Genomic DNA, 57,671 nt, shown 5'->3' with positions numbered 1-57,671 from the left:
CGACCTTTACGTTCGAAGCGTACAACGCCTTCAACTTTAGCGTAAAGAGTATCATCTCCACCACGACCTACGTTAGCTCCTGGGTAGATTTTAGTCCCACGTTGGCGGTAAAGGATTGAACCACCTGATACAGTTTGGCCGTCAGCAGCTTTAGCACCAAGGCGTTTAGCTTGTGAGTCACGACCGTTTGACGTTGAACCTCCACCTTTTTTGTGGGCGAACAATTGCAATTGAGCAAGATTCAAGTTTAACATAATGTTATTCCTCCAAAATTCTGTGATGACAGTTGTTTAGCGACGCAATTAAGCGTTGATAACGCTGATAACAACTTTTGTATATGGTTGACGGTGACCTTGTTTACGGTGGCTACCTTTTTTAGGTTTGTATTTGTAAGAAACAACTTTCTTTTGTTTACCTTGTTTCTCAACAGTACCTACAACAGTTGCGCCTTCAACAAGTGGTGTACCAACAACAGTTTTGTCACCACCAACGAGAACAACTTCGTTAAATGTAACTTCTTGACCTGCTTCTGCGTTCAATTTTTCAACGTAGATAGCTTGACCAGCTTCAACTTTAACTTGTTTACCGCCAGTTTTAATGATTGCGTATGTGCTCATTATGCACCTCCTATGGATTTTTGGGTTTCCCCTATATTTTTGTGAAGACTCGCCTAGTACCGTGGGGCGAACCACTTAAAACGGTAGTCGTGCGGTTGCACAGGGTGTGCATAGTCAACACTCCTAGTATAGCACTCCAACCGACGTTTGACAAGAGAAATGCTAGTTTTTTTAAGAGAAAATCTGACAAACCGACTGATGAAGAAATGGAAGCGTTATCAACTACAACAAACTTCCTTCTTTCAGCATTTTTTCCAAGGTTAAACGTTGAATTTTCATAGTTGCAGTTCTTGGTAGTTGGTCGTAAGGCAAAATAATCGGTAAATTCAAGTAGGGAAGATTAGAAATAGCCTGCCACCAAGCGTCCATATCCATTTCATACTGATCACGTACTGCTAAGATAGGTTGTGGTTTCCCAACCTTATCGCGTACCAAGACCGCTTCTGCTAAAAAGTCCAATTTATCTAAAAGCATATCTTCCAAAGCCAAATTACTTTGAATCGTCTCAATCAAGTCAACTTGGCGATCCTTGAGATAGAGATGACCATTTTCATCCATAGAACCATAGTCGCCACTATCCCACCATTCATCGTAAACATTTGCAGCAAAACGCTCATCTTCCTTGAAATAAGTCAGAGCACGACCACGCGAATACAATTGAATATGACCATCTACACCTGGAGCAACTGGATTTCCCTCAGCATCCGTAATCCGTGCCTTGGTTAAATCACCAAGTCCCACTCCCATATCACGCGCATTGGAAGATTTCAAACTTTCCAAGGTATGAGGTTTCAAAATCATTGGACCACATTCACTTTGCCCATAAATTTGAAGGAAAATAGCTTTGTCAGAATTCGAGGCTTTCAAGAAGGCTGCCATTGTCGCATTATTGATAGCATCAAATGTGGAATGATAATAATTTATATTGGCGAAAACTTCTGGTTTTTGACGTGCCAAATCTGCCCATTGCACAAAATGATTTGGATGTGTTTCCACTGCTTGTGGCTGGTATTTGAGAAACATTCTTTCAACGACATCACTCTGAGCAGTTGAAAGCGGTAAAAGAGGGAATCCCATCAACATCAAAGAAGACATTCCGATATTGAAACGTGAATGAACTGGTGAGATATGAAATCCAACAATGCGACGTTCTGGCAAATAATTCAAAATTGTCTTTTGAAATTTTGTTCGCCAGCCCATACTATTGGCCGAGTGACAAATCAATTTTGGAATACCAGTTGTCCCTGAAGTGTGAGTAATATAAGCAATTTCATCATGCTCCAAGGCATCCATCTGAACATTCTGGGCTGTTTCTTGAAGTAAAGCCTCAATCGCAATCTTATACTCAGGAGAAATATTTACTGCCTTTTCAACAATAGTGGATGTAAAGTCATCATAAAGGATATAGGGATTTTCTAACCGCTCTGCAAAAACCTCAATCACTTCTTGAGGGAAATGATAAGAAACCATCACCGGAACGGCACCTAGGTAGGTAACAGATACAGCTAGCATATAGGTATCAAATGCTTGTGCCTTAAAAATAATCACCTTGTCACCTTTTTTAACACCCTTCGCAGCCAGTTGGCCTGCACGCTCCACAATCGCTTCATGACTCAGACGATAAGTCGTTTCTACCCCTAGCTCAGGATAGGCTACCAAAGGTTGATCAAAAACAATTTCACAATCAGGGAACAATTGACTTGCTTCCTTGTAGTTCGCATATAGGTTCATTGGTTGATAAGGGAATAATTCAGTCATAAAAACCTCAAAAAATATTTATTTATTCGTTCGTAGTAAAAATTAGTAATCAGTCTACAAAGAACTGGGCTCAAGTCCAACTCCTAATTTTATTTAAGCTAAAATTGCAAGACGCAGTGGTTGATTGGCATCTTTGTTCGCTTTTCAAGCTTCAAAGATAGCCTAATCAACTGTGCGGGGGTGGGAGAGAAAAGATCCAGTGGACGTTTTCTGCCTGAGCTTAAAAAATAAGGGAGCGAAGGGAACTCTTTTTTAATTGCTATGAGTTCTTTCCCACTCCCTATTCTGCTTATCTAGATAGAGTGTAGCTTCATAAAGATAACCTTTTTGAAGAATAGCGTTTGCCAAACGTCGGTTTGCATTAATGATATGGAAGTAATGTACACTAGCATCCTCACCTATACCCCCAAAAAACAAGATCATAGGATGACTTCCCATGTCCTTGGCGAACAGTCACAATCTCAACTGTCCCTTCCACAGATTTTGCTACTGGGTTAGAATAGCTCGTCACAAAATGAAGGTCACTGATAATAGTCCATGTCCCTAAGTAAAGAATGGCCGAAAGAATCAAACCGCAAAATACAAGTTGACCTTGTCCAGACACTCCCTTTTTCCAAAGAGTGGAAATAATCATCCTCCACTCCTTGAATCCCAAGTTTGCCTTCTACTCTTGTAAACTCTTTTTGAGCAGAAAAACTAGAAGCAACAAACCAGATAATTGCCCTAAATAGTAGGTAGCATAAGGAAGACGGCCATAAACTAGATTTTCAAGATTGGGTAAGAAGGTATAATTTACAAATAGTCCGTCAAAAAATCAAGGAGAACGGGATGCATTTCTAGAGAAGGGTCTCAATCAAGCTATCCACTTCATCCTGTTTTTCTTCGACAGGCGTAATTTCAGTCACCATGATTCCTGCCACAGCACGTTCCACCAAGCCTTCGACATCCATGCGTGCTTCGTACTGCTCTGCATTCTTGATTTTTGGATTGGTCTTTGGACGATCTGGTGCAAAAATTGTACAGCAATCTTCAAATGGCTGAATAGAAATTTCAAAGGTATCGATAGCTTGCGCGATATCAATGATTTCCAACTTGTCCATGGTAATCACTGGGCGAATGATCGGCGTATTAGTCACAGCATTAATGACCTGCATAGACTCCAAAGTCTGGCTAGCAACCTGCCCTAGACTCTCACCATTGACAATGACCAGCCCCCCACGTTTCTCACGAATAGCGTCCGTAATCCGCATCATAAAGCGACGTGTCAGCGTCATGAGATAGGCTTCTGGAGCCTTATTTTTAATTTCTTCTTGGATTTCTGTAAATGGAACTTCAATGAATTGGATATTTCCACCAAAAGCTGTCAATTTCCGTGTCAAATCGTGGGCTTTTTTCAGAGCACCTGGACTAGTATAAGGTGGGCTAGCAAAATGCACCGCCTCAATATCCACACCACGTTTGAGGGCAAGATAGCCCGCAACTGGCGAGTCAATCCCACCAGATAGCATGAGCATTCCTTTTCCAGCTGTTCCAACCGGCAATCCACCTGCTCCCTTGATTTCTTCATGGGAAATATAGGCTGAATCTTCACGAATTTCCACACGCAGCGTAATGTCTGGTGACTTCATCTGTACTTGAATATGGGGAATAGCTTCAAACACTGCTCCACCAAGCTCTTGATTGAGGTCACGACTATCCAACTCAAAACTATGATCACTTCGTCTAGCAGCCACCTTAAAGGTCATACCATCCTTGTAAATATCTTTCATAATCTCTTGAACAGCCTGACGAAGAGCAGGAACGGATTTTTCCACCTTATAAGATGGCGCAAAGTTTTGAATCCCAAAAATCTTCTGCAAAGAAGTCGCTACTGGCTGATAATCGGTCCCGTTAAGGTAAACATGCCCACGGTCACGATCAAAGTAAACTGTCACATCTGGGTAGATAGACAAGGCTTCTTGAATGTTGTTTTTTAATTTATTGATAAAGCGCATACGGTTTTTGCCCTTGGTTGACAATTCACCGTAACGTACCATGATTTCTGAGTATTGCATTTATCTCACTTTCCTAGTTTGGTTGTAAATCTGTTTGAAAATCGTTAAAAATTGTTCTACTTGACCCATGTCATTGTCTTCATCGAGGCTCACTCGGACAGCTGTCTGGGCTAATTTTTGAGGAATCCCCATCGCAATCAAGGTACCAGCTGGCTTTCCTGCTTTAGAAGAGCAAGCTGATGTTGTCGAGATGTAAATCTGATGTTCTTCAAAAGCATGAACAATGACTTCACCGCGGATATTTTTGATTCCAAATGTGATAATATTGGGCGCAGCATTTTCCATAGGAGAAAAAATCGTCACATCTTGATAAGTCTGTAACCCTTCCACAATGACTTCTTTCATCGCTCGCAACCGCTTTTGTCCGACTTCCTCTTTTTCCAAGGTCATCCGCAATGCCTTGGCAGTTGCTGCAATGCCAGCCACATTTTCCGTTGTCGAACGGCGATCTGACTCTTGTCCCCCACCTGTCAAAAGAGGCTGCAATCTTTTGCCTGCCTTGGCATAGATAAAGCCAACCCCACGCACAGAATGGAATTTATGTCCTGAAAATGTCGCAAAATCCACTCGCTCAGGCAAGTAAGTTTCCACTGGAACCTTACCTACAGCCTGAACCGCATCCACATGAAAGGAAATTGTTGGTTTGTCCGCTAGAAATTCGGAAATTTTTGCGATTGGCTGGACCGCTCCCATTTCATTGTTAACAGCCATGACAGATACTAAAATGGTATCCTTTCGCAAGAGACCTTCCAAAGCTTGCAAGTCCACATAACCTGCTTCATCAACCGGAGCTAAGTCCACTTCAAATCCTTGACTTTTCAGCCAAAGAGCCGACTCTTTGACCGCTGGGTGTTCTACAGAGGATACGATAATGTGTTTCCCTGAATAGGCTTTTTCAAAAGCGATTCCCCTAATGACCCAATTATCACCTTCCGTACCACCAGAAGTAAAGAGGATTTCTTCCGATTTTTTGCCTAAAAGCTCCGCAATTTGCTGACGAGAAGCTTCTAAAATACGTGTCGCTTGACTACCGAGATTGTGCAGACTAGATGGATTTCCCCAAATCTTCGTTGCCACTTCTGTATATGTTTTCAAGACTTCAGGATAGACCTGAGTCGTAGCTGAGTTGTCGAAGTAAATCATACCATTTTCCTTTTCTACATTACCCTTCATTATACCAAAAATTTAAGTCCAAGAATAGACGAAAACTCCACTAGGCAGAGTTTTACAGTCTATTTTTTAATTCTTGTAAGTCTTCTTTTGTCGTAGACCAGCTAGTCGCAAAGCGGATAACTGTTCGATGTGCATCATATTTTTCCCAGAAACCGTAGACAATTCCTTTTTCGGTCAATTGTGCTAGTTCGACGTTGTCAACGATGACAAATTGCTGATTGGTTGGGGATTTGAGATAAAATTCAAAGCCTTTTTCTTCTAAAATCTGCTTAAGCGTTTCTGCCAACTCCACAGCATGTTTTCCAATTTCAACGTAAAGATTATCCGTAAAGAAACGGTCAAATTGTACACCGTTGAGACGACCCTTAGCTAAAAGTGCACCATGCTGCTTGACAATAGGGACAAAGTGTTTTGGCTCATTATTTTTGGTAAAAACGATTGCCTCTCCCATGAGAGCACCCATTTTTGTTCCACCAATATAGAAAACATCCACCAACTCAGCAAGCGTTGGCAAGTCCACATCCGTATCACGAGCAGCCAAGCCATAGCCCAGACGAGCACCGTCTAAGAAAAGTGGTATCTTGTATGCTAGACAGACTGCAGACAGTTCTTCCAATTCTGACCGACTGTAAAGCGTACCATACTCGGTAGGATGAGAGATATAGACCATGCCTGGGAAAACCATGTGCTCATGATTACCATCCGCATAGAAATCCTCTAACAACCGCTTCACATCTGTTGCTGCAATTTTACCTTGCTCATGAGGAAGAGTCAGTACCTTATGCCCTGAAAATTCAATAGCCCCTGCTTCATGGACTGCAATGTGCCCCGTTTCAGCCGCCACAACTCCTTCATAGGAAGCAAGCATGGCGTCGATGACGACCTGATTGGTCTGAGTCCCACCCGCTAAAAATGTAATCTGAGCCTGCGGACACTCACATGCTAGACGAATTTTTTCAATCGCTGACTGGGTATAGACATCCGTCCCATAACCAGATAAACCTTGGTCATTTGTTTCCACAAGCGCTTGTAAGAGTGCTGGATGTGCACCTTTGTTATAATCATTTTCAAAATGTAACATAATTTACCTCGCAAGATTAGTATATCACTTTTCAGAAAGTTTTCAACGTCCCCAAAATAAGAGTTCTGTTAAAAACGATAAATTATCTAGGACGAATTTGGGGCAAGCAAGTTAAAAAGCCCATTAAATCGGGCTTTTTAAGTATAGTTAATCCACCCTGAGGGAATCGAACCCCCATCTCAAGAACCGGAATCTTACGTGATATCCATTACACTAAGGGTGGATAGACAAAGCTAGGTAAGAACCTAGCTTCATGTTTTATTACAATTCGATATCACCGAAAAGGTCTGCCATTGAGAAACCTGTTTGTGTTTCTGGCAATTCGTAGTTACGTTTAGCTTCACGTTTTGGACGACGAGCTGGACGTGATTGACGTTTTTCACCTTCTTCAGAAGCATTTTCTTCGCGTGCTGGACGCTCTTCAAGAGCTTTGATTGAAAGTGATACACGTTCGTCAGCAGCGTTCACTTCAAGAACTTTAACTGTAACGTCTTGACCTACTGTCAATGCATCTTTTGGATTTTCAACACGTTTGTGTGAAATTTGTGAGATGTGAACAAGTCCATCGATACCTGGCAATACTTCAACGAAAGCACCGAAGTCAGTCAAGCGTTTAACTTTACCTTCAATTACATCGCCAGCAGCTAACTTTTGCTCAACGCCATCCCATGGTCCAGGTGTTGTAGCTTTCAATGACAATGATACACGACCTGCTTCTTCATCGATAGCAAGAACTTTCACTTCAACTTCTTCACCAACAGTTACAACTGATTTTGGTGAAATGTTGCGTTCGTGTGACAATTCAGTCAAGTGAACCAATCCGTCAACACCACCAAGGTCGATGAAAGCACCGAAGCTTGTGATACGTGCAACAGTACCAGTTACAACTGAACCGACTTCAATTTTTGAGAATACTTCTGAACGTGCTGCAGCTGCTGATTCTTCAACAACTTCACGACGTGACAAGATGAAACGGTTTTCTGCTGGATCAACTTCTTTGATTTTAGCATCAAATTCTTGACCTACGAAACGCTCAGTGTTACGAGTGAAACGAGTGTCGATCATTGAAGCTGGGATGAAACCACGAAGTCCTTCAAATTCAACTGACAAACCACCTTTAACGGCGCGAGTAACTTTAACAGTAACAACTTCACCTTCACGGCCAACAAGTTTGTCCCATGCTTTGCGTGCTTCCAAGCGTTTTTTAGATACAAGATATGTAACAGTGTCAGTATCTTTACCTACAACTTGACGAAGTACAAGCAATTCAAGTGTTTCACCAACTTTTACCAAGTCGTTGATATCAGCGTCGCGGTCGTTTGTCAACTCACGAAGAGTCAATACACCTTCAACACCAGTACCTGAGATAGCTACGTTAGCTTGACCGGCATCAACTGTCAATACTTCAGCAGTTACCACATCACCAGTTGCAACTTCATTTACACTGTTCAACAAATCTTCAAATTCGTTCATTAAAAAAACCTCCGACGTCAGTAGGCCCCATTGCCAACTGACTAAAAATATATTTTATTTAAGGCACACGCAAGGACAGACTCAGCAGCTTTGACGAATTAGAGTTTCCTCTAATACCTTGACTGGGGTAGCTGGATTCGAACCAACGCATGAGGGAGTCAAAGTCCCTTGCCTTACCGCTTGGCTATACCCCAAAGTGGATACTATTCAATCTTTTTATTGCTTAACGATAAAAGAAATTGAACTTGAGATTAATTTCTTAGGAAAATAGATAGATTTCCTTGAATGTAAACACTCTGCGTCTATCTCCTAATTTTCTACAGAAATTTCTGGCAAGCCAGACCATCTCTCGTATCATAATGGAAAGAGAGGGATTCGAACCCCCGAACCCGAAGGAGCGGATTTACAGTCCGCCGCGTTTAGCCTCTTCGCTATCTTTCCAATACTAACAGCCACTATTTTATCATAAAATAATGGCTAATTCAAGACCTTAATTGCTCAAATTGTAATTTTCAATAATATTTCCGACTGCTTGTTCCAATTTTTTGTAGAAACTTTCGGCATTTCCATTTTTTACCACTGCAAATTGAGCTTCTCCCAATTCTGCAATTTCACCAATTGCTTTTTTTCCAATTGTCAAACGGTAACCAGAAAATGTATCTCCGTTCACCACTACTTGGCTGTCTTCGATTTGAATTTCAATTTTTTTATCTTTTTTACTCATAATTTATTGACCCTTCCTCTCTTTACTCACTCTTTCCATTGTACAAAAAAAGGAAAAAGCTTGCAAGCGCAAGCTCTATTTTTACAGGTCAATCTTGACAATCCAGCCTTCTGGTGCCTCCACATCGCCAAATTGAATCCCTGTCAATTCGTCATAAAGCTTGCGCGTCACAGGACCAACCTCTGTTTCACTATAAAACACGTGGAATTCGTCACCATGCTGTACACCGCCGATTGGTGAAATAACAGCTGCTGTGCCACAAGCTCCTGCTTCTGTAAATTTGGCTAAATCATCTACAAAAACATCCCCTTCGATAGCTTTCATCCCCAAGCGATTTTCCGCCAAGTAAAGCAGTGAATACTTGGTGATAGATGGCAAGATGGATGGGCTAATTGGTGTGATAAATTCATTATCTGCAGTAATTCCAAAGAAATTGGCAGAGCCCACTTCCTCAATCTTGGTGTGAGTGGCAGGATCCAAATAAATCACATCAGAAAAACCTGTTGACTTAGCATTTTTACCAGGAAGGAGACTGGCTGCGTAGTTTCCTCCAACCTTAGCAGCACCTGTACCGTTTGGCGCAGCCCGATCGTATTCATCTTGGATAAGGAAATTCGTCGGTTGCAAACCACCTTTAAAATAATTTCCAACCGGCATGGCAAAAATCGTGAAAATATACTCATCTGCCGGTTTAACCCCGATAATATCACCGACACCGATTAAAAGCGGACGAAGATAGAGAGTGCCACCAGTACCGTATGGAGGAACAAATTCATGATTGGCTGCAACAACTTTCTTACAAGCTTCCACAAACATCTCGGTAGGCACTTGTGGCATAAGCAAGCGATCTGCTGTCCGTTGCAAGCGTTCCGCATTTTGGTCTGGGCGGAAAAGCTGAAGGGAACCGTCTTTGGTACGATAGGCTTTCAATCCCTCAAAAGCCTGCTGACCATAATGCAAACTTGGTGAACTTTCTGAAATATGCAAGGTAGCATCTTCCGTCAAGCCACCTTCTTGCCACTGACCATCTTTATAAATAGCTAAATAACGATAAGGTAATTTCATATAGGAAAAACCGAGGTTTTCCCAATCAAGATTTACTGTCATAAGATTTCTCCTTTTATTTGTATCTATTCTAGTCTTTTTTCATGAAAAAATCAAGAAATAGTCAGAAAATTCTATAAAATACAGAAAACTGCTACCGAAGTAACAGTTTCTATTTATTTCATCTTAGCAGTGAAGACTTCTTGGTCTGAAATTTTATCGGCAATGAAGCTGCCGTTGCTTGTACGTTCTGACAAGGTCAGATTAGCAAGGTTGACCTCAGTCACATCACCTGTTTTAGACATGACTTGGAGAATTTGCTGGTCGCTACTTTCCACTTCTGTGGCAAACAAATCCAGGTCAGCTCCGCCATTTTCCGAAAGAACTGGCCCCGCCATGAAGACACGATGCGGTTTGGCTTTGAGCTCACGTAAAACCTGTAAGCCGCGACCTGCCCGCTTGGCAAGAGGAATATCCTCCACTGCCATACGTTTGAGGCTACCACGCTGGGTTAGGATAAACATGGACTTAGTGTTGGCAATGAAAGCCGCCTGAAGCATGTCACCATCCTTGAGATTAATCGCTTTTACCCCAGCCGCTTTGGCGCCAATAACAGGAACCTCATCGATGTTGAAACGTAAAGCATAACCATTTTGCGTCACCATCATGACATCATCCAGCAAGATTGGGGCTACCGCTACAATCACATCGCTGTCGTCTTTCAGCTTAGCAAACTTGACCGACTTGGTACGATAAGTCCGCCATGGGCTAAATTCCTTACGCTCGAAACGCTTGATTTGCCCCAATCGAGTAGCTGCGAAGTAAACACCCGTTTCAAAATCATCTACAATTTCTGCATAGAGAATTTCTTCATCTGCTGACAAATTGGTAATGGTCTGTGACAAGTGCTCACCCACATCTTTCCAACGAATGTCGGTCAACTCATGAACTGGTCGGTAGATGACATTTCCTTGATTGGTAAAGATCAAGAGGTGCTGAGTGGTCTTAGCCTGTGCCATGAAGATTAGCTCATCATCATCACGTTTACCTAATTCTTCTGGTGTTGAAGCATTGAAAGAACGTGGACTAGTCCGTTTGAGATAACCGCCACGCGTGATGCTGACGAAGGTATCTTCTTCCACAATCAGGCTAGCTGTATCGATTTCAATCGTCTGACTTTCCGCTTGCAATTCAGAACGACGAACATTGCCAAAGGTCTTCTTAATCTCACGTAATTCACGTTTCATGACATTGAACATGGTGCGTTCGTCACCAATAATAGCTGTCAACATGGCAATTTTATCGCGGAGTTCTGCTTCTTCATTTTGCAGAGTAACAATATCCGTATTGGTCAAGCGATAAAGTTGCAAGGTCACGATAGCCTCTGCTTGCTCCTCTGAAAACTCATAGCTGACCTTGAGATTTTCCTTAGCGTCAGCCTTATTTTCCGAAGCACGGATCAGCGCAATGACCTCATCCAAAATGGAAATCACACGAATGAGACCTTCCACGATGTGAAGGCGTTTCTCAGCCTTGTCCTTGTCAAATCGGCTGCGCGCCACAATAATATCACGACGGTGAGCAATATAACTAGACAAAATCTTCTGCAAACCAACTTGGCGCGGTGTGAAATTATCAATAGCCACCATGTTGAAATTGTAATTGACCTGCAAATCTGTGTATTTGAGCAGATAATTGAGAATGGTCTGGCTATCCGCATCTTTCTTGAGCTCAATGGCAATCCGAAGACCTGTTCGGTCAGACTCATCACGCACTTCTGCGATTCCAGGAACCTTGTTATTGACACGGACATCATCAATGCGCTTCACTAAGACAGCCTTGTTGACCTCATAGGGAATTTCCGTGATGATAATCTGCTCTTTGCCGCCTTTTAATTGTTCAATCTCCGTTTTCGAGCGGACAACGACACGACCTTTACCAGTCTCATAAGCCTTCTTAATCTCATCTGTCCCTTGGATAATGCCTCCCGTTGGGAAGTCTGGTCCAGGCAAGAACTCCATGAGCTTGTCCAACTTAGCCGTCGGGTGATCAATCATGTAGACAACCGCGTCAATAACCTCCGCCAAATTGTGCGGTGGAATATCAGTGGCGTAACCTGCCGAAATCCCCGTTGCACCATTGACCAAGAGATTTGGAAAGGCTGCTGGTAAAACAGTTGGCTCTTTTTCGGTATCGTCAAAGTTCCATGCAAAAGGTACTGTCTTTTTCTCAATATCTTGCAAGAGATAGCCAGCAATTTCTGACAGGCGAGCTTCCGTATAACGCATAGCAGCCGGTGGATCACCGTCCATAGAACCGTTGTTTCCGTGCATTTCTACCAGAATTTCACGGTTTTTCCAGTCCTGGGACATACGCACCATGGCATCATAAATCGAAGAATCACCATGCGGGTGGAAATTACCCATGATATTTCCGACAGACTTAGCCGACTTGCGGTAGCCTTTTTCAAAAGTATTGCCGTCCTTATTCATGGAATAAAGAATACGGCGCTGAACAGGCTTCAAACCGTCACGAATATCAGGCAGAGCCCGCTCTTGAATAATGTATTTGGAGTAGCGACCAAAACGCTCTCCCATGATGTCCTCAAGGGACATGTTTTGAATGTTACTCATGTTTATTTTTTCTCCTAGCCGGAGTGGCTTATTTTAAATATTTTTTATTTTTCCTAGACTTGGGTGGTGGGGAAGCAAGCGAAGGTCTGCGTCCTTCCATTACTAACCTTTGAACCTAAGGTCTCAAAGACTCCCTCGATGAGTAGCAAGTTGCAACTCATCTTTTCACCACGGCGACTAGGATTTTTCTTGTTGCACTGATATTGAATACGGAAATGCTCTCACTTCACAACCCCCGTTTGTACTTGATATGACAAGAGATACTGCTGTCCATAGCTTTCCCATCCCAGATTTGTAGTTTCCACGAGTGATTGACCTCACTCATGTTCTATTCCCTCTAGTATGGCGATATACTTTTCCAACTCTTCCTTTTCATATTGGCTAACCATTTGCACAAAATACTCCAACTGCCCTTGATGATAGTGGTCAAAAGCATCATAGTACTTCTCACGGTCAGTAAACTTGATATTGACTGGCAAATAACCGTGTTTGATGAGTTCAAGATTGAGCAAGAGTCGCCCTGTACGTCCATTACCATCTATAAATGGGTGAATACTCTCAAACTCCAGATGAAGGAAGCAAATAGCAGATACAATGTCCTCTGAAAGACGCTGCTGATACTCTTTCAGAAGTTGCTCAATGCGATTTTCAATCTCATCAGGTTGTGCTGTCTGATATTGGCTGCCTAAAATCTTCACAGGAACTTTTCGATAACGGCCACGGTTAGCATTATCATTCATCAGGACCAATGAATGAATATCTTTGAACTGACGCGCATCCAATATTTCATCCTGCTCTGCCAAGGTCACGATATAATCAAAGGCGTCTTTGTAACCAACCACTTCCAGATGTTCCCGAATCTGCTTGCCCGCGATGGTAACACCCTCTTGTAAAATCAAAGCTGTTTCTCGCAAGGTCAAGGTATTGCCCTCAATCGCATTGGAATTATAGGTGTTTTCTATGATAAATTCCTCACGCAATCGCGTTAACTCCGCCCGATTAAGCGGCCTCAAGGAAGCTAATTTGTTTTTTAAAACTTGTAATTCTGACATTTTATCCTCCCATATACGATCAATGAGTAATTTACGATTACAGATGACTAACAATATCTCGTGTTTTTTGAATCACATTACACAACTCAATTTCTAGACCCACGACATGAAATAGCTTAAGTCAAATCCACCGTTCGTCTGATGATGGAGCTGATATTACAAACGTTCGTTGAATCTGGAAATCCTATAAAGCACTTGTTCCTGTAAAGGATGTCCTTCTTCCACTTCAGAGCTTAGATAGGTTTGCACAAATGACATTCCTAATTTTTCCATAATGTTCTTAGAAGCTTGATTGATTTGAGCAGTAAAGGCATATACTTCTTGTAGATACAATTCGTCAAAGGCATAATCTAAACAAGCTTATGCCGCTTCTGTAGCATAGCCCTTACCCCAAAATTCTTTTTTCAATCGCCATCCAATTTCTACTATTTCATCTTCCATAAAATCCAATTTAGTATGGTGTAGTCCAACATAACCAATAAATCGTTTACTTATTTTACCTTCAACAGCAAATAACCCATATCCGTATTCATCAAACTCTTTCTGAATCAATCCAAATATTTCTCTTGCTCGCTCAGTTGTGTATGGATTAGTTAGAAACCTTGTAACTTTTTTGTCTTGATTCATAGCTACAAACTCATCTAAATCAGTAGATTGCCATGAGCGAAGATACAATCGTTCTGTTTCAAGACAAATCATCAGAACACCGTATTCTCTTCCAATGTAAACTTGACATTATCTTCAATCCACTGTCTGCGTGGGGCGGGTTTGTCGCCCATGAGGACGGAGACGCGGCGTTCGGCACGCGCCAGGTCATCGATGGTTACGCGGATGAGGGTGCGGGTATCAGGATTCATAGTCGTTTCCCAGAGCTGGTCTGCGTTCATCTCACCCAGACCTTTGTAGCGCTGTAGCATAGCACCTTTGCCAAATTGCTTGCGCAAATCTTCCAACTCGCCGTCAGACCAGGCGTAGGCAATCTCTTCTTTCTTGCCCTTTCCTTTAGACATCTTGTAAAGTGGTGGCAAGGCGATGTAGACATGTCCTGCTTCAACTAATGGACGCATGTAACGGTAAAAGAAGGTCAAAAGCAAGGTCTGAATGTGGGCACCGTCGGTATCCGCATCGGTCATAATGATAACCTTGTCATAGTTGATGTCCTCTACCTTGAAGTCCGCCCCAACCCCAGCACCGATGGTGTAAATCATGGTGTTGATTTCTTCATTCTTGAGAATGTCCGTCATCTTGGCTTTTTCAGTGTTGAGCACCTTACCGCGTAAAGGCAGGATGGCTTGGAACTTACGGTCACGACCTTGTTTGGCAGAACCGCCGGCAGAATCCCCCTCGACCAGATAGAGTTCATTTTTAGCGGCATTTTTTGATTGGGCAGGGGTTAATTTACCCGAAAGAATGCCCTTATCTTTCTTATTTTTCTTGCCGTTTCGGCTTTCATCACGCGCTTTTCGAGCCGCCTCACGGGCATCACGGGCACGAATAGCCTTGCGGACCAGATTAGTTGCCAGTTCCCCATTTTCCAAGAGGAAATAGGTCAACTTTTCAGAAACAATACCGTCAACAATAGGACGAGCTAGAGGTGAACCTAACTTATCCTTGGTCTGGCCTTCAAACTGCAAATGCTCCTCAGGAACAAGAATCGATAGGATAGCTGACAGCCCTTCACGGTAGTCAGAACCTTCCAAGTTTTTATCTTTTTCCTTTAGAAGACCCGTTTTACGTGCATAGTCATTCATGGCCTTAGTAATGGCCGTCTTGAGGCCTGTCTCGTGGGTACCGCCATCCTTGGTACGGACATTGTTGACAAAGGACAAGATATTGTCAGAAAAGCCGTCATTGTACTGGAGGGCAATCTCTACTTGGAAATCTTGGTCCTGTCCCTCAATAGAAATAACAGGCGTCAGTGTTTCCTTGTCTTCATTCAAATATTCAACAAAATCCTGAACCCCATTTTCATAGTGGAATTCTTCATGAACTTCCTCTTCTCCACGCGCATCTGTCAAGGTCATTGTGACATTTTTTAACAAGAAAGCTGATTCTTTAAGACGCTCTGAAATGGTGTTAAACTTGAAATCCGTTGTTGAAAAAATAGTGCTATCTGGTAAGAAAGTAACGGTTGTTCCTGTTTTTGACTTGGGAGCAGTTCCCACTTTTTTCAGCGTTCCAGCTGGCTTACCACCATTTTCAAAACGTTGTTTATAAACAGCACCATCACGAGTAATTTCTACTTCCAGCCAGGTGGACAGGGCATTTACGACGGAAGAACCCACCCCGTGGAGACCACCTGATGTCTTGTAGCCACCTTGACCAAATTTACCACCAGCATGGAGAACGGTAAAAATAACCTCAACAGTTGGAATCCCCATGGCGTGCAGACCTGTCGGCATCCCACGGCCGCTATCCGATACACTAACTGAACCGTCTTTGTTGAGCGTGACGTCAATCTTATCCCCGAATCCTGACAAGGCTTCATCGACCGCATTATCGACAATTTCCCAGACTAGATGGTGCAGACCTGTTCCGTCCGTTGACCCAATATACATCCCCGGACGTTTACGGACCGCATCCAACCCTTCTAGTACCTGAATGGCATCATCATTATAATTGTTAATCGTAATCTCTTTCTTAGCCAAAACTGACCTCCACTGTATTCATCTTTTCTATCTTAACAGAAAATAGGGATAATAAGCAAGTTTTTAAATATATCTGAGGAAAAAGGACCTCATTCGGAGGTTACATATCTGGCAATGAATCTAGCCTTTTTTATGATATAATGAAATCTATGAAAACGATTCTTTTTATCTTAATTGCTTATTTATTAGGTTCTATTCCAACCGGTCTATGGATTGGAAAACGATTTTTTAATGTCAATTTGCGCGAGCATGGTTCTGGTAATACGGGTACAACCAACACTTTTCGGATTTTAGGAAAAAAAGCAGGTACGATTACCTTACTTGTGGACATGCTCAAAGGAACTTTGGCAGTGCTGCTTCCTATCTGGTTTGGCGGCAGTCTACTTTCTCCACTTATCATCGGATTTTTTGCCATTTTAGGCCATACTTTTCCGATTTTTGCCCATTTTCGAGGTGGTAAAGCTGTCGCGACGAGTGCAGGAGTCCTTCTCGGTTTTGCCCCTCTCTTTCTGCTCTACCTCGCCGTCATCTTCGTCGTGACACTTTATCTTTTCAGTATGATCTCACTTTCCAGTGTCACATGTGCTCTAGTGGCTGTGCTATCCCTCTTGATTTTCCCAGCATTCCACTTTATCTTGAATGAATACGATTTACTGTTTTCAGCCTTGATTTTCTTGATTGCCACCGTCATTATCCTTCGACACCAAGACAACATCAAGAGAATTCTACACCGTACTGAAAATCTTGTTCCTTGGGGACTTAATTTGTCTAAACAAGAACCTAAAAAATAGTACTAAATATAATCATCTTATCCGCAGGAGATCTGTCAAATCAATTTAAAAAATAAGAGCTTGGACCCAAGTTCTTATTTTTTTCTCCTTATTCGCAATTCATGGCTTGAATTGGTAAATCAGGTAACTCAGTAAAAGATAATGGAATGGTCTCAATTTGTGTTTCAGAAAATTGCAGGCCAAACCAACGCGTTGGACTCGCAGTAACATGTTTAATCGCTGCTTTTGTCTGCATCACAAACCGTTCAAACGGAGACATTTGACTCAAGTTAGAAATCTTCTCATCTAAAATGATATAGCGGAAATTACCAATTTCCTTTTGTGGGTACAGCCCATATTCCTGTATTTGTTTTGGCAAGAGACCATCAGCTATCATATCTCGAATAATGGTCCTCATATAACGTGGAACCGTCTGTGGCATTTTAAAGTCTAGGTACAACTCAACTCTGACTAAAAAATCTGTCCCCATTGTTTCCACCTTATAACGAGCTGTGTAGGGCTCATCTGTTACTTTCACATTCACAAACCAATAGACTTGAGCACGTTTAGGTTGACGATTGAGAATAGAGTAAAGAATGGAACGATCAATTTTAGAACCCTTCATTCGATTTGTCAAGTAGACCAAGTTGGCCTGCTGTTGCTCATAACGGTCATCTTTCCGCAGACGATTTAACTGAGCCTTGTATTCTTGAATACTCAAGGATTTAATATAGCGAAAAACAATTTGATTGCCTTCATACCAGATAAACATGACAAAGAGAATAGCCATTGCTAGAAAGACAACCACATAGCCACCATGCATAAATTTTACGAGAGAGGCTAAGAAGAAAATCCCTTCAATCAAGGCAAAGAAAGCCATCAGTAAAGCTGCCAGCCATGTCTTGACTCCTACTTGAATGAGATAAAAGGTCAATAAAATCGTGGTCATTAACATGGTAATCGTAATGGCTGAACCATAGGCAGCTTCCATCCGTTCAGAAGTTTGAAACAATAAAACAATGGCAGATGTCACTGCAAATAGTAGCCAGTTAATCGCTGGAATATAAAGTTGCCCCATATTTTGACCTGGGTAATTCATTTTAAACAGCGGAAAGAACTTCAAACGCATGGCCTCAGATACCAAGGAAAATGAACCTGAAATCAGAGCCTGAGGAGCGATAATCGCGGCCAATGTAGCTAATAAAACAGCATAAACGACTAGATTTGTTGGCAAAACTCGCAAAAAATGGATTGAGATGACTGCTACTTCCTTGATGGTGAAGCATCCATGCCCCTTGACCACAATAGGACAAGATAATACACAGTTTGACAAAGGGCCAACTGACATAAATATTGCCACGTCCTACATGTCCAAGATCTGAGTAAAGCGCCTCTGCCCCTGTCGTAGCAAGAAAAATGGAGCCTAGAATAAAGATTCCGCGATGATTTTCAGGACTCATCAGTAACTGCAAGGCATAATAAGGATTGATAGCCTTAAATACTGCCAAATAGGTCAAACTATTGAACAAACCACTGAGTCCCAAAAAGCTAAACCAAACAATCATGACTAGACCAAAAATCCGACCAACCAAGCCAGTGCCATAGCGTTGAATGCCAAACAAGACAGCCAATACCAAAAGAGTAGTCAAGATAACATAGTGCTGATGGCTATAAATCGAGCTCAAACTAGGGACAGCCTTCAAACCTTCGATAGCCGTCGTTACCGTCACAGCAGGCGTCAAAGCACCATCCGACAAAAGAGTTGCCCCACCAATCATCGCAGGAATCATCAGCTACTTAGCCATCTTTCGCACCAAGGTATAGAGGGCAAAAATACCTCCCTCATGGTGATTGTCAGCCTTTAGAGCAATCCAAACATACTTAATCGTCGTCATTAAGGTCAACGTCCAGATAATCAAGGAAATGGAACCAAGGATAAAGGACTCCGTTACTTGTCCTAAGCCACCTTGATTTTCCACCAAGGACTGCATCGTATATAAAGGGCTTGTACCGATGTCACCATAAACAATTCCTAGTGCAATGAGAAAACCTGAACGGCTTGCTCGGTCAAAATTGCCAGTATGAACTTCCTGCATTTTGACATCTCCTGCTTCTTCTAATAGTGTGATGTGATAAATTTGCTGTCATCATTATAGCAGAATGCCTACAAAATAAAAGGTATTTCTGACTTTTTTGACAAATTCTCTCTATCTGTCTAGAAGATCTCAAAAAGCAAAAAAGTCTTGTCTGATCGTACTAGTTCACTACTCTCAAACAAGACTTTTTAATCAAAACGTGTTAGGTGATATTGTGCAATCAAGGCATTTAATTTCTTAGCATAATTGGTATCTGTTGCATAACGACCTTGCAAATAGGCCGTTGCCTCCTTATAGGATTGCGTGCGACTCTTCCAGACACCCGCATAGTAGTTTCTATCCCAAGATACCCCTTGGGACAGCAGTTTAGCATTATCCCGTAAGGAATCATGGTAGGTCGGATACTGACGAAAATGTGCAACGATGGTAAACAACTTCCCTGTTCCATCATCTTCTTGTGTCTCAATCTCATAAGACTGTCCTTCAAAATCGCCTTTTACCCCGAACAAATTATTCGCCTCCCGTGTAAGACGACTTTGTCCCCAATCACTTTCCAAAATTGCCTGCGCTACCATCACAGAAGCATATAGGTCATGTTCTTGGGCTATATTTTCAGCAGAGTTTCCGACAATCTGAATAAATTCCGTCTTATCCGCTTGCTCAAACGCTTTCTGTTCTGTCTGAATTTTCCACGTTTGATAGCCCTTTAAGGCTAAAAAAATCGCTAAGACCAATCCCAATTGAATCAGAATTTTTTTCCATTTAATCCTTTGGAATAAGGGCTTGGAAGAAGAAGGTTTTCTAGGATAAGACCGGTGCTGTTTCTTTCTTTTATTGGCCATCTTGATAGACAATTTCTCCGTTACAAATCGTATATTTGACTACACCAACCAACTCATCGCCAATAAATGGTGAATTCGCTGCTTTTGAATAAAAGTGGTCTGAAATAACCCGTTTTTCCTTATCTGCAAAAATCGTAATATCAGCTGGACCATTTTCTGCTAAATAACCCGCGTCCAGACCATAAAGGCGAGCAGGATTGATGGTCATCTTAGCCAAAAAGTCGGACAAATCCAAGTGCCCCTCTTCCACCAAGTGAGTCAAACCAAGTGACAAAGAGGTCTCCAAACCAGTCATCCCAGAAGGCACCTTGGTCATATCGGCGACATTTTTTTCATCGGCATGATGAGGAGCGTGGTCTGTCGCAATAACCGAGATAACACCCGACTTGAGTCCTTCAATAACTGCCAAGCGATCCGACTCCATCCGAAGCGGAGGATTCATCTTAGCATTGACCCCTTTAGTGATCAGTAAATCTTCTGTTCGTGAGAAATGTTGAGGTGCTGCTTCTGCAGTGACCTGTGCTCCTAATTGTTGTGCAAACTCGACAACCTTAACAGACTCGGCCTTTGACAAGTGCTGGATATGCACATGAGCTTCTATCGCATAAGCAATCATGACATCACGCGCCACCATACTGTACTCAGCTACTCCTGTAGCGCCACAGATATGAAAATGCTTTTCTGCGACATGTTCATTGAAGCCCAGTACCCCATTCAAATTCGGGTCTTCTTCGTGTAAGGCAATAAAACTACCATGCTTTTTAGCTAGCTTCATGGCATCACGGACAACACCCGCATTTGTCAATGGAATACCGTCATCAGAAAAAGCGACTGCTCCATTTGCCAACAAAGCTTCAAAGTCTGTTAAAGTTTCTCCGTCAAAATCCTTGGTAATGGTCGCTACCGTGTGAATCTTGACCTTTTCCTTGGCAGCTGATTCCAAGACTTCTTTCAAAGTTTCAACTGTAGAAATAGTTGGTGTCGTATTGGCCATCATGACAACGGAAGTCACCCCACCTGCAACAGCAGCTAGCGCGCCCGTATGGATATCCTCCTTATGAGTCTGACCAGGCTCGCGAAAATGCACATGGACATCTACCAAGCCAGGTGCCACGACCAAACCAGTCGCATCCAGCACTTGTGCATCTTCAGCAGACAGATTTTGCCCAATCTGTAGCACTTTTTTCCCATCAATCAAGACATCTGCAAGCTGGTCCAAACCAGACTGTGGATCCACTACACGACCATTTTTGATTAAAAGCATACTATCTCCTTTATTTTTGAAACTCCCCTTGGTAAAGGACTGAAACTTGTTTGTTCTTGTCAATCTCTATCAGTTGCATTCCCCTTGCTTGACCAGATAAGGTTGGATATTGCTGGCACAAAGCAAAAGCATGAGGCAATTTTTCCACCGACAAATAATTAGCCAATGTCAGATGCGGAATCCATTTTCCTGGGCTGTACAAGTTATCTGTCTTCCATGCCTTGAATTGTTGGTATAGCTCTGCATGAAGTTTTTGTAACTCTCCAGACAAGACTGGGCTGAAAAAGACTGTACCAGACTGTAAAAAAGAACCTACAGATGAAAGAGTAACTGTAAATTGCGATCTCTGCTCACAGAACTGTTTTAGACTTTCTATAAATTCCGACTGAGAATCTACTATTTCATACGAAGCTAATGTAACATGTGGCTTACGATTTTGGACCTGTCGTGCATAATCCGAAATCCCCTACTCTTCCAATACTTGCCAAATTTGGGAAATAGCTTTCTCCATTTCTTGATCAAAACACAAAATCAATGCATACATGGCTCACACTCCGCTTGGAATGACTTCTGAGATGACGATTTCTTCATTCTTATCGTAATAACTACAAGTCATAGTTTCCAAGTCAATGATCCACTTGTAAATACCAGCACGCGCCATATCATCACAAAAAGTCTGAAAATCTGATTGACCAGCTTGGTGACGAGCGAGGTTAGACTGAACTTGTACCTTATCCGCCTCTGTTGCCACAGCTATCTGTGCCCTAACTCCCTCTGTCTGTAAAACGTGACTGTCTGAGGTATAAAAAACACAACCGCTATCAATCTCTACTGTATTGGTTTTCATTCCCATTTCCTTAAAAGATTGGATGAGTTTTGGGAAATCTGGCCCTGTAAATTGCGCATGTGCAGACTGAATGGCCTCTAATGTAAGCATCTTATTCTCCATAAAATTCTACTGACTGGTCCACTAATCGGTCACCTTGGTAACTAAAACTAGCTGAAAAGAAGGGCTTTCTATCCAACAACCAGCCAACAAAGGTATGGTCTCCCTCCCAAGTGGGCTTTTGCCAAACTTGGTCGTAAGGTACCCATTCCAAGGTGCCCTCGTTGCAGTCTATCAAGTCTCCTGAAAACTCGGTCACGCGAAAAACATAGGTATACCAGTCATGTCCTGGTGTGAATTCTGGAAAGGTGATGACACCTGCAAATTCCATTTTTTCAGCTGTCAATCCAGTTTCTTCCAAAATTTCTCTACGAGCGCAAGCTTCAGGAGTTTCTTCTTTTTCTAGCTTACCACCGACACCAATCCACTTGCCTTGATGAATATCATTCGGCTTCTTGTTGCGATGTAATAAGAGAAATTCCTTGCCATTATCCACATAACAAATGGTTGCTAACTTCACCATAACTTACCTCAACCAATCTATCTCAGCTCTGCCATTTTCCCGCAAAAAAGCATTGGTTTTTGAAAAAGGACGACTGCCAAAAAAGCCACGATAGGCAGACAAAGGACTTGGATGAGCCGATTCAATCACAAGATGATGTGAGTTGGTAATCATGGACTTTTTCTTTCTAGCATAGGCGCCCCAAAGAATGAAGACCACAGGCTGTTCTTGCGCATTCACCACTTTTATCACCGCATCTGTGAAAGGCTCCCAAATAATTCCTGCATGACCATTGGCATTGCCAGCTGGCACCGTTAAGCAGGCATTGAGCAATAAAACACCTTGTTCTGCCCATGAAGTCAAATCATGCTGAGGCTTGTGACCAATATCTTCTGCCAACTCTTTTAAGATATTTTGCAAAGAAGGTGGCGCTGGAAAGTCAGTTGGCACCGAAAAAGACAGTCCCTGGGCCTGACCTGGACCATGATAAGGATCCTGTCCCAAAATCACCACTTTGACTTCTTCTAATACTGTTTTTTGCAAGGCCACAAAAACTTTTTCTCGTGGAGGATAAACAGTCCCTTGTTCATAAACTTGGTTTAAAAAGGCATTAATCCGACCAAAATAATGCTCAGGAAGTTGTTCCTGAATGGCCTGATGCCAACTTGAATGCTCCATCTTAATTTTCATCTCGTTCTTTCACAATATAAACTGGACGTTTCTTGGTTTCTAGGAAAATCTTTGCCATGTACTTGCCCAAAATCCCAATAGTCATGAGCTGAATACCACCGATAAACAATATAATACAAATGGCTGACGGCCAACCACCCACTGGATCCCCGTAAATCAAAGTCTTACCAACGACAATCAGCATACCTAAAACCGATAAGGCAAAACTCAGAATACCAGAGTAGGAAGCTAAATTCAAGGGCATTTCTGAAAAATTGATAAAACCTTCTAGCGAGTATGAGACCAATTTCCAGAAAGACCATGACGTCTCACCAGCCACACGCTCTACATTTTCATAAGGCAAGTACTCGGTGTTGAAGCCAACCCAGGCAAAAATTCCTTTAGAAAAACGATTGTACTCTGCTACAGAAAGAATGGCATCCACCATCTGGCGACGCATGAGACGAAAATCACGCGCCCCGTCAACAATTTCAATCTGACTCACTTGATTGATGATACGGTAGAACATTTTTGCGAAAAATGAACGAATCGGTGGTTCACCAGCCCGTGTTACACGACGAGTTCCCACACAATCCAACTCTGCATTTTCATCCAGCATATTTTTCATTGTGATCAACATTTCAGGCGGATCTTGCAAATCTACGTCCATGACCGTCACCAAATCGCCCCTTGCCACCTGTAATCCTGCATAGAGAGCAGCCTCTTTACCAAAATTCCTGGAAAAGGATAAAAAATGTACATGTGCTTCACGACTAGCCAATTCACGAAGAACAGCCAACGTCCCATCCTTAGACCCATCGTTAACAAAAATATACTCAAATTCTTCTTGCATCTCCAAGCGAACTCGCTCAGTCTCCTTGAAAAATAATGGTATACTTTCTTCTTCATTATAGCATGGAATTACAATTGAAATCACACTTATCTCCCTTACATCATAGATTATTTCTTCTATTTTATCATAAAAATAGACTTTCAAGAACTGGTGTCCTCGTAAGATATGAAGAAAGAGGCTGATTCACGACCAGACCTCTATCATCTTCAAACTAGAAATTGGAAATACCTATATTTACTCTTCTTCCACATGGAAAATTTCGTGACAACTAAGCCATCTTCTCCTAGTCCTGCCAAGTTTCTTGGTTTTCCTTGAATTTCTTCAGCAAAGTTAAACCATCTGCATTGATGTAGCCTTGTACTTTTGCGACTTTGATGAGTTCTGTATAGTTGGACAAGGTTACTAATTTGACACCTGCATTTTCAAAGTTTTCTTTAGCCTTTGGTAATTCGTAGGTGAAAATCGCTACCACACCCAGAACATCGATACCTGCTGCCTTAGCCGCCGCAACAGCATCCAGTACTGATCCACCTGTCGAAATCAAATCCTCGATGATGACCATTTTTTGGTTCTTAATGACACGACCCTCAATCTGATTTCCAGCTCCATGGTCTTTTGGTTTGGAACGAATATATGAAAATGGTAAGTTCATCTTATCAGCGATTATGGCTCCGTGCGGAATCCCTGCTGTCGCTGTCCCCGCAATGACTTCTACTTCTGGGAAATGTTCCTTTATGGTCTCTACAAAACCATTTTCAATCAAAGTACGTGTTTCAGGGTAGGAAAGCGTGACGCGATTGTCCGTATAAATTGGCGACTTAATGCCTGAAGCCCAAGTGAAAGGCTCCTCAGGTTGTAAATAAACTGCCTTGATATCTAATAAATCTGCTGCGATTTGAGTTGCTAATGTCATCTGATTTCTCCTTTTTATCTAGGAATGACCTTCATTCCCGCTTTACTTTTTTAAGAGTTCCACTCCGCTTGAATCTTTTGATAAGCTGCGACTGGATCCGCCGCCTGTGTAATCGGTCTACCAACTACGATAAAATCTGAACCAATTTCTCTAGCCTCTGCTGGTGTCATGACCCGCTTTTGGTCGCCGGGCTCTACACCACTTGGACGAATACCTGGTGTCAAGCAGACAAAATCCTCTGAAGTTGCTTCTTTGATAGCCGCTACTTCATGAGCTGAGCAAACCACACCATCGAGCCCAGCCTCTGCTGTCTTTTTAGCATAATGAAGGACTGACTCTGCTAAACTTGTCTGGATATTTTGAAACTTTTGCATCTGCTCTTGTGAAGTTGACGTCAACTGCGTCACCGCAATCAAGGTGCCTTGGTCTCCAAAACCTTCTCGCGCCGCCTTCATCATCTCCACACCACCAGCCGCATGAACATTAGTCATGTCTACTCCCAATTTTCGTAATACAGCCATAGCAGACTTGACCGTATTGGGAATATCGTGCAATTTTAAGTCTAAAAAGACACTGTGTCCCAATGACTTGGCATAGGTCACCACCTGACTGCCACAAGCATAATAGAGCTCCATTCCAATTTTGACATAGAGTGTTTCCTCCTCTGGAAACCGCTCCAAGAACGCCTTTGTCGTCTCAAAATCTGGAAAATCCAGAGCAATAACTGGTCTTTGTTCGCGCAAATTATCCTCCTTTTTCATACTAATATCCGTTCTCAATCGGATACTCTCCTAAAACGATAGCAAAAAAACCTTGCCTGAGGCAAGGTACGACAAAATCAGGGTTTCCCCTTTTAACCGCTTCCCTTCTTAGCCTCTCTGGACTTTTTTAAAGGTTTCTAACTAAGTTCAGTCTAACATCTAGCCCAGCTTTTGTCAAGAAAAAGCCGAATCTAGCAAGCAATCGTCCGCAACTGATGCCACGTCTGTGCTAGAATTTTTTCAAAATCTTTGAAGTCAATATTCAGAGTTGTAGAGTTGATGAAGGGATGAAAGCCAACTGTCGTCGCTTGGTCCACATCCGCATCTACAACCACTTCAATCTTGTGCTCCACATCAAACAACATGCTAAAAGGTGTCACTGTCCCTGCTGGTACGTGTAAGATTTCCTCCAGCACTTCTTCTTTGACGAAGGATGGTCGTTTTTCACCCAAATTTTCCGCCAACTGGGCTAGATTGGCCTGCTTTTCATCTCGTAAAATGACCAGATAGAGCTGATTGCCCTTTTTATTTTTCAAGACCAGATTTTTTACCTGTTGCCCAGACAAAGTAAAATCCAAATCCAACACAGAAGTAATAGCCTTATGTTCGTGTCGCTCGTAAGCAATTTCAAGCTCCCTAAGCAAATCATAGGCTTGCTGTTTCATCGCAAATACCACGTCCTACCTGCTTTCTCAAACTATCTCGAACCTCTCTCCGCAAGTCCTCTAAAGTCTCAATACCGTATCTATCCATAACTTTAGGGAGATTTTCAATGATTGTCGGACAGGCATATGGATCTGTAAAATTAGCTGTTCCTACGCCAATGGCTGACGCTCCAGCAATCATCATCTCTAGCGCCGCCTCAGCTGAGTCTACGCCGCCCATACCAATAATCGGTAAATCTGTTGCCAGAGCAACTTGACGAATCAGTTTCAAAGCTACTGGGAAAATAGCAGGGCCTGACATACCACCTTGACCATTTGCAATAATTGGCTGGCGTGTCTTCAAGTCATAGCGAGTCCCGACGAGAGTATTTATCATGGTCAAACCGCTAGCCCCCGCATCTTCTGCTGCCTTTGCGACTAGGGTAATGTCCGCAACTGACGGCGTCAACTTAACATAGACTGGAACTTCTGAATGACTGACACTGGCCTTGACTGCAGCGTAGGCTAATTCGGGCACTTGACCAATCAAGAGACCATGATTGCCGTGGTCCACATTTGGACAGGAGATATTTAATTCAATAGCTTTAACATTTGGTGCTTTGGAGATTTTTTCGGATACGACAGCATATTCCTCATTGGAAAATCCTGCTACATTAGCAATAATGGGCAAAGCTGGAAAATGCTCTACTAACCATGGTAATTTCTGAGCGACAACTGCCTCTACACCTGGACTTTGCAGACCAATGGCATTGAGCATACCTGACGGAGTTTCTGCCACACGCGGCGTTGGATTTCCAAAACGAGCCTTCTGTGCTGTCGCCTTGATCATAATTGAACCTAAAACATCTAAGGAATAGTATTTGGCAAATTCTTGCCCAAAGCCAAAGCAACCTGATGCTGGAATAATAGGATTTTTTAAGTCCAAACCTGGTAAAGAAACGGCTAAACGATTTTTTTCTGACATCCTACTAACCTCCTATAAAACTAGACTGCCTGTTGGAAAGACTGGACCTTCCTCGCACACTCGCTTAGCATCTGCTTCCTGTCCTTCCTTTGGATGAACGACACAGGCATAGCAAGCCCCCATGCCACAAGCCATTCGCGATTCTAGCGACATGTAAGCGTGGACATGTTGCGCAAATTTGCTGTCTACATAGCGCAGCATCCCCGGTGCACCACAAGAATACACAGCATCAAAATCCTCTGGAAATGCATCAACCATTTCCGATACATAACCTTTACGCCCATAGGAACCATCATCCGTTGTCACAATGACTCGGCCATACTTGGCTAATTCCTCTTCTAAGATAACCGCTGCCTGATGCGCAAAACCAATCACAGCAGTGACCTGACAACCTTTCGCAACAATCTCTTTAGCAAGCTCGACCAATGGCGGAACACCAATTCCTCCACCAATCAACAATACTGACTGACCCGCTGTCAAAAATGAAGCATCAAAGCCATTCCCCTGTGGACCCATACAGTCCAACAACTGACCCACAGGCATCTGTGAAAAAAGGCGCGTCCCCTCACCTTCAATCCGATAAATAATCCGACAGACTCCCGCTTCCTTGTCTACCTGGGAAATAGAAATCGGCCTCCGCAATACCTTACTAGCATCTGGCACACGAATATGCAGAAACTGACCCGCAGCCATTTCCGCCACCATCTCACCAGACAAATCCATAGCAAAAATCCGAGGAGCTATCTCCTCCTGCGCCACAATAACCAACTCTTCTTTCATTATCATCACAGACCTCACTTCAAAAAAAGAACCTCGCCAAGAGGCAAGGTACACGAAAATTGGACAGAACCTGCCCTCGATCTGCGTATCCTTCCTAGCCTCTCTGGACTTAGTTAAAGGATATTAAATTATTGATTATTATAGAGCAAATGATGCCAAATGTCAAAAGTTAGACGAATCCTAAAAATATATTATCTTGAATTTTTATCATCAATCTTTCCAGAAAGTTTTACTCCTCTATCTGTCTGATTGGTTAATATTCCTAAAAAGAGTAATATACTTAAAATAATACAAATAGTTTGCTCTATCTGACCTAATTTAGTACTCAAATCCATATCAAAATAAGATAAGGTAATATTATCAATCAGCATTAATATTAAAGAAACTAGGCCAATCCAAAACATATGCCGGTGTACTCGCTTTTTAATATCACTCATGATACATTCTCCTTTTTCAATTTTTGTATAATAATATCATACAAAAAAATTTGAAAAATAGAGCATAATTTATCAAAAAAAATCATAAAAATTCGGATATGACGAACATGCTGTTTGAAAAATGTAAAATTAGTCTCTTTTAAACAACTAATTTCCATTATTTATTCTATTCGGATAAAAATTCTTGATATTTTATCTGTAATTGTTGTGTAACTTCATCTTTAAAATGTAATCCATCTGTTGTTTTTTGATAATCTAATTGATCATTCTGCGCAACATATTCATTGATATCAAGCAAAGCAATATTGTTTTTATGACAGTAGCTATTTAGCCAATTATTCAGATGTTGCACTTCACTGTTTTTAACCGTTTCTCTGAAAAGCGTATAAGCAACTGTTGTCATACTTAATTTGATTTCTTTTTCAACAAGAATATTGTAGAATTTCTCAAAATTTTTACATATTGATTCGATAGAATGATTTGTAATGAAGTCATTCACACCAATAGATAAAAAGACTTCTTTTACATGATCAGTTAAAATGATATCAATATTTTCTAAAAGGGTGGAAAGGGTCAAACCACCTTGAGAATAATTCGCAAAGCCGTCTAAGTCAATGTTTACTGTTCTTGAGTCTCCTAGAATAAGGCGAATCGCCTTACTATCCATTTTTTCCTTAAATCCCTGACGATAAAGTTCCTTATTTTCCTGCTCTCTACGATCATAATCAAAGAAAATATGCCCGATCACATGAATAAAGTCATCTCTCGTATCAACATCTAAAGAGTACTCTTTCGCCATCTTATATGCATAGGTTTTTGGAGTGAAGAAACTTTTATTTGTTAAATACGTTTGTTTATCCGAAATATAGATAGCACCATTTGGATAATATAGGGTTTGTAAATCTTGTCTCCGATATCCTCTATCAGCACCTACCATATCTTGAGCAAAGCCTTCTTCTGATAAGGTTGAAAACAAACGTGGATGCTTTTCAACTTCAGAAAAACTAACTACATTATCGACATCATGAGATGTATAGTAATCTAATGCTTCCTCAATATGCCATGCCTTTCTTAATGGCGATGTAACCTGTAATAAAACGAAGACTTGATCATCCTCATAATCAGCTAAAAAGTCTTCCATCATGTCATATGAAGTAGCTGTATCCGATGATAATTCTGGTTTTCTCATTACAACAGAGATCCCACGCTCTAAACAAATATCTCGATATAATTCTGAATCAGTGCTAACAAAAATATCTTCTTTTTCAAATAATCCTGTTTCAATAGCTGCATCAATTGTATGAAAAATCATTGGTTTTCCAGCTAAAAAAAGCATGTTTTTATCAGGTAAACCTTTTGAGCCAGAGCGCGCAGGAATAATACAAATTGGTTTCATTGTTTGACCTCTACTTAATTTTTTTTGCTGGAACTCCAACATAAGTTCCACTTTCTATAATGTCTTTTACAATCACTGCACCTGCACCAATTGTTGTTTGTGAAGCAATACTTAAGGTTTGAATAATGACACTCGCACTACCAAGGTAAACTTCTTCTTCTATTTTACAAAGTCCATTTATTGTCGCATTAGGCGCAATATTACAGTGAGATTTCACAATTGTATGATGTTCAATCAAGGCACCAGTATTCACGACATTGTTGTCAAATAATTGAACTTTTGAGCCAATAAAAGCACCAAATCCAATAAATATCCCTCTACCACAAATACTTTCGGGAGTTAGTACTAAAGCATTTGGGCTGATAATATTAATGATGGCATCATAATAATCCTTTGCAACATAATCAAATAATTCACGTCTTTTAGCATTATCCCCAATTGTAATAAAAACAGCATCAATTGTTCCATTCTCTAAAAATTTCAAGACATCGTACAGATGGCCTAAAATAGGGTAGCCATCATGTTCCTTAATATCTTTATCATCAAAAAAACCAATAAAGTCATAGCTTAATCTATCAATAACAGGAACAATCGCATCTGCATGACTACCAGCCCCTAAAAATGCCAATTTTTTTTTCATATTAGCCCTCCCCGTTTAAATCATAAAAAGGTTGTGAAATAGAAGGAGTTTCATTAAGATACTGTGTAATAGCTTGATACGCTTTCTGAGAGGCATCTTCCTGATAATATGGATTTGAAAAATCTGTTACCGTTTCCAAGGATTTCAATCCAGTATAAATTTCATCGCTATCCACAAAAACATTTAAAACACTTCTACCACTCAATCTACCTTTTTGTCTATCACCTATGTTTAAAGTAGCTCGATTTAAAGACGGAACTTCAATTAAACCAGATGATGAATTTCCCACTAAACCATTTGAATGACGTATGAGTGAATGATACTGCTGTGTTGATAATGAAGCAAAACTATGACAATTTGGATGTTTCTTAAGGTAAGAAGCAATTGCTATGGAGATTTCATCAGAACCAGTATCGGAGTTTGAACCAATAAAAATACATTGTTGCCCAAATCGACTTAATGCCTCCAATACAATTGACATTTGGTCTCCAGCTGATAGGTCTTCTTCAAAAGTTACGGGATGATATAATACAACCACATATGATTCTTCCAACTTAACAGCTAATTGCTCCTCTAATTCTACTTTTGACAAAGAGGGAAGCGATAAAGCATTTTCGACGCCTAATGAGCCCGTATTTATCACAAATCGAGGCTGTTCTCCCATCTGAATTACACGATGACGAAACATTTCAGCTGCAACAAGATGCAAGTGACTCATCTTGGTAATCGCATGGCGAATATATTCATCAAAATTACCAAGTGACGTTTCGCCTCCATGCAAATGACAAACCGGCACATTATAAATAAGAGCAACATTTACAACTGGTAACATTTCATAGCGATCTCCCAAAATAACTACTAAATCATACTCATTTTCTTGAAAAATATCGGTCAAAGCCAGTTGCAATCTTGCCATACTTTTTGAAACAGTTTCTTTCTGAGTATCTCTTAAGTTCAATGGAATTTTATAGGCAATTGGAAAACCATCACTTTCAATTTGACGATAAGTATTGCCGTATTTCTCTTCCATATGCATGGCAGTAGCAACAATATCCAGAATAATTTCTTCATCATCAAACAGTTTTTGAATCAACGGCCTCATAATCCCATACTCAGCACGGGAACCTGTAACTAGACAAATTTTTTTCATATTAAATTCCTATATACTTCCAAAATTGTTTATCAATCCAATAAAAAAGACGACCGGTACTTACGCAAAATATTAATGATAGATGATAGATGATAGATAATAAATTATTCAATCTCAATATGAAATGAACCATCTGCACCACAAACTATAATAGTTTTTTTGACTAATTGCTGTAGTAATTTTAATCACCTTAAATCTTGTCTTAATTCTTACAATTGATTATCAAAGCGAGAATCACGGATTACTTCATCCTCTTCAAAGTCTTCTTGCGCTTCTTTTCCTAAAACGTCGTACCACGACATTGGTGATATGCCATTTCCAGGACGTTTCACAGTAATATTTTCCTCTGAAAATACTTCGCCTTTTTTGATTGGGCGTAAAGCTACAACGGATTTTCGAGCAACGATTTTGTTTTTTTCTTCAACTGGATCAGGAATTTTCTCGAATCGACCTAACGACTGCTCAACAATTCTGACACCCTTTACTAAGGCTGCTAGAATTTCTGGAGTTGCACTGGCTTTATGATCTGGTCCTTCCATTTCAGTATCCAATGTAAAGTGTTTTTCGATAACTTCAGCACCCATTGCTGCTGCCGCAATAGGAACTTCTGAACCAATAGAGTGATCAGAATAACCAATCGTCAATTCTGGGAATTCTTCTTTTAGTGTATGAATGACATTTAGGTTTAAAGATGGATATGGGGTCGGATATTCTGTTGTACAGTGCAAAATAGAAATATCAGTAGTCCCATTTTGTCGAAGAATGTCCACCGCTTGATGAATTTCTTCCATCACTGCCATACCCGTTGATAAAATAACCTTTTTTTGCTGCTTCCCAATTTTTTCGAGATATGGTAAATTGGTAATTTCCCCCGAAGGAATCTTGTAAACAGGCATATCTGTTGATATCAAAAAGTCCAGCGACTCATCATCAAAAGGTGTTGAAAAAGTATCAACTCCCTTTGTAAGTGCATAATCACGCATTTCCAAGTACTCGTCAAAACTTAATTCAAGTCGTTTAGTCATCTCTAACTGACTATCTGCTGTACCAGTCGTTGCTTTCTGATACTCTGCTTTAGGGGCAAATTTAGAAATCAGCTTTTCTGCCTTAAACGTTTGAAATTTAACAGCATCAACACCACACTCAACTGCTACATCGACCATTTTTTTTGCTAGCTGAACATCACCATTATGATTACAGCCAATTTCTGCAATAATATAAACCACTTAACTACTCCTTTTTCTTTCGAACAATCACTTGATAAAGCGCTTGTACATCTGTTTTAAAATAAACACCATAGGCGATCACAACCATTATTCCTAAACACCAACGAATTGGTAAACTATCTGAAAATTGATTCATCAGTAAAGCATAACCAATTGCAATCAGAGAAAAGATAAGGAACACCTTGACAGTTACCTCATCATATTGATATCTTTTTCTAGAAATGATATGGTGAAAAACCAATAAACTTAGATAAGATAATACCGTAGCAACTGCTGCACCGTAAATTCCAAACTTTGGAATGAAAAAATAGTTCAAAATAGCATTTACTACTCCCGCAGCAATCGTACCAATAGGAATCATCCTTGTATTCGCATAGTAAAATTGAATATTGACTGGGAAAGTATATAGAAACACAAAAAAGTAACTGATAATAATCATCGCTATAAAATCAATACTTTGACTGTATTTCTCCCCACCCATCAACAGAGCTAAATCTGGAAAAATCGTTAAATAACCTAATGTTAAAAATAGCCCAAGAGCCAAATAGCGTAACACATAGTAATGTAAACGTTTATCTTTCTTTTTCTTAGCTTCAAAAAACCAAGGAATCCATGCCATATTAATGCTATTTAAAACAGTCTGTATAATCATTCCCATTGTATAGCCAAAACTATAAATCGCAACTTCCTTGATAGACAGCATCTTACCAAGCATAATTCTATCTAACTGATTTAAAACTAAGTGTCCTAATTGATGAAAAATAAGAGGCAAAGAAATCATCAACATAAAGGACAAATACTTTTTATCAAAAAACGGTTGTTTTTTTCGCTGAAAATAAATGACTGTAATTATCATGAGTACACTGCTTGGAATAACACCTCCATAAACGCGTGCCAAAAAATCATCTGTCATAACTGTAATCAATCCTATGGAAATTACAGTATTCACAATTGCACTACCAAAAGATAACAAAAAATTAGCGACGCTCTCTTGTTTTTGGATAAAATATGCTCCCAAAAAACCTGAACAATATCCATTGAACGTTTGGACAGCTAAGAGAACAATAACTTGTTCAGAAAAACCGAATAAGTTTCCCAGTAACTTTCGAAATAAGAGCGCTAGTAAGAGCAAACTAAAAGCAAATAAACCCGAAAAATGAAAAGCACTAACTGCATATCGATCGTATTCCTCACCATACTTGACTTTAGCTGTACTTAAAGAACCTGAAATCTGTAACCCTACAATTAGCATAAAAATACTCATATAGGAGGAAAATAAACTAAATTCACCAAATACTTCTTGAGAAATAACTCTAGTATAGATAGGTAAGGTTATGAATCCAATCGCTTGTACAAAGATATTTCCGAGAGTGTACAGTGCCCCTGAAGTCATTAATTTTTTTGTATTCATTTTCTTATCTGTTACCACTTCTTTACAGTTCAAATATTTTTACTTTTTCATCAATAAAGTCAATAAAATCAATTGACGTTGATGAATGGGTGATTCCAATTTTAAAATTACGATTTATAAGCATCCCAATGAGTTCAATAGGAATATTTTTTTCTAATATATTGGCATCAAACATCGAATAATCGCAGGTATCTCTTGGATGAACTTTCATATAAACCGTATAATTCTCATTTTTTAACCTATTAATAATATTTTTATAAAATTCTATTTGCTCTTTCTCTGATTGAAATCTTGTAACTCTTGTTTTATACCATTTATCTGCTGCTAATGGTTGTGTAATGATAATTGCTGAATATCTATCAATATTCAAAGGAGTCACTTGAAAGATATCAAATAAATCTTGCTTTATTTTTTCTGATACAGTATTAAACAATTCCTCTCTTCGAACTTCTATTATTTTATTGTATCTACTATCTTTTTCCATTGCTCCTTTATCAGTAACTTCAATTGATACACAATACTTACTAAAGCCACCTGGTTGAGGCAAATTTCGGAAAAAATTTACTATTTTTTTAAATAACACTCTCTCCTTAGTATATACTAAACTTCCATAGCCATCCTCAATTAAATTATAAGTTATTCTTTTTTTATGTAACAACTGACCTAGACTAGTACAATCATTAAAAATATAAATCTCATTTATTAGAAAACTTTTCTCAACATTCTGCCAGTTATGATAGATAACAACTCTATAATTTTTACTTTCTAGTTGAGTTTTTAATCTATTTCTATCTTTTATCGAATCCATCAATACTATTTCTATTTGCTCTTTTTGATTTTCTGATTTTATTATTGTTATCAACAAATGGTATATAGTGTAACAAATATAAACTTTCTGCATTTCCATCTATCCTCCTAAGTATTAAAAATTAAATTTTGGATTCCCATAATACAGTTCATTTGCTTTAACTTTAAAATAAAACTGTATACTAAACAATGCAATAATCAAAACAAAGAAAATAAAACGGTATTTTCCTGACAATTTGCTCTCTATTTGGTTAACAACAACAAATGGAATAAACTGATAAAAATACATCTCAAATCTAGGAATTGCTGAAATATAATATAAATCATTACAACTATGTAAAATTAGAAATAAAACTACCAATGCAATCTCTACTGAAATCGTAGCTTTGTGCCGAAATTGTAAATAAAGTTTACCATCATTATTAAATTTTCTAACAAAAATGTAAATAAATAGCAACAATTCTGCAATAAAGATTTCTATAAGAGCTACAAGTGACATTCCACTTCCAGTTGATAATCTTAAAATTTCTAAATAATATTTTGTGTTATAATTAAATTGTGCAATCAACGAGACTACTGGACTTTTTATCAAGATAAAATAACTTAATAAAATTATTGGCGGAATAAGAAATAGCGTTATAACATTAAAGTTATTTTTATATCTAAGAAACAATAAAATTGGAAGGACCCCTAGTGCTGACCAATGAAACAAATATGCAATTAAAGAAAAGATAACACACATCCATAGTTTTTCATTCTTTAAAAAATAAATAGCTAATACAATTAAAGAAAGAGCTATCGATTGTCGAATGGCCGCTAACGAATATACATATAGATCAAAAATAATTAAATAAAAAAATAATGCTAGCGTCTTACTTCTTATAAGACTAGTACGAAGATAAAAAAAGACAACCGATAAATTAAAAAAAGCTATAAAAAACAATAGATTATTAAAAGAGAGATTTAGATTCACAAAAATACTCTCCAATATGTTATAACCTTTATCTGGAAAATCAACTTGCTTTGAAAGATGATTAGCAAACCTATAAAAATTACCTCTATAGGTAAGTAAATCCACTCCTATATTTTCTCTTATTGATAAAAAATAAGAAGTTATAGTAATTGTAAGGAAATCAATATAGTACCAATTATCTTTAATTCTACTTCCTAAAGCAAAGCCTAATAATGGTAAAGTTATAATAATTATATATGGTATCACAATAAAACTCCTATATTAGAACCTAACTTTATAATATCCCTTTAAGGGTAGTGATGACAATACGAAGAATATCCTTAAAAGAATACGAAAATAAATTCAAAAACACAACTTTCCTTGAAGCCTGCAAATTTTTACGAATACTTTGTATAAAATCCTTTTTTTTAATTTTCTTTGCATCATTCAATAATCTCATAGAAAATAAATAAATATTTTTATGCATATAGATAGTATACGAAGGAAATGATTTGTCACATACTTTCATCATATAATTTGCAGAGTAATATGCATCTTCAACTTTTTTTGAAGATAGTCTAGAATTCATTATACTTGTTGTATTTAATAAATAATAATATTTGATTTCAGGTAAAATGACTATATTTTGTAGTTTATTTATATAATCCGCTGCAAAAATAGTATCCTCATTATTATGTCCCTCTAGAAAATACATATTCCTAATAAATGTTGCAGAATAAAGTTTTCCCCAAGCCATTGTATTGAAAGATTGAGTCTTGAAAAATGCATCCAATATTTTATCTTTTGAAGTTAAATATTCTATATCATTTTTCTTTATTCTTACTTTCTTTAAAAATACTCCCTCATCTGTAATAGGCACAAAGTTACATTGTACTAAATCAACCTTCTCAGAATACATATATGACAGCATATATTCTATATAATCCGGTGATACCCAATCATCGCTATCTATAAAGGTAATATATTTTCCTGAATAGATAGCTAATCCCGCATTTCGTGCGCTACTCAATCCACCATTATCTTTATTAATAACCTTTATTCTATTATCGTGCTGTGCAAACTCATTACAAATTTTTCCAGATTGGTCTGTCGAACCATCATTTATAAGTATAATTTCTAAATGTTGGTATGTCTGATTAATTACTGAAGTTAAACAGCGTTCTAAATATTTTTCTACATTATAAACAGGAATAATGATTGAAACTTTTTCTTCTAGACTAAACACTAGTATCTATCACTTTCTACTTTGTAATATTTTTTGTATTTTCGTATTATTTCCCCATAGTGCCTTGGAATCATAAGGTCGATCTGGGTAGACACCGTATTGCAATCTGATGTCTAATCCATTTTCTATAATAAAACGCTCAACTCTTTCTGATAATTTCTCAGGTCTTCCTGAACAAATATTAATAATTCCTGATACCTCTTTCTGAGAAACTGTCTCTGATATATAATAACAAAAATCTTTATAATCTAAAAAATCATATTGATTCATTCCACTGGTAAAAGGGAAAACTTTATCTCCGTTATCTGCTGCTTGAACTAGCTTTGAAAAGATAGAAGAGCCTGTTGTACTATTCCCAACAATATAAAATCCTCGTAACCATTGAAAAACGACTTTATCTTGACAAAGTAACTCAATGGCCATTCTTAAAGAATTTTTTGAAATTCCATATAAACTTTGAGGATTAGTTGGCGTATCTTCATTGATGGAACCTTCAAAAAAACCAATTTCATGCATGCTTCCCAGTACTGTTACTTGCGAAACTCCTGCTTCAATTAATTTTTTTAAAAATCTAAAATGTTCAGGAAAATCTAAAATATGCCTCTCTGAATTATGAATAAAACCATCTCGCCATGCTAAATGCAAAATAGCATCCGGCTCTTCAAAAAACGTATAGGGTTCCTCCACTTCGAATAAATTCACTTTTACTCGCTTGGCTCGAACATCAACAGAATCCACCACAAAGTCTGTTGCAATCACTTCATGTCCATGATCCAATAAAGAAGTGGTAATTCCTTTACCTAGATAACCATTTGCGCCAGTTACTAATATTTTCATCTTTTTCCTCCATACTTCTAAATAAAGAAAACCATTTTTCTAAAATCTTTTCATTATCCCACTTTTTGATAGTATCCAGTGCTGATTGCCGTAAAGCTTCTTTTTTCTTCACATCACTAGTCATAAAATCAACTATCTTTTTAGCAAATAAATTAATATCTCCCGGTGGAATTAAAAAGCCATTCTGCCCTTCCACAACAATATCCCTTGGTCCACTTGGACAATCATAAGAGATGCATGGAACCCCAAAAGACATTGCCTCTAGTAACACCATCCCAAACCCTTCCATTTTGGATGTAAAAACAAAAAGTTCAGCTTGACGATAATAATCTGCAATAGCCCGTGTATGACCAATAAACTCTACTTTTGTAATCTGATGTTGTAAGACATATTGCTTTAATTTTTGTTCTTCTTCACCGCTACCAATGATTTGAAGTTTCCAATCATGATCTGGGAGAAGTTGATTTACTTTTTGCCAGATCTGCAATAATTGCAACTGTTGTTTATCCCCTGTTAAGCGCCCAACATTAATAATTGTCTTAGTCTTGCATTTAAGCTCTTGATGCTTTTGTACAGCATAAGTTGAAAGATGGGGGATATAAATTGCATTATATCCTAATCTTTTGTATATCTCAGTATCCATGGTCGTTGGTACAGAGATACAGCGAAGCCTGGGATATAAAAATTCTTTTATTTTCCTATAAACATTATTATATGCATAATAGGAAGCATGCTCCGTAGCAATCAGCTTATTTCTATAAAACTTATCAGCCAGATAAACCTCTAAGCCGTTTGTAGGTAAAGCTGTATAAATAATATCAAATCTCTGACTATGTAAAAATTTTCGTAATGGAAATATTGAACGTACCATATTAATCGGAACACTTAATATTCTTTGCATACGACATTTCATGTTTAACTCTAGTTCAATAGATAATGTTTCTATTTTTATACGTTCATCTAACTGATATGCACTTCCCATATTATCCTTGACTAAAATAGTTACTTGGTAGTCTTCAATAAAATGATTTGCAAGATTAACAATAACTCGTTCTATTCCACCAAACGACGCCACACTATTTATGTATATCAGTATGCTTTTTTTCATATTTTGCATTTCGTTATCATAAGCCTTCTTATATACTTCATATCATTAAAAATTCTAATAAAACAATAAAATGGCAAACTAATTTCTTTACGGATTAGTAGCTCTTTCATATTTGCATCTACGCCATTCTTCATCGCTTTTAAATTTCCAGAAAGACCTTTATCTCCAAAACCACGTTTTCCCCCATCATAGATACAGAGTTGTTCTGGAGTGTAATAATAACCATAACGTAAGCAAACCTTATTAAAAAATTGACCATCTTCAGCATATTGACGCGCTTCATCAAATCCGCCAATTTCTTCAAAAATACGCTTTTTTAATAAAATAGTTGAGGTTTGAGGAAAAGATTTCAAACAAACTTCTTTAATATTTGGACGGTATAATTTGTCAATTGTATGCCCCAAGATACGAATTGGTTGCTCTGTATGGTTAGCCCCAAGACAATCAATTTCTGGATATCTATTTAAAATATCTTCTTGAATAGCTAATTTTTCTTGTGTCCACTCATCATCTGCATCTAGAAAGGCAATCCACTTTCCATTTGCTTTTTGTAGACCAATATTTCGCGCTGAGGCCACTCCACCATTTTCCTTAGAAATTATTCTAAGAGAAAACTCTGGCCATTTCTTTATAAGGTTTAATACTATTTTTTGAGTTTGATCATTTGAACCATCATCGATAACCAAAACTTCTTTAATCAAATCTCTTCTACTTTGTAAATAAATAGATTTTACTGCTCTTTCAATGGTTTTCTCGGCATTATAAGCTGGAATAATGACAGATATACTGGAATTTTCTATACTCTTATCCACTCTGACTTCTCCTTATCAAATCGTTTTACAACTCTAGCAGGGACACCTACAATCACAGAATAATCTGGAAATTCTCCTCTAACAACTGCATTTGTTCCAACTATACACTGTTTCCCCAACTTTGTCCCTGCCTGAATTGCTGCTCCATACCCTATAAAGCAATTTTCCCCAATACTTGTCTCTCGGCAAATATATTTTTGTTTCAAAACATGTACATCAATATCTTTATAATCATGATCTATATTTGTTATAAATACATTTCCTGATATTGTAGTATTTTTACCAACTGTTAAAACATGTCTACCTGAGGTAATGTGAAAATTTTGACCAATTGAACAACCATCTTTAATTATAATTTGACCACCTTCATGAGTCTCTAATCGGCTCCCAGGGTATATTCGTACTTGATTGCCAATAGAAACATTTCTACTACCTACAATAGATAGTTCTGGTCCTAAGTAAGAACGCTTGCCAACTTTTGCAAACTTCCAACGATGGCACTGCAATCGAATATACCAATATATTTTTTGTAAATTCACTTATTTCACCTCAATAAAACTAAATACTTGTAGAAGCCATCCTTCAAGACTATACTTAAAATACAACTCTTCGGATATCTCTTCATATTTTTTTTCAAAAAAAGACATATCTAATACAGGGTTTTTCCGGTCAATAATAAGAATATTATTTGGATTATAAAAATCATAGTCTTGTATAGAACTATTTGTTGTTATAATTTTTTTCTCCATGCCAATCATTTCAATTGTTCGCATTGTAAGACCTGTCTGGTGAGGATGCTCAATATCTAGGACAACCTTTGTCGCATCGACAATTTTAGCAATCTCTGTACTATGCATTTTATCGAAATCAAAATCAGTTATCTTAGTATTACGAAACTCTGACCTAATAAGTTTATAAAAGTGGTATATAAATCGCCCTTGTAAGAACTTAAACCAATATGTTTTTAAATTAGACTCTTGACACTGTTTTTCAATTTCTTTGATTATCTTAAATCTATCTGAATGAATAGTACCTAAAAAAATAATATCGTACTTATAATCAGACTGACTATTTTGTTTTTGATAATCGTCACTAAAAAATAGGGGTCTAAAGATAACATTTTGATACTTTCTAGAATCTAACGGATCAAAAGACAAAATAGAATCATAGATATATATTTTTTTATCAATACCAACAACATTCTTTATTGAATCCCATAAATACAATATTAACTTAGCCTGAGGTGATAATTCCTTTATTTTTTTTAAAAAGGAAACTGGAGTCATCTCCCCACGAATCACTAAAACATAATCAAAGCTAATATCCTTGACTTGCATAAGAATATCATCGTAGTAATCATTAGTTTTTTTGGTAAAAAGTGAAGGATTAACTTTATTTAAGGCCTTTTCAAAAGCTGAAGTAACTGAACGTGCATCAAAATACTCTACATTTGCACCAAGATCCTTCATTTTTTTTGCAATTTTTATTTCATAGCCAAAGAATTCTGGACACAGAAATAAAATATTTTTATTTGCTAAGTTCATTTCATACCTCGGTTATTTCTTTTTCTGTTTCTCTAATTGACTCATTAAAATCCAAAAAATTCTCACTGTATGGATTTGGGCAGTCATAGTAGAAATCTCCAATAATTTTTTTAAAAATACCTACGTTTCTGATTGCAGAAAATGTACAAAAAAAGTTTGGTAAACTAATGACTTGTTTCCCGTTAATTGAAAGGACTGTTTTCACCATATTATAAGTATTCACATATTCTTTGTTTTGGGGATAAAATAGACCTGAAGCTTCTCGATTGATAATATTTTCAATGAAAATAGCTAAATTTCCACTGTATAACATACTTCTTTGGTTTGATACTTTAGGAAATACCGATACTTTTTTCATAAAATCTACTAATTTTGTATAGTTTCCTGGACAATTTTTTCCATAGATCATCGGAGGACGTAAAATCACTAGATTCAATTTGTTTTTAATATTTCTATTCAGAAAATTCTCAGCTAATAACTTTGATTTTCCATAGTGATTTGTTGGATTTGGTTGAGTTTCAACAGTTATTCTACCTGTTCTTTCCCCGTAGACACTCATTGAACTTAAATAAATCAACTGTCCAACACCTGATTCCACTGCCTTTATTGCAATATCGTTAGACAGTTCATGATTAACTTTATAGTAAAGCGAGGAATCGATTGTCTTTGCATTAACATGGGCAATTCCTGCAACATTAATAACAACATCAAATGAAGAAAAATCACATTTTTTCCAATTGTCATCTTTAACATCTAGCTCTTGGACTTCAAAATCTCCACTTCTTTGTAATTGAGAGATAATTGTTCGACCAAGAAAACTATTTTTCCCTGTAATCAATACTTTCTTCATCGCATACTATCCTTCTTCTGTCCTGTTCCACCTTCAACAACACCTTCACTTTTGGCAACACTTAGAAATGTTCTAAAGAAGCATTTAACATCTAAAGCAAATGACATGTTTGCAACATAGTAACCATCTAATTTTGATTTTTCATCAATTTCAAGTTCGTCACGTCCATTGATCTGTGCCCATCCAGTAAGTCCTGGACGAATATCATTAGCACCATATTTATCACGTTCTTCTATTAAATCATATTGATTCCAAAGTGCTGGACGTGGCCCAACAATCGCCATCTCTCCTTTAAAAATATTAAAAAGTTGTGGTAACTCATCCAGACTTGTTTTCCGTAAAAAAGCACCAGACTTAGTAATCATAGCTGCAGGATCTTTTAGTAAATGAGTTGGCATATCTGCTGGTGCGTCTGTATACATAGAACGAAATTTATAGATCATGAAATGCTTCTTATTTTTCCCTACTCGTTTTTGCTTAAATAAAACCGGACCCTTTGAATCCAATTTAATCCAAATAGCAATTAATAATAAGAGAGGGCTAAATAAAGCTATAGCCACTCCCGAAATAATAAGATCCAACATTCGTTTTAGACTGTTATACATGTATTACTCCTGTTTCGCAAATTCAACTAGCTTTTCTTTCAAAGCTTTATTTTCTGTTTCAAGTAGAGTTGAGATAAAGCCTTCTACTTCCTCAACTGGTTTTGGTGTTACTTTCCCGACAAAGATTTTCTCATGGATTTGTTCCGCCACACGCTCATCGGATGACAAGAGTTCCTCATAAAGCTTTTCACCTGGGCGAATACCTGACTCCACAATTCCAATTTCTTCCTCAGTATGTCCACTTAGTTTAATAACTTTCTTGGCCAAGTCCACAATCTTGACAGGTTCTCCCATATCTAGGACGAAAACTTCACCACCTTTAGCTTGGTAGCCTGCTTGAATAACGAGACGGCTAGCTTCAGGGATAGTCATGAAGTAACGGGTCATACGGAAGTCTGTTACTGTAAGCGGCCCACCCTTTGCAACCTGTTCTTTGAAGACAGGTACGACTGACCCACGACTACCTAAAACATTACCAAAACGAACTGCTACAAACTGGGTTTTTCCTTTGTCATTTAGGCCCGTCACAATCATTTCTGCAACACGCTTAGTTGCACCCATGACATTTAGCGGATTAACAGCCTTATCTGTAGAAATCATAACAAATTTCTCTACAGATGCTTCTAATGCTGCTTCTGCAGCATTTTTTGTACCGAAGATATTATTCTTCACAGCTTCTTTAGGATTATACTCCATGAGTGGAACATGTTTGTGAGCCGCTGCGTGGTAAACATAGTTTGGACGATATTCTTTCATGAGATTAAAAATCAAGTCCCTATCTTGAATATCAGCGATGATCGGTACAATCTCAAAGTCTTTACCCAATTTTTGAACTAACTCTCGGTGAATGAGATAAATTGAGTTTTCACCATGCCCCAAAAGCAACAATTTCTTAGGCTTAAAATTAGAAATCTGACGACAGATTTCTGATCCAATCGAACCACCAGCCCCTGTAACAAGAACCGTCTTTTCCCGGAAGAATTCTCCCAAAACCGTCTGATCTAGTTCAATTTCCTTGCGCCCCAATAGGTCTGCAATATCAATCTCACGTAAACTTTGTGTCGAAATTTTTGTGGTGATGACATCTTCGACACTTGGCATACTATTCACACGCACACCACATTGGTTACAAATTTCCACTAACTTTTCTCGTTCTGTAGCAGCAATAGACGGAATCGCAATGGTTACTTGTTCAATATCGTAATTTGCGACCAAGGTTGGTATAGCATTGCGATTTCCCATGACCTTGATACCATGTAAATAAGTTCCCTCTTTATGAGGATCAGCGTCAACGATACCGATAATTTCAATATCTGTATCTGTTGCTAAAATAGTCTGTACAAAAATAGAACCGCCACTTCCTGCACCAACTACAAGAGTCCGTACTTTGGGTTTATCCGACTTATGATTTCCTTTGCGACTACTCATCTCACGCCAAACAATACGGGGAGTCGTCATTAAAAAGGTCGACAAGAGCCAAGAGAGAATCAAGAAACGATAGCTGTACTGATGAGCAAATAGTACAATAGCAAAAATTGTCAATCCAGCATAAGCTACTAGTAAGGACACGACTAGACGAAAAAGAACTCGGTAATCTGTAAAGCGATTAAGGATTGAAAATATCTTAAATTTACCAGCTACAAGTAGATATAGAATAAGAGTTACACTGTAGGAACTGATTAGCTGTCCTAGCGGAACCTTGGCAAAAATACCTACAAAGTTCATGGTTACTAACATAGCAATCAACAACATACACATATCGATTGCAATCAGAATAACGCGTTTACTTCTCCTAGATAGTTTCTCAAACATATATTTCCAATCTTAATCTTCTCTTTTCACTCGACGACGTTTGGCAGATTTTTTCTCTGCCATTTTTCCATAATTTCCGTAGGCCCCATAGTTCCCATAAGAACCATAACGGGTCTGCTCGGCGTCCACCTTATTCAAGATAACACCTAGGAACTGGGCACCACTCATTTCCATTTGCTCTTTAGCTTTCAAGACAAAGCGACGTTTTACACTACCTGCCCCTGTAACTAAAACAATACCATCACATTTTTGGGCAATGATGGCTGCATCCACTACCAAACCAATAGGTGGTGAGTCTACAATCACATAGTCAAATACTGTACGGACCTTTTCCATCATGTCTAAAAAGCGATCATTCTGAATCAAGCGTGTTGGGTTTGGAGTACGCTTTCCACAAGGGATAATCAAGAGGTTTGGTACACTCGTATCACAAATCACTTCTCCCAGACTAGCATTACCAGACAAGTAGCTTGTCAATCCTTCAATCGTCCCACGCGCTGCAAAAGTACCCGAAAGTACCGAATTACGCGTATCCGCATCAATCAACAAAGTCTTATAGCCTGCTTCAGCAAAAGACATGGCTAAGCCTGTTGATGTAGTAGATTTTCCTTCACCCGGTTGAACAGAGGTCAACACAATTGTTTTGATGTCTGTACCACTAAACTGAATATTGGCACGAATAGAGTTATAGTACTCATCTGCGCTTCCTAACTGACGTCCTTTTGAACCGACTAATTCTAACATTGCCATTTTTCTCTTATCTCCTCTTTCCTACATTTTCTCAAAGTTTGGAACGATACCAAGCAATGGAAGTCCCATGACATCTTCTACATCTTCCGGACGTTTAATACGATCATCTAGCAATTCAACCAAAACAACGACTGCAACAGCCAAAACAAAGCCTGCTACTAAGCCAAGCATGACATTTCTCTTCGTATTTGGTGTGGTTGGTGCTGATGGAACTTTCGCTGCTTCCAAGGTAGTGACATCTTCTACTTTAGTAACTTCTTTAATCTTTTCAGCTGCAACTTCACGGACAGAATCTGCCAACTGGCTAGCCTTTTTCGGATCACTGTCACGCACTGTAATGGAAATCACACGCGTATTGGCTGGAATATCTACTGATACCTTTCCGCCCAATTCACCAGCTGTCATGTTGAGACCTTCTGTTTCAACAACTTTATTTAAGACATCGTTTGAAGTAATAATTTCCTTGTAGTCGTTTACCAAGAAAGAACCTGCTTGCAAATCTTGTGCTGTGAGAGAAGAGGCGTCTCCAGATTTATTTACTACATAGATACGGGTTGTTGAATCATATTTTGGTACAACAATAAAAGCGCTATATAGGAAGGAAATCACTGCAAAGAAAATTCCAATAAAGGCAACTAGGAATTTTTTATCCCAGATTTTTCGCAAGAGTTGCAATACATCAATTTCAATTGTTTGGTCTTTGGTATTCATTTTTTCTCCTAAATAAATTCATCCGCTAAAATAGTTTCAGCATTGTCATAAAAAATGGCACGGGCATAATTTGTACCGTATTCTTTTTCTACTAATTGGTAGGCTTCCTGCATGTAAGGAGGACGATCATCTAGATTATGCATATCACTTGAAACAAAGTGAATGACATCTTTTTCTAAAAAATAACGTCCCCGTTTTTTATATATTTTTTCTTTATCACCAAATAATTTTGGTTTCAGTAGATGATTGCTATTGACCTGCATATAGCAGCCCATATTGATTAGTTCGCGGACACGTTCTTCCTTAAACTCAAGAGCTTCGTAACGCTCGATATGAGCGACTACTGGTATCAATCCTAGCATCTGCACATTAGAGAGGGCCTGCCGAATTTCTTGCCAAGGGGTTCCGCCTGAAAATTCTATCAAGACAAAACGCGTTCCATTCAGAGTGGGAAAAATTCCAGTTTCAAGCTTCTTTAAGATAGAATTTCTATAGTAAAGCTCTCCACCATATAATATGGTCAAGCCATCAAAGCGTTTTTCAGCTTCTGCTTTAACAATTTGAAAATTCGCAAAAATCTCTTCCTCTGATGCTTCAAACATTCCGTTTCGACGATGAGAGGTGGACACAATGGTCCTGACGCCTTGGCGATAGGCCTCTGCTATCAAGGCAAGGCTTTCGTCTAGCGTATCTGGTCCGTCATCTACATTAAATACAATATGTGAGTGAAGATCAATCACCTATTTCTCCTCCATTGTAGTATTGATTGCTTCTTTGGCTGTATCTACACTTGCTTGGTCAAGCGAAAGCATATATAAAGCATAGCCAGGCATTGCATAAGAAGGTAATTCTCCTGTAGAGCCTGTTCCCGTCACCGCTTGAGAAGTCACTGTAAATTGACCACCAGAAGACAACTGGGCGTTGGCAATCGCCATCATATTATCCAGTGACATATTTGTCTGTACAGAATCCTGCAATGAGGTAATCACATCTGAAATTTTTGTGAGTGATTGGAAGGTTGCTAGTTTTTTAATAATCGCCGCAATGACACGTTCTTGGTTCTTCCCACGATCGTGGTCACCACCAGATAACGAGTAGCGTTCGCGAACATAGCGAAGAGCAGACTCGGAATTCAGTTGAACGACACCTGCTGGGTAATCATAGCCACCAGCAGAAAATGCTGTAGGATTGTTCACCTCAACTCCTCCAACTGCATCAATCAATTGCATAAAGGAGGTAAAGTTAATACGAGCATAGTAATCAATGTCAATGCCATAAAGATTTTCTAATGTCTTCATAGATGTTTCAACACCATAAACACCTGCGTGGGTCAGTTTATCGTATTGTTCAGCCCCGCCACCAGGAATCTTCACATAGGAATCACGCGGCGTCGTTGTCAAGAGAACCTTGTGTGTCTCCATATTAACCGTCATGATAATATTGACATCCGAGCGTGAAACGGTTGAAATCGAACCATAGGTATCAATACCACTGATGTAGATATTGAAGACATTTGGATTTTTCACTTTTTCAGCTTGACGTTCAAGGCTAACCTGTTTACTAATCTTATAGGTATACAATGTCTTCAATTTTGAAGCATAGTCTGCATCGTTTAGTTCCAACAAACTGCTATAGGCGCTATTCAGCACCATGGCCTTTGAAGTATCTTTCATGATAGTTTCATAGGCTGCTTGATAGGAGGTCGCTGAAACTGGTGTCAAATCAACTTTTTTTTCAACACGCACTTTTCCTAAAAGCGTTTCAATATTTTCTTTATCACTTGTCAAAGGGCTTTGAACTTCTGTTAATTCTGTGATGTTGTTAATCGGACTATCTTTTGCAACGACGATACTCATCTCAATCTCAGAATAGGAAGCCGTTCTATTAAATTTTTCTGTCAAATCAGCAGCTGATTTATAAGTAAACAAAAGACCAATTGTTCCTAGTGAAAAAAGCACCAAGCAGATCCCTGTAAATACCTTAGCTTTTTTCCTAATGATACAAACACATGCGACAAGCCACACGATTAGTAACATACCAAATATAATCATGTTTACATTTCTGAAATTCAAAAATTGTTTAGCGGTGATCAAATAGACCAATACACCAACTAGTCCTGTGTAAAGTCCCAATAGAGTAGAGTTAATAATCGTAGCAGTCTTGGATTTTTTCCCACGACTGTGGCGATTTGTATTCGTTATCATGATGCCTCCATAATATTTCCAAAATAATATTCAAAGCCATTATAACACTTTTCATAAATATACTCTAGCATTTTCAGAAAGAAACTTATCTATAAAATAATAGTATTTTGTTGCTTAGATAACAAGGTTCAACTCTATTTTTTCCTAAATCTTGCATATTTTCACATTTTTGCTACACTAGTGCTATGAGAATTCAACAATTACATTATATTATTAAGATTGCAGAGACTGGTTCGATGAACGAAGCATCTAAGCAGCTCTTTATCACTCAACCAAGCCTTTCTAATGCTGTCCGCGACTTGGAAAAGGAAATGGGTATCGAGATTTTCCACCGTCATCCAAAGGGGATTACCCTGACAAAAGACGGCATGGAGTTCCTTTCTTACGCCCGTCAGGTGGTGGAACAGACTGAACTTTTGGAAGAACGGTATAAAAATCCAAATACCAAGCGTGAACTCTTCAGTGTTTCTTCCCAACACTACGCCTTTGTGGTCAATGCCTTCGTTTCCTTGCTGAAAAAGACAGATATGGCGGATTATGAGCTTTTCTTGCGGGAAACACGGACTTGGGAAATCATTGATGACGTGAAAAATTTCCGTTCTGAAATTGGAGTGCTCTTTCTTAATAACTTCAACCGCGATGTCCTTTTAAAGATGTTTGAAGACAATCGTATCAAGTACACGCCACTGTTCACTGCCCAGCCCCATGTTTTTGTCAGTAAAACCAATCCCTTGGCAAAAAAATCTTCCGTTACCTTAGAAGATTTGACGGAGTTTCCATATCTGAGCTACGAGCAAGGGATTCACAATTCTTTCTACTTTTCTGAGGAAATCCTTTCACAAGAACACCACAAAAAATCAATCGTCGTTTCAGACCGAGCTACCCTCTTTAATCTCTTAATCGGCCTCGACGGCTACACCATTGCTACTGGTATCTTGAACAGCAATCTCAATGGAGACAATATCGTTTCCATCCCATTAGAAATTGACGACGAAATCGATCTGATTTATATCCAACATGAAAAGACCAACCTTTCAAAAATGGGCGAACGCTTCATCAACTACTTGCTAGAGGAGGTGCAATTCAATGACTGAAGAACGTATCAAGAGTTGGGTCAACATCTGCGTGAAAAATGGAGAAGAGATTCTTCTTCTAAACCGTCAACATGACAACTTTCCAGGCTGGATTCAACCCGGCGGCAAAGTCGAGTTTGCAGAAACAATCTTTTCAGCAGCACTCAGAGAACTGAAAGAGGAAACTGGTCTGACTGCACTTGATTTAGAGCTCAAAGGCATTTCTGGCTTCATCAATCCTGCCATCCCTGAACGCTATGTTTACTACGATTTTCTCTGTACAGCCTTTGAAGGGCAGCTATTGAGCGAGTCAGCCGAAGGGCAGCCAAAATGGTGGAATATTCATCAACTAGAGGACCTGCCTATGCAAGACGATATCCGAGAGCGACTTCCACTTTACTGGCGACAAGGCTCCTTTGAGCATATTCATTACTGGGACCAGGAACATCACTGCATCGGACGAACAGAGACCAAATTATTTGGACGAGATTGAGAGCGGGCGACCAATTTACGATTGGTTGTCTTTTCTTTTTATTAAGCAGGTTGAAACATATAAATATAGCCTTATCTTCGTTTTTGGATGTGAAAATAGAATTTTCTTTTTAACTATGAAAGTTTTTCATTCCTATGCAAGAAAACGCTTTCTTTTTCATTGAGAAAATGATATAATTTGATTATTAAAGAAATAAGGAGTGATTATTTTGGCACAAAATAAGTTATTAGCAATGATTTTGGCCGGCGGACGCGGAACGCGTTTGGAAGGCTTGACACAAAAAGTCGCTAAACCTGCGGTAGCCTTCGGTGGCAAATATCGTATTATCGACTTTCCTCTCAGCAACTGTGCAAACTCTGGTATTGACATTGTCGGTGTCCTGACCCAGTACGAATCAGTCCTTCTCAACTCCTACGTAGCCCAATCGCAACGTTGGGGACTGGATGTACAGGGTTCCGGTGTGTTTGTCCTCCCTCCTCGTGAAAAAATCGAAGGATTTGGTCTCTACCAAGGAACCGCAGACGCCATCACTCAAAATATTGACTTCATTGACCTCCATGAGCCAGAATATGTCCTTATTTTATCCGGCGACCATATCTATAAGATGAACTATGATAAGCTTCTTGACTCCCATATTGAAAATGGTGCAGATGCTACAATTGCAGTTATTGAGGTCCCAATTAAAGAAGCTTCTCGCTTCGGTATCATGAATACGGATGAAAATTACCGTATCGAAGAATTTGAAGAAAAACCTGCTGAACCAAAGAGCAATCTGGCTTCGATGGGGATTTACATCTTCACTTGGAAAACCTTGAAAAAATACCTCTTAGAAGATGAGAAATTGGACACTTCTTCTCACGACTTCGGTCATGACCTTATTCCCAAATACCTAGAAGATGGGCGTAAACTCTATGCTTATCCATTCCGTGGCTATTGGAAAGATGTGGGTACGGTCAATAGTCTCTGGGAATCCAATATGGACTTGATTGATCACAACGATGATCTCAATCTCTTTGACCCAACCTGGAAAGTTTACTCAGAAGATACAGGTTCTCCTGCTCAAGTCATCGGCTCACATGCAACTGTTAAGAGTGCCTACATTGACAAGGGAACCATTATCGATGGCTATGTGGAACATTCCGTTATCTCAACAGATGTCCAGATTAGGGAAGGTGCTGTTGTAAAAAATTCTGTGATTTTACCAAATGCCCAAATCGGGGAAAATGTTGAACTAGATTACGTTATCGTTGCGGAAGGAATAAAAATTGCTGATGGTACTTCACTTGCTGGAACACCTGATGCTATCCTTCTCATTGATAAAAATGTAAGCAAGGTAAAGGAGGAAATGGATGCTTAGAAATACTCTCGGAATTGTCAATATCGAAGGGACAAATGTTCATTTCGGTGATGTGATGGGGCACCGCGGTGTGCAGGCCTTCGGCTTCTTAGGACGTTATCGCCTCATTGACTTTGTCTTGTCCAATATGTCCAACTCTAGTATCAGCGAATTTCAGGTCTATATGCCTGCTAAGATGCGCTCGACAATCCAACACGTTGGTACAGGAAAGCACTACAATATCAATAGTAAACGTGGAAAACTGCGCCTCCTCAATAGCGTAACGGACCCCAACTCTATCTATCAACATGATGTCAAAGCCTTTTCAGACAATGTGCACTATATTGAAAAATCTGATAAGGAATACGTCCTCATCGCGCCATCCTACTTTATCTACAGCCAAGATTACTCTAAAATCATGGAAGAACATGTAGAAACTGGGGCTGACATCACGGTCCTCTATAAGAACGTTACCAATGCGAAAGAGGCCTTTATCGGTTGCCAGACCTTGAAATTTGACGATGACAAGCGCATTGTGGAATTTGATGAAAATCATGGTAAGTACAAAAATCGTGCCATTTCACTAGAAGCCTACTTCATGAAACGCAGTCTCTTCCTAGAATTGATTGAACGAGCCAACAAGGTTTCTGCCCTCTACTGGCTCAAGGATATCATCCGCGATGTGGTAGATCAATACAAGATTATGGGCTATGCACACCGCGACTATGTAGCCTGTATCAATACCGTTGAGGCTTACTTTAATACCCAGCTGGAATTGATTGACCGCAACACGCGCCGTCTTCTCTTCAAGCAAAACTGGCCGATTCATACGCAGACCAGCGACAGCTCACCATGCCTTTATGGTCCATTAGCTGAAGTAGCTGGTAGTTTGATTTCTAACGGTGCCTTTATCAATGGAGAAGTTGAAAATTCTGTTATTGACCGAGATGTTGTCATTGAAGAAGGTGTTTCGATTAAGAATTCAATTATCTTGAACGGAGTCACCATCAAGTCTGGCGCAACCATTGAAAATGCCATTATCGATAAAGCGACGACTATTACCCACCCTATTGATATTAAGGGGACTCCAGAAGTTCCTGCCTACATTAAGGCCCATCATTTGATTTAAGAGAAAGGTTGTAACATGTCAAAAAAATCGATTCTCTTTGTAGCTTCTGAGGGGCTCCCTTTTATCAAAACAGGTGGCTTGGCGGATGTTATCGGTTCCCTTCCTAAAGAATTGGTCAAGCAAGGCATGGATGTCCGTGTCGTTCTGCCACTCTATCTGAAAATTGCGGAAAAGAACCACGCTGACTTTACTTATGTTTCCAGCTTTGATGTACGAGCTGGTGATATTCAATCTATGGCCAATGTCTATCAACAAGTCGTAGACGGAGTTACCTTCTACTTTATCGAACACCGCGACTTCTTCGAGCGTGAAAATCTCTACGGTTACGATGACGATGCCATGCGCTTTGGTTTCTTCCAACATGCTACTTGTCGTTTGCTAGAAGCTCTCAACTACTTCCCAGACATTATCCATAGCCATGACTGGCACACTGCTGCACTGCCATTTCTTTGTCGGACTTTTTATAGTTACCGTGAGGAATTTGGTCGGATCAAGCATGTCTTTACCATTCATAACTTGGCCTTCCAAGGGATTTTTAATAAACAAGCTCTCTGGTCAGCTCTGGGTATGGATTACGGTTACTACCTAGATGGAACAGCCCGCTTCTATGATGACTGCATCAGCTTTATGAAATTGGGAATTCTTTATGCTGACAAGGTAACAACCGTTTCGGATACCTATGCGCAAGAGATTTTAACAGAGGAATTCGGGGAAAATATGCAACATGTTCTCGCCCTCCGTCAACATGACCTTTGTGGCATTGTGAATGGAATCGACTACGAAGTTTGGAATCCGCTGACAGATACTGCACTGGTTAAAAATTTTGATATAGCCCATATGGCTGATAAAAAAGCCAATAAACTGGCTCTCCAAGCACAGCTTGGTCTCCCTCAAGATGAAAAGGTGCTCCTAGTTGGTATCGTGTCTCGATTGACCTATCAAAAAGGCTTCTATCTCTTGACGGAAATGCTAGGGCACATGCTACAAGCTCGAGTACAATTCGTGATTTTGGGAAATGGTGAAAAAGATATTGAAAATGCCTTTAATCATTTCAAGGAAGCCTATCCTCATAAATTTGCCTTCTATTGTGGCTACAATGAGCCGCTAGCTCATCAAATTTACGCTGCTAGTGACCTCTTCCTCATGCCGTCCATCTTTGAACCATGTGGTATTAGCCAGCTCATTTCCATGCACTATGGTACCCTGCCACTAGTACGCGAAACAGGTGGACTCCGTGATACCGTCAGTCCTTACAACCAAGTAACCTTAGAAGGGACTGGCTTTAGTTTCGCTGGTAAAAGCGCACAAAGCATGAAATACGTCTACGATTTGGCCCTTGAAACCTACTATAGCCGACCAGATGACTGGGCAAAACTGGTAGAACAAGCCATGACAAAAGACGTCAGCTGGCCTGCTTCTGCTGAGAAATACATCTGGCTATACAGAGAACTTACACAATAATCTTTTAGCAGGACGGATTCCCCCCGTCCTCGCTTTGTGAACAATGAAAGGAGGAAAAATGACGAACTTTAGCGACTTAGACCTTTATTATCTCAAAACAGGTGAACACACTAGCCTCTATGAAAAAATGGGTGCTCACTTGGTAAAACAAGGCAATGAAATTATCGGAACCCAGTTTCGTGTCTATGCTCCAAATGCTACGACTGTTTACCTCGTTGGGGACTTTAATAACTGGCAAAAATCTCATCCACTGGAAGAAGAAATTGATGGTGTTTACCACATTTATATTGACGGATTAACCTCCCAGGAAAATTATAAATACCTCATCATCACTCCCGACGGTCAAGAACTATATAAGGCAGATCCTTATGCTTTCTTTAGTCAAGTCCGTCCCGATACTGCTTCAAGGACCTACGATTCATGCTATACATTTGAAGACAAGGACTGGATCTTCCAGCGGACCAACTATGACTTCAAAAATAAGCCATTCTCCGTTTATGAAGTTCATCTGGGCTCTTGGAAACAGAAAATTGTCAATGAAACGGGCAATGGTGCTTCTGCTGAGAACTTCTATTCCTACAAGGAAATTGCGCCACTATTGATTGACTATGTCAAAGAGCAAGGCTACACACATATCGAGCTTCTGCCAATTACAGAACATCCTTTAGATGCTTCTTGGGGCTATCAAGTAACAGGCTATTTTAGTCCAACTAGTCGCTATGGTCAACCAGATGAATTGAAATACCTTGTAGACCAATGTCATCTAGCTGGAATTGGAGTTATCTTGGACTGGGTACCTCTACACTTTTGTAAAGATGCCCATGGCTTATATCACTTTGACGGCTCTTGGCTCTACGAATACCAAGAAGAGCATGATCGGGAAAATCACCAATGGGGAACTGCTAATTTTGACTTAGCAAAAGGAGTAACTCGCTCCTTCCTCTTGTCCAATATCAAGTATTGGCTCAAAGAATTTCACTTTGATGGCATTCGTGTTGATGCCCTTTCTTACCTGCTCTACTGGCGAGGTGAGACCGAAGAAGACAAAATCAATCATCCAGCCATTGACTTTATCAAACGTGTAACCGCTCTTGTCCACCAAGAGTTCAAAGGTGTGGTCATGATTGCCGAGGATTCCTCTAGTTATCCTATGGTCACTCACCCATTGGACAAAGAGGGACTTGGATTTGACATGAAATGGGATTTGGGTTGGATGAACGACACACTCAAATACATGAGTCGACCTTCCATTTACCGTAAGCATCATGCTAGTGAGATCACCTTTGGCATGTATTACAACCAAAATGAACAGTTCTTGCTTCCACTTTCTCATGATGAAGTCGTACACGGTAAGCATACAATTGTCGAGAAAATGGACGGTAGCTACCAGGATAAATTCCACCTAGCACGCGCCTATTATGCCTACTATTTTGCTCATCCAGGTAAAAAGCTGCTCTTCATGGGAAATGAATGGGGACACCTGCGTGAATGGCATGAATACACGCAAATGGATTGGTTCTTACTGGACAATCCTGTCCACCAATCCTTCCATCAAATGATGACCCACTTGTCTCGTTTCTACCGAAATCATAGTGCCCTTTGGCAGTATGACTACCAGGCACACGAAAAAGGTTTCAAGTGGGCTGCCATCTCAGAAGACACAAACTGCTTCGCCTTTTCACGTTTCAGTGACGAGGAAGAAATTCTAGTGGTATCCAATTTCAACGACCAAGATCTGTTTGATGTTCACTTGGATTTACCAGCTGAGAAGACCTATCAATTAGTCTTCTCAACAGCAATTCTTCCAACGGAAACCTTCGAGATTCAAACGGATGAGACAGGTGCTCGCATCACGATTCCAAGATTAACAACCTTCTATCTCAAAGAAGTCAAATAACAAGTAAAAAGAGGTTTGGATTTTCTCCAACCTCTTTTGTGATAACTGATCCGCCATACAAACCAAACATATAATATGTGTCCTGTTGTTTAACTTATTCTACTGCTTTGTATTTTGCGACTTCTGATAAGTAATTTGCAAATTCATTGCCGTCCACTACTTCTTTGATAGATTTGTTCAAGACTTTTTGCAAGTCTTCTTGACCTTTTGGCATAATAACAACCTTAGCATCTGCATCAGACGCTTCTAGCTTGATAGACGCCAATACCAAATCATCATTTTGCGATGCATATCCTTCAGCAACGGCAGAATCCATGAGAACAGCATCTACTTGACCCGATTTCAATTCATTGACTTCCTCACCCATAGCTGTCAATGAGACGATATTGGCATCCGACACACTCTTTTGCGCAAATGCTTCTTGAGTACTACCTTTTTGAACAGCAAGTGACTTACCTTTCAAATCTGATAGTTTTTTGTACTTATCTGCGTCAGATTTTTTCACTAAAAATACATCTGAAACAGAGTAATAAGCATCTGTAAAGTCAAAGCTTTGAGCACGTTCTTTAGAGTAGCTAAAGCCTGCAATGGCAATATCTGCTTTTCCATTTTGTACACTTGTCAAGACGTTATCGAAGCTCATGGCTGAAACTTCTAATTTTACACCTAAATCTTTGGCTAATTTTTCTGCCAAGAGAATATCTGCACCAACTACCTTGTTTTCACCATCAACCAAGGCTTGAAATTCGAATGGTGCATAATCTGGGCTGGTAGCAACAACCAATGTTCCTTTTTCTTTAATTTTATCAACTGTTGAAACAGATTTATCTGTTGAGGCACCCGATGAACATGCTGCCAAACTCAAACCAGCTACCAAGGCTGTTGCTGCTACTAATAATTTCTTGAATTTCATATTAATTCCCTCTTTTCTTTTGCCTACTGTCTCCAGTATCTCGTTTTGAAAGTGAATTTCTGACAGATTTCACTATTTTTTCAAAGCATGTGACTATTTTAATTCATTTTTATACACTTGTCAACATAATTTTGAATTTTTATTCAGTTTTTTAAATTTTATAACAGCAAAAAAGCAAGTCACAACGAACCTGCTAATTTTTAGCAAAAATTACGAAAAATGATCTTCCTCTCCAAAAACTCAAAGAATATAAGTCGAGAGTCATAATAAACTACATATAGACGATCTTATTCAATATTGAACAGGTTACACTAAACTAGACAGATTTTATAAAGTGTTCTACACTAAAATCAAAAGGAGATATTATGTCTAGAAAAGTACGTCGCCAATTCTCAGATGAATTTAAACAACAAATCGTTGACCTTCACAAGGCAGGTATGAAACGAAGTGATCTTATCAAAGAATATGAGTTAACCCTTTCAACCTTCGATAAGTGGGGTCGCCAGGAAAAAACAACTGGTTCGTTTAAAAGCATTGACAATCTTACGGAGGAACAGCGTGAGCTGATAGAACTCAGAAAACGAAATAAAGAGCTCGAAATGCAATTAGACATTCTAAAGCAAGCGGCAGTGATTATGGCACGAAAAGG

The 57,671-nt window shown here is 39.2% G+C and carries 56 protein-coding genes, 3 tRNA genes, 2 pseudogenes and 1 other annotated feature (1 of these 62 running past the window's edge); of the genes and pseudogenes, 8 read left to right on the top strand and 53 right to left on the bottom strand.

Going from position 1 to position 57,671, the window contains the following annotated elements; genetic code table 11:
- The 17 genes and pseudogenes from rpmA to parE form a co-directional block, all read right to left on the bottom strand.
- On the bottom strand, positions 1 to 254 hold the 5' portion of the coding sequence (gene rpmA, locus ACHUFA_RS05870) for a 50S ribosomal protein L27 (protein ID WP_222349845.1). It extends 40 nt beyond the left edge of the window; only the first 254 of its 294 coding nucleotides appear in the window; the start codon lies at positions 252 to 254; its stop codon lies off the left edge, out of view.
- 48 nt (positions 255 to 302) lie between these two features.
- A complete protein-coding gene (gene rplU, locus ACHUFA_RS05865) occupies positions 303 to 617 on the bottom strand; it encodes a 50S ribosomal protein L21 (protein ID WP_394405173.1) in 315 nt (104 codons plus the stop codon).
- 35 nt (positions 618 to 652) lie between these two features.
- Positions 653 to 724, bottom strand: a sequence feature (ribosomal protein L21 leader region).
- Positions 725 to 839: 115 nt separating this feature from the next.
- Positions 840 to 2,375 carry an AMP-binding protein gene (locus tag ACHUFA_RS05860; RefSeq protein WP_394405172.1) on the bottom strand — a complete coding sequence of 512 codons (1,536 nt, stop codon included), beginning with the start codon at positions 2,373 to 2,375 and terminating at the stop codon, positions 840 to 842.
- A 394-nt stretch (positions 2,376 to 2,769) separates the two neighbouring features.
- Positions 2,770 to 3,009 carry a hypothetical protein gene (locus tag ACHUFA_RS05855; RefSeq protein WP_394405171.1) on the bottom strand — a complete coding sequence of 80 codons (240 nt, stop codon included), beginning with the start codon at positions 3,007 to 3,009 and terminating at the stop codon, positions 2,770 to 2,772.
- 202 nt (positions 3,010 to 3,211) lie between these two features.
- Positions 3,212 to 4,429, bottom strand: coding sequence for a tRNA uracil 4-sulfurtransferase ThiI (gene thiI, locus ACHUFA_RS05850; RefSeq protein WP_222349627.1), 1,218 nt, complete (start codon positions 4,427 to 4,429; stop codon positions 3,212 to 3,214).
- Positions 4,430 to 5,572, bottom strand: coding sequence for a cysteine desulfurase family protein (locus tag ACHUFA_RS05845; RefSeq protein ID WP_394405170.1), 1,143 nt, complete (start codon positions 5,570 to 5,572; stop codon positions 4,430 to 4,432). It abuts the gene before it with no gap.
- Between the two features lie 82 nt (positions 5,573 to 5,654).
- A complete protein-coding gene (locus tag ACHUFA_RS05840; RefSeq protein ID WP_394405169.1) occupies positions 5,655 to 6,683 on the bottom strand; it encodes a threonine aldolase family protein in 1,029 nt (342 codons plus the stop codon).
- 151 nt (positions 6,684 to 6,834) lie between these two features.
- Positions 6,835 to 6,906: transfer RNA gene (locus ACHUFA_RS05835), tRNA-Arg, on the bottom strand.
- A gap of 38 nt (positions 6,907 to 6,944) precedes the next feature.
- Positions 6,945 to 8,156, bottom strand: coding sequence for a 30S ribosomal protein S1 (rpsA, locus tag ACHUFA_RS05830; protein WP_394405168.1), 1,212 nt, complete (start codon positions 8,154 to 8,156; stop codon positions 6,945 to 6,947).
- A 122-nt stretch (positions 8,157 to 8,278) separates the two neighbouring features.
- Positions 8,279 to 8,350, bottom strand: a tRNA-Gln gene (locus ACHUFA_RS05825).
- Between the two features lie 166 nt (positions 8,351 to 8,516).
- Positions 8,517 to 8,597 (bottom strand) — tRNA-Tyr (locus tag ACHUFA_RS05820).
- Positions 8,598 to 8,646: 49 nt separating this feature from the next.
- Positions 8,647 to 8,880, bottom strand: a complete 234-nt coding sequence (locus tag ACHUFA_RS05815) for a DUF2969 domain-containing protein (protein ID WP_222349622.1) — start codon at positions 8,878 to 8,880, stop codon at positions 8,647 to 8,649.
- Between the two features lie 81 nt (positions 8,881 to 8,961).
- Positions 8,962 to 10,014 carry a branched-chain amino acid aminotransferase gene (locus tag ACHUFA_RS05810; RefSeq protein ID WP_394405214.1) on the bottom strand — a complete coding sequence of 351 codons (1,053 nt, stop codon included), beginning with the start codon at positions 10,012 to 10,014 and terminating at the stop codon, positions 8,962 to 8,964.
- Positions 10,015 to 10,100: 86 nt separating this feature from the next.
- A complete protein-coding gene (gene parC, locus ACHUFA_RS05805) occupies positions 10,101 to 12,557 on the bottom strand; it encodes a DNA topoisomerase IV subunit A (protein WP_394405167.1) in 2,457 nt (818 codons plus the stop codon).
- A 317-nt stretch (positions 12,558 to 12,874) separates the two neighbouring features.
- Entirely contained in the window at positions 12,875 to 13,609 is a 735-nt protein-coding gene (locus ACHUFA_RS05800) for a Fic family protein (RefSeq protein ID WP_394405166.1), read from the bottom strand.
- Positions 13,610 to 13,765: 156 nt separating this feature from the next.
- Positions 13,766 to 14,308: pseudogene (locus tag ACHUFA_RS05795) on the bottom strand (GNAT family N-acetyltransferase).
- On the bottom strand, positions 14,308 to 16,257 hold the full coding sequence (parE, locus tag ACHUFA_RS05790) for a DNA topoisomerase IV subunit B (protein ID WP_222349614.1): 1,950 nt from the start codon (positions 16,255 to 16,257) through the stop codon (positions 14,308 to 14,310). The pseudogene ACHUFA_RS05795 and the gene parE overlap by 1 nt, the downstream one beginning before the upstream one ends.
- A gap of 149 nt (positions 16,258 to 16,406) precedes the next feature.
- On the opposite strand from parE, the gene plsY reads away from it, so the two are divergent.
- Entirely contained in the window at positions 16,407 to 17,048 is a 642-nt protein-coding gene (plsY, locus tag ACHUFA_RS05785) for a glycerol-3-phosphate 1-O-acyltransferase PlsY (protein ID WP_222349612.1), read from the top strand.
- An 88-nt stretch (positions 17,049 to 17,136) separates the two neighbouring features.
- On the opposite strand, the gene ACHUFA_RS05780 is transcribed toward plsY, so the two are convergent.
- The 35 genes and pseudogenes from ACHUFA_RS05780 to cpsA all read right to left on the bottom strand — a co-directional run bounded on the left by ACHUFA_RS05780 (position 17,137) and on the right by cpsA (position 48,720).
- Positions 17,137 to 18,270 carry a KUP/HAK/KT family potassium transporter gene (locus ACHUFA_RS05780; protein ID WP_394405213.1) on the bottom strand — a complete coding sequence of 378 codons (1,134 nt, stop codon included), beginning with the start codon at positions 18,268 to 18,270 and terminating at the stop codon, positions 17,137 to 17,139.
- Positions 18,161 to 19,018 (bottom strand): annotated as a pseudogene (locus ACHUFA_RS05775) (KUP/HAK/KT family potassium transporter). The gene ACHUFA_RS05780 and the pseudogene ACHUFA_RS05775 overlap by 110 nt, the downstream one beginning before the upstream one ends.
- A 293-nt stretch (positions 19,019 to 19,311) precedes the next feature.
- The gene (locus ACHUFA_RS05770; RefSeq protein WP_222349611.1) at positions 19,312 to 19,965 is read right to left on the bottom strand and encodes a glucosaminidase domain-containing protein; all 654 of its coding nucleotides are present in this window, start codon (positions 19,963 to 19,965) and stop codon (positions 19,312 to 19,314) included.
- A complete protein-coding gene (locus ACHUFA_RS05765) occupies positions 19,955 to 21,229 on the bottom strand; it encodes a dihydroorotase (protein WP_394405165.1) in 1,275 nt (424 codons plus the stop codon). The genes ACHUFA_RS05770 and ACHUFA_RS05765 overlap by 11 nt, the downstream gene beginning before the upstream one ends.
- A 10-nt stretch (positions 21,230 to 21,239) precedes the next feature.
- On the bottom strand, positions 21,240 to 21,692 hold the full coding sequence (locus tag ACHUFA_RS05760) for a 2'-5' RNA ligase family protein (RefSeq protein ID WP_394405212.1): 453 nt from the start codon (positions 21,690 to 21,692) through the stop codon (positions 21,240 to 21,242).
- Positions 21,693 to 21,776: 84 nt separating this feature from the next.
- Positions 21,777 to 22,166, bottom strand: coding sequence for a DUF1398 domain-containing protein (locus ACHUFA_RS05755; RefSeq protein ID WP_394405164.1), 390 nt, complete (start codon positions 22,164 to 22,166; stop codon positions 21,777 to 21,779).
- A gap of 1 nt (position 22,167) precedes the next feature.
- Complete coding sequence (locus ACHUFA_RS05750; protein WP_222349606.1) at positions 22,168 to 22,638, bottom strand: NUDIX hydrolase; 471 nt, start codon at positions 22,636 to 22,638, stop codon at positions 22,168 to 22,170.
- Positions 22,639 to 22,641: 3 nt separating this feature from the next.
- Entirely contained in the window at positions 22,642 to 23,295 is a 654-nt protein-coding gene (locus tag ACHUFA_RS05745) for a uracil-DNA glycosylase (RefSeq protein WP_222349629.1), read from the bottom strand.
- 1 nt (position 23,296) lies between these two features.
- Positions 23,297 to 24,223, bottom strand: a complete 927-nt coding sequence (locus tag ACHUFA_RS05740; protein ID WP_222349604.1) for a glycosyltransferase family 2 protein — start codon at positions 24,221 to 24,223, stop codon at positions 23,297 to 23,299.
- Between the two features lie 199 nt (positions 24,224 to 24,422).
- Positions 24,423 to 25,052, bottom strand: a complete 630-nt coding sequence (pyrE, locus tag ACHUFA_RS05735; RefSeq protein ID WP_222349603.1) for an orotate phosphoribosyltransferase — start codon at positions 25,050 to 25,052, stop codon at positions 24,423 to 24,425.
- A gap of 50 nt (positions 25,053 to 25,102) precedes the next feature.
- On the bottom strand, positions 25,103 to 25,795 hold the full coding sequence (pyrF, locus tag ACHUFA_RS05730) for an orotidine-5'-phosphate decarboxylase (RefSeq protein ID WP_394405163.1): 693 nt from the start codon (positions 25,793 to 25,795) through the stop codon (positions 25,103 to 25,105).
- A gap of 209 nt (positions 25,796 to 26,004) precedes the next feature.
- Positions 26,005 to 26,478: a YbaK/EbsC family protein gene (locus tag ACHUFA_RS05725; protein WP_394405162.1), complete on the bottom strand. Its 474-nt coding sequence runs from the start codon at positions 26,476 to 26,478 to the stop codon at positions 26,005 to 26,007.
- Positions 26,459 to 27,442 carry a dihydroorotate dehydrogenase gene (locus tag ACHUFA_RS05720; protein WP_394405161.1) on the bottom strand — a complete coding sequence of 328 codons (984 nt, stop codon included), beginning with the start codon at positions 27,440 to 27,442 and terminating at the stop codon, positions 26,459 to 26,461. The genes ACHUFA_RS05725 and ACHUFA_RS05720 overlap by 20 nt, the downstream gene beginning before the upstream one ends.
- Positions 27,443 to 27,454: 12 nt before the next feature.
- The gene (locus tag ACHUFA_RS05715; RefSeq protein WP_394405160.1) at positions 27,455 to 28,228 is read right to left on the bottom strand and encodes a dihydroorotate dehydrogenase electron transfer subunit; all 774 of its coding nucleotides are present in this window, start codon (positions 28,226 to 28,228) and stop codon (positions 27,455 to 27,457) included.
- Between the two features lie 185 nt (positions 28,229 to 28,413).
- Positions 28,414 to 28,659, bottom strand: coding sequence for a phage holin (locus ACHUFA_RS05710; protein ID WP_222349599.1), 246 nt, complete (start codon positions 28,657 to 28,659; stop codon positions 28,414 to 28,416).
- Positions 28,660 to 28,825: 166 nt separating this feature from the next.
- Positions 28,826 to 30,055: a cytidylyltransferase domain-containing protein gene (locus tag ACHUFA_RS05705; protein WP_222349598.1), complete on the bottom strand. Its 1,230-nt coding sequence runs from the start codon at positions 30,053 to 30,055 to the stop codon at positions 28,826 to 28,828.
- A 10-nt stretch (positions 30,056 to 30,065) separates the two neighbouring features.
- Positions 30,066 to 30,695: an acetyltransferase gene (locus ACHUFA_RS05700; protein ID WP_222349597.1), complete on the bottom strand. Its 630-nt coding sequence runs from the start codon at positions 30,693 to 30,695 to the stop codon at positions 30,066 to 30,068.
- Position 30,696: 1 nt separating this feature from the next.
- Positions 30,697 to 31,845: a UDP-N-acetylglucosamine 2-epimerase gene (gene neuC / locus ACHUFA_RS05695; RefSeq protein WP_222349595.1), complete on the bottom strand. Its 1,149-nt coding sequence runs from the start codon at positions 31,843 to 31,845 to the stop codon at positions 30,697 to 30,699.
- 209 nt (positions 31,846 to 32,054) lie between these two features.
- Positions 32,055 to 33,071, bottom strand: coding sequence for an N-acetylneuraminate synthase (gene neuB, locus ACHUFA_RS05690; RefSeq protein WP_394405159.1), 1,017 nt, complete (start codon positions 33,069 to 33,071; stop codon positions 32,055 to 32,057).
- A gap of 4 nt (positions 33,072 to 33,075) precedes the next feature.
- A complete protein-coding gene (locus ACHUFA_RS05685) occupies positions 33,076 to 34,500 on the bottom strand; it encodes an oligosaccharide flippase family protein (RefSeq protein WP_394405158.1) in 1,425 nt (474 codons plus the stop codon).
- A 4-nt stretch (positions 34,501 to 34,504) separates the two neighbouring features.
- The gene (locus ACHUFA_RS05680; protein WP_394405157.1) at positions 34,505 to 35,389 is read right to left on the bottom strand and encodes a glycosyltransferase family 52; all 885 of its coding nucleotides are present in this window, start codon (positions 35,387 to 35,389) and stop codon (positions 34,505 to 34,507) included.
- Between the two features lie 15 nt (positions 35,390 to 35,404).
- Positions 35,405 to 36,508 (bottom strand): EpsG family protein, encoded by a 1,104-nt coding sequence (locus tag ACHUFA_RS05675; RefSeq protein ID WP_394405156.1) that lies wholly within the window; start codon positions 36,506 to 36,508, stop codon positions 35,405 to 35,407.
- A 28-nt stretch (positions 36,509 to 36,536) separates the two neighbouring features.
- Complete coding sequence (locus ACHUFA_RS05670; protein WP_394405155.1) at positions 36,537 to 37,487, bottom strand: glycosyltransferase family 2 protein; 951 nt, start codon at positions 37,485 to 37,487, stop codon at positions 36,537 to 36,539.
- A gap of 9 nt (positions 37,488 to 37,496) precedes the next feature.
- On the bottom strand, positions 37,497 to 38,324 hold the full coding sequence (locus ACHUFA_RS05665; protein WP_394405154.1) for an NAD-dependent epimerase/dehydratase family protein: 828 nt from the start codon (positions 38,322 to 38,324) through the stop codon (positions 37,497 to 37,499).
- Complete coding sequence (locus ACHUFA_RS05660; protein WP_394405153.1) at positions 38,284 to 39,441, bottom strand: glycosyltransferase; 1,158 nt, start codon at positions 39,439 to 39,441, stop codon at positions 38,284 to 38,286. The genes ACHUFA_RS05665 and ACHUFA_RS05660 overlap by 41 nt, the downstream gene beginning before the upstream one ends.
- Positions 39,429 to 40,244, bottom strand: a complete 816-nt coding sequence (locus ACHUFA_RS05655; protein ID WP_394405152.1) for a glycosyltransferase family 2 protein — start codon at positions 40,242 to 40,244, stop codon at positions 39,429 to 39,431. Before ACHUFA_RS05655 ends, ACHUFA_RS05660 begins: the two co-directional genes overlap by 13 nt.
- Positions 40,229 to 40,783: an acyltransferase gene (locus tag ACHUFA_RS05650; protein ID WP_394405151.1), complete on the bottom strand. Its 555-nt coding sequence runs from the start codon at positions 40,781 to 40,783 to the stop codon at positions 40,229 to 40,231. Before ACHUFA_RS05650 ends, ACHUFA_RS05655 begins: the two co-directional genes overlap by 16 nt.
- Positions 40,784 to 41,788, bottom strand: a complete 1,005-nt coding sequence (locus ACHUFA_RS05645) for a WaaS/CpsH family glycosyltransferase (protein ID WP_394405150.1) — start codon at positions 41,786 to 41,788, stop codon at positions 40,784 to 40,786. It lies immediately after the preceding gene.
- A 1-nt stretch (position 41,789) separates the two neighbouring features.
- On the bottom strand, positions 41,790 to 42,638 hold the full coding sequence (locus ACHUFA_RS05640; RefSeq protein ID WP_394405149.1) for a sugar nucleotide-binding protein: 849 nt from the start codon (positions 42,636 to 42,638) through the stop codon (positions 41,790 to 41,792).
- Positions 42,635 to 43,243, bottom strand: coding sequence for a sugar transferase (locus tag ACHUFA_RS05635; protein ID WP_394405148.1), 609 nt, complete (start codon positions 43,241 to 43,243; stop codon positions 42,635 to 42,637). Before ACHUFA_RS05635 ends, ACHUFA_RS05640 begins: the two co-directional genes overlap by 4 nt.
- Before the next feature lie 3 nt (positions 43,244 to 43,246).
- Entirely contained in the window at positions 43,247 to 45,055 is a 1,809-nt protein-coding gene (locus ACHUFA_RS05630; RefSeq protein WP_394405147.1) for a polysaccharide biosynthesis protein, read from the bottom strand.
- Positions 45,056 to 45,067: 12 nt separating this feature from the next.
- The gene (locus tag ACHUFA_RS05625; protein WP_394405146.1) at positions 45,068 to 45,805 is read right to left on the bottom strand and encodes a tyrosine-protein kinase; all 738 of its coding nucleotides are present in this window, start codon (positions 45,803 to 45,805) and stop codon (positions 45,068 to 45,070) included.
- A 21-nt stretch (positions 45,806 to 45,826) separates the two neighbouring features.
- Complete coding sequence (locus ACHUFA_RS05620; RefSeq protein WP_394405145.1) at positions 45,827 to 46,516, bottom strand: Wzz/FepE/Etk N-terminal domain-containing protein; 690 nt, start codon at positions 46,514 to 46,516, stop codon at positions 45,827 to 45,829.
- 8 nt (positions 46,517 to 46,524) lie between these two features.
- Positions 46,525 to 47,256, bottom strand: coding sequence for a capsular polysaccharide biosynthesis protein Cps4B (cps4B, locus tag ACHUFA_RS05615; protein ID WP_394405144.1), 732 nt, complete (start codon positions 47,254 to 47,256; stop codon positions 46,525 to 46,527).
- Positions 47,257 to 48,720 carry an LCP family glycopolymer transferase CpsA gene (cpsA, locus tag ACHUFA_RS05610; protein WP_394405143.1) on the bottom strand — a complete coding sequence of 488 codons (1,464 nt, stop codon included), beginning with the start codon at positions 48,718 to 48,720 and terminating at the stop codon, positions 47,257 to 47,259. It lies immediately after the preceding gene.
- Between the two features lie 185 nt (positions 48,721 to 48,905).
- On the opposite strand from cpsA, the gene ACHUFA_RS05605 reads away from it, so the two are divergent.
- From ACHUFA_RS05605 to glgB, 6 genes are all read left to right on the top strand, one after another.
- A complete protein-coding gene (locus ACHUFA_RS05605; RefSeq protein WP_222349823.1) occupies positions 48,906 to 49,814 on the top strand; it encodes a LysR family transcriptional regulator in 909 nt (302 codons plus the stop codon).
- Positions 49,807 to 50,286 (top strand): 8-oxo-dGTP diphosphatase, encoded by a 480-nt coding sequence (locus tag ACHUFA_RS05600; protein WP_222349825.1) that lies wholly within the window; start codon positions 49,807 to 49,809, stop codon positions 50,284 to 50,286. Before ACHUFA_RS05605 ends, ACHUFA_RS05600 begins: the two co-directional genes overlap by 8 nt.
- Positions 50,287 to 50,494: 208 nt before the next feature.
- Positions 50,495 to 51,643, top strand: a complete 1,149-nt coding sequence (locus ACHUFA_RS05595; protein WP_318530322.1) for a glucose-1-phosphate adenylyltransferase — start codon at positions 50,495 to 50,497, stop codon at positions 51,641 to 51,643.
- Positions 51,636 to 52,751, top strand: coding sequence for a glucose-1-phosphate adenylyltransferase subunit GlgD (gene glgD, locus ACHUFA_RS05590; protein WP_222349827.1), 1,116 nt, complete (start codon positions 51,636 to 51,638; stop codon positions 52,749 to 52,751). Before ACHUFA_RS05595 ends, glgD begins: the two co-directional genes overlap by 8 nt.
- A 15-nt stretch (positions 52,752 to 52,766) precedes the next feature.
- Complete coding sequence (gene glgA, locus ACHUFA_RS05585) at positions 52,767 to 54,212, top strand: glycogen synthase GlgA (protein WP_222349830.1); 1,446 nt, start codon at positions 52,767 to 52,769, stop codon at positions 54,210 to 54,212.
- Between the two features lie 58 nt (positions 54,213 to 54,270).
- Entirely contained in the window at positions 54,271 to 56,109 is a 1,839-nt protein-coding gene (gene glgB / locus ACHUFA_RS05580; protein WP_394405142.1) for a 1,4-alpha-glucan branching protein GlgB, read from the top strand.
- 94 nt (positions 56,110 to 56,203) lie between these two features.
- On the opposite strand, the gene ACHUFA_RS05575 is transcribed toward glgB, so the two are convergent.
- Positions 56,204 to 57,022 carry a transporter substrate-binding domain-containing protein gene (locus ACHUFA_RS05575; protein ID WP_222349836.1) on the bottom strand — a complete coding sequence of 273 codons (819 nt, stop codon included), beginning with the start codon at positions 57,020 to 57,022 and terminating at the stop codon, positions 56,204 to 56,206.
- A 365-nt stretch (positions 57,023 to 57,387) separates the two neighbouring features.
- Between ACHUFA_RS05575 and ACHUFA_RS05570 the strand changes: the two genes are divergently transcribed.
- Positions 57,388 to 57,671: transposase (locus ACHUFA_RS05570; RefSeq protein ID WP_394405141.1), on the top strand; the 284-nt coding region annotated here is incomplete at its 3' end.

This window comes from Streptococcus hepaticus (assembly GCF_043656315.1).
Classification (GTDB): domain Bacteria; phylum Bacillota; class Bacilli; order Lactobacillales; family Streptococcaceae; genus Streptococcus; species Streptococcus hepaticus.
The sequence above is the reverse complement of the archived record's forward strand: the minus strand, read 5'-3'. Positions and strand labels throughout refer to the sequence as shown.

Bases quoted from the DNA above. Each gene is read 5' to 3' on its own strand.
- neuC (WP_222349595.1), bottom strand. From the start codon at position 31,845: ATGAAAAAAATTTGTCTAGTTACAGGTTCCCGTGCTGAGTATGGGATT.
- ACHUFA_RS05845 (WP_394405170.1), bottom strand. From the start codon at position 5,572: ATGATTTACTTCGACAACTCAGCTACGACTCAGGTCTATCCTGAAGTC.
- ACHUFA_RS05860 (WP_394405172.1), bottom strand. From the start codon at position 2,375: ATGACTGAATTATTCCCTTATCAACCAATGAACCTATATGCGAACTAC.
- plsY (WP_222349612.1), top strand. From the start codon at position 16,407: ATGAAAACGATTCTTTTTATCTTAATTGCTTATTTATTAGGTTCTATT.
- ACHUFA_RS05620 (WP_394405145.1), bottom strand. From the start codon at position 46,516: ATGAATACCAAAGACCAAACAATTGAAATTGATGTATTGCAACTCTTG.
- ACHUFA_RS05840 (WP_394405169.1), bottom strand. From the start codon at position 6,683: ATGTTACATTTTGAAAATGATTATAACAAAGGTGCACATCCAGCACTC.
- ACHUFA_RS05750 (WP_222349606.1), bottom strand. From the start codon at position 22,638: ATGGTGAAGTTAGCAACCATTTGTTATGTGGATAATGGCAAGGAATTT.
- parC (WP_394405167.1), bottom strand. From the start codon at position 12,557: ATGAGTAACATTCAAAACATGTCCCTTGAGGACATCATGGGAGAGCGT.
- glgB (WP_394405142.1), top strand. From the start codon at position 54,271: ATGACGAACTTTAGCGACTTAGACCTTTATTATCTCAAAACAGGTGAA.
- ACHUFA_RS05815 (WP_222349622.1), bottom strand. From the start codon at position 8,880: ATGAGTAAAAAAGATAAAAAAATTGAAATTCAAATCGAAGACAGCCAA.
- ACHUFA_RS05630 (WP_394405147.1), bottom strand. From the start codon at position 45,055: ATGTTTGAGAAACTATCTAGGAGAAGTAAACGCGTTATTCTGATTGCA.
- ACHUFA_RS05640 (WP_394405149.1), bottom strand. From the start codon at position 42,638: ATGAAGAAAGTATTGATTACAGGGAAAAATAGTTTTCTTGGTCGAACA.
- glgD (WP_222349827.1), top strand. From the start codon at position 51,636: ATGCTTAGAAATACTCTCGGAATTGTCAATATCGAAGGGACAAATGTT.
- ACHUFA_RS05800 (WP_394405166.1), bottom strand. From the start codon at position 13,609: ATGTCAGAATTACAAGTTTTAAAAAACAAATTAGCTTCCTTGAGGCCG.
- ACHUFA_RS05745 (WP_222349629.1), bottom strand. From the start codon at position 23,295: ATGGAGCATTCAAGTTGGCATCAGGCCATTCAGGAACAACTTCCTGAG.
- ACHUFA_RS05770 (WP_222349611.1), bottom strand. From the start codon at position 19,965: ATGGCCAATAAAAGAAAGAAACAGCACCGGTCTTATCCTAGAAAACCT.
- ACHUFA_RS05715 (WP_394405160.1), bottom strand. From the start codon at position 28,228: ATGATAATGAAAGAAGAGTTGGTTATTGTGGCGCAGGAGGAGATAGCT.
- ACHUFA_RS05660 (WP_394405153.1), bottom strand. From the start codon at position 39,441: ATGCAAAATATGAAAAAAAGCATACTGATATACATAAATAGTGTGGCG.
- ACHUFA_RS05765 (WP_394405165.1), bottom strand. From the start codon at position 21,229: ATGCTTTTAATCAAAAATGGTCGTGTAGTGGATCCACAGTCTGGTTTG.
- ACHUFA_RS05700 (WP_222349597.1), bottom strand. From the start codon at position 30,695: ATGAAAAAAAAATTGGCATTTTTAGGGGCTGGTAGTCATGCAGATGCG.
- ACHUFA_RS05605 (WP_222349823.1), top strand. From the start codon at position 48,906: ATGAGAATTCAACAATTACATTATATTATTAAGATTGCAGAGACTGGT.
- ACHUFA_RS05855 (WP_394405171.1), bottom strand. From the start codon at position 3,009: ATGATTATTTCCACTCTTTGGAAAAAGGGAGTGTCTGGACAAGGTCAA.
- glgA (WP_222349830.1), top strand. From the start codon at position 52,767: ATGTCAAAAAAATCGATTCTCTTTGTAGCTTCTGAGGGGCTCCCTTTT.
- ACHUFA_RS05705 (WP_222349598.1), bottom strand. From the start codon at position 30,055: ATGAAACCAATTTGTATTATTCCTGCGCGCTCTGGCTCAAAAGGTTTA.
- ACHUFA_RS05710 (WP_222349599.1), bottom strand. From the start codon at position 28,659: ATGAGTGATATTAAAAAGCGAGTACACCGGCATATGTTTTGGATTGGC.
- ACHUFA_RS05575 (WP_222349836.1), bottom strand. From the start codon at position 57,022: ATGAAATTCAAGAAATTATTAGTAGCAGCAACAGCCTTGGTAGCTGGT.
- ACHUFA_RS05645 (WP_394405150.1), bottom strand. From the start codon at position 41,788: ATGAACTTAGCAAATAAAAATATTTTATTTCTGTGTCCAGAATTCTTT.
- ACHUFA_RS05680 (WP_394405157.1), bottom strand. From the start codon at position 35,389: ATGGAAATGCAGAAAGTTTATATTTGTTACACTATATACCATTTGTTG.
- pyrE (WP_222349603.1), bottom strand. From the start codon at position 25,052: ATGACATTAGCAACTCAAATCGCAGCAGATTTATTAGATATCAAGGCA.
- ACHUFA_RS05725 (WP_394405162.1), bottom strand. From the start codon at position 26,478: ATGAAACAGCAAGCCTATGATTTGCTTAGGGAGCTTGAAATTGCTTAC.
- cpsA (WP_394405143.1), bottom strand. From the start codon at position 48,720: ATGATAACGAATACAAATCGCCACAGTCGTGGGAAAAAATCCAAGACT.
- rplU (WP_394405173.1), bottom strand. From the start codon at position 617: ATGAGCACATACGCAATCATTAAAACTGGCGGTAAACAAGTTAAAGTT.
- ACHUFA_RS05665 (WP_394405154.1), bottom strand. From the start codon at position 38,324: ATGAAAATATTAGTAACTGGCGCAAATGGTTATCTAGGTAAAGGAATT.
- ACHUFA_RS05720 (WP_394405161.1), bottom strand. From the start codon at position 27,442: ATGTCAGAAAAAAATCGTTTAGCCGTTTCTTTACCAGGTTTGGACTTA.
- thiI (WP_222349627.1), bottom strand. From the start codon at position 4,429: ATGCAATACTCAGAAATCATGGTACGTTACGGTGAATTGTCAACCAAG.
- ACHUFA_RS05755 (WP_394405164.1), bottom strand. From the start codon at position 22,166: ATGCTTACATTAGAGGCCATTCAGTCTGCACATGCGCAATTTACAGGG.
- ACHUFA_RS05625 (WP_394405146.1), bottom strand. From the start codon at position 45,805: ATGGCAATGTTAGAATTAGTCGGTTCAAAAGGACGTCAGTTAGGAAGC.
- rpsA (WP_394405168.1), bottom strand. From the start codon at position 8,156: ATGAACGAATTTGAAGATTTGTTGAACAGTGTAAATGAAGTTGCAACT.
- ACHUFA_RS05600 (WP_222349825.1), top strand. From the start codon at position 49,807: ATGACTGAAGAACGTATCAAGAGTTGGGTCAACATCTGCGTGAAAAAT.
- ACHUFA_RS05635 (WP_394405148.1), bottom strand. From the start codon at position 43,243: ATGTATAACAGTCTAAAACGAATGTTGGATCTTATTATTTCGGGAGTG.